Origin of the sequence: Arcobacter suis CECT 7833, from assembly GCF_003544815.1 — a bacterium.
Taxonomy (GTDB): Bacteria; Campylobacterota; Campylobacteria; order Campylobacterales; family Arcobacteraceae; genus Aliarcobacter; species Aliarcobacter suis.
Map to the genome: position 1 here is coordinate 173,015 of NZ_CP032100.1, position 57,671 is coordinate 230,685.

58 protein-coding genes and 6 tRNA genes (2 of these 64 running past the window's edge) are annotated in these 57,671 nt (G+C 27.7%); 30 read left to right on the forward strand and 34 right to left on the reverse strand.

The genetic code is table 11. From position 1 onward, the window contains the following. From pgm to rpsT, 21 genes are all read right to left on the reverse strand, one after another. A protein-coding gene (gene pgm, locus ASUIS_RS00885) for a phosphoglucomutase (alpha-D-glucose-1,6-bisphosphate-dependent) (RefSeq protein WP_118885273.1) crosses the window boundary here: on the reverse strand, positions 1-910 show its 5' portion. 725 nt of this gene lie to the left of the window's left edge; only the first 910 of its 1,635 coding nucleotides appear in the window; its start codon is at positions 908-910; its stop codon lies beyond the left edge, outside the window. Between the two features lie 212 nt (positions 911-1,122). Then, complete coding sequence (locus ASUIS_RS00890) at positions 1,123-2,091, reverse strand: thiamine pyrophosphate-dependent enzyme (RefSeq protein ID WP_118885274.1); 969 nt, start codon at positions 2,089-2,091, stop codon at positions 1,123-1,125. Positions 2,092-2,093: 2 nt separating this feature from the next. Next, entirely contained in the window at positions 2,094-3,329 is a 1,236-nt protein-coding gene (locus tag ASUIS_RS00895; RefSeq protein WP_118885275.1) for a 2-oxoacid:ferredoxin oxidoreductase subunit alpha, read from the reverse strand. A 2-nt stretch (positions 3,330-3,331) separates the two neighbouring features. Continuing rightward, positions 3,332-3,742, reverse strand: coding sequence for a 4Fe-4S dicluster-binding protein (locus ASUIS_RS00900; RefSeq protein ID WP_192894473.1), 411 nt, complete (start codon positions 3,740-3,742; stop codon positions 3,332-3,334). Positions 3,743-3,754: 12 nt separating this feature from the next. Continuing rightward, positions 3,755-4,318 carry a pyruvate flavodoxin oxidoreductase subunit gamma gene (locus ASUIS_RS00905; protein WP_118885276.1) on the reverse strand — a complete coding sequence of 188 codons (564 nt, stop codon included), beginning with the start codon at positions 4,316-4,318 and terminating at the stop codon, positions 3,755-3,757. Positions 4,319-4,464: 146 nt separating this feature from the next. Further along, positions 4,465-5,118 carry an HAD family hydrolase gene (locus ASUIS_RS00910; RefSeq protein ID WP_118887607.1) on the reverse strand — a complete coding sequence of 218 codons (654 nt, stop codon included), beginning with the start codon at positions 5,116-5,118 and terminating at the stop codon, positions 4,465-4,467. A gap of 22 nt (positions 5,119-5,140) precedes the next feature. Further along, positions 5,141-6,643: a peptide-binding protein gene (locus tag ASUIS_RS00915; RefSeq protein WP_118885277.1), complete on the reverse strand. Its 1,503-nt coding sequence runs from the start codon at positions 6,641-6,643 to the stop codon at positions 5,141-5,143. A gap of 96 nt (positions 6,644-6,739) precedes the next feature. Further along, complete coding sequence (gene rpsI / locus ASUIS_RS00920) at positions 6,740-7,129, reverse strand: 30S ribosomal protein S9 (protein ID WP_118885278.1); 390 nt, start codon at positions 7,127-7,129, stop codon at positions 6,740-6,742. A gap of 5 nt (positions 7,130-7,134) precedes the next feature. Further along, a complete protein-coding gene (rplM, locus tag ASUIS_RS00925) occupies positions 7,135-7,554 on the reverse strand; it encodes a 50S ribosomal protein L13 (RefSeq protein WP_118885279.1) in 420 nt (139 codons plus the stop codon). A 75-nt stretch (positions 7,555-7,629) separates the two neighbouring features. Beyond that, positions 7,630-9,015, reverse strand: coding sequence for a sensor histidine kinase (locus ASUIS_RS00930; protein ID WP_118885280.1), 1,386 nt, complete (start codon positions 9,013-9,015; stop codon positions 7,630-7,632). After that, positions 9,009-9,683 carry a response regulator transcription factor gene (locus ASUIS_RS00935; RefSeq protein ID WP_192894472.1) on the reverse strand — a complete coding sequence of 225 codons (675 nt, stop codon included), beginning with the start codon at positions 9,681-9,683 and terminating at the stop codon, positions 9,009-9,011. The genes ASUIS_RS00930 and ASUIS_RS00935 overlap by 7 nt, the downstream gene beginning before the upstream one ends. Beyond that, entirely contained in the window at positions 9,676-10,125 is a 450-nt protein-coding gene (locus tag ASUIS_RS00940; RefSeq protein WP_118885281.1) for a phosphate-starvation-inducible PsiE family protein, read from the reverse strand. Before ASUIS_RS00940 ends, ASUIS_RS00935 begins: the two co-directional genes overlap by 8 nt. Positions 10,126-10,146: 21 nt before the next feature. Further along, the gene (locus ASUIS_RS00945) at positions 10,147-10,815 is read right to left on the reverse strand and encodes a phosphate signaling complex PhoU family protein (protein WP_118885282.1); all 669 of its coding nucleotides are present in this window, start codon (positions 10,813-10,815) and stop codon (positions 10,147-10,149) included. Next, the gene (gene pstB / locus ASUIS_RS00950) at positions 10,815-11,588 is read right to left on the reverse strand and encodes a phosphate ABC transporter ATP-binding protein PstB (RefSeq protein ID WP_118885283.1); all 774 of its coding nucleotides are present in this window, start codon (positions 11,586-11,588) and stop codon (positions 10,815-10,817) included. Before pstB ends, ASUIS_RS00945 begins: the two co-directional genes overlap by 1 nt. A gap of 15 nt (positions 11,589-11,603) precedes the next feature. Continuing rightward, positions 11,604-12,791 (reverse strand): phosphate ABC transporter permease PstA, encoded by a 1,188-nt coding sequence (gene pstA, locus ASUIS_RS00955; protein WP_118885284.1) that lies wholly within the window; start codon positions 12,789-12,791, stop codon positions 11,604-11,606. Beyond that, the gene (pstC, locus tag ASUIS_RS00960; RefSeq protein ID WP_118885285.1) at positions 12,788-13,717 is read right to left on the reverse strand and encodes a phosphate ABC transporter permease subunit PstC; all 930 of its coding nucleotides are present in this window, start codon (positions 13,715-13,717) and stop codon (positions 12,788-12,790) included. Before pstC ends, pstA begins: the two co-directional genes overlap by 4 nt. 68 nt (positions 13,718-13,785) lie before the next feature. After that, a complete protein-coding gene (locus tag ASUIS_RS00965; RefSeq protein ID WP_118885286.1) occupies positions 13,786-15,516 on the reverse strand; it encodes an EAL domain-containing protein in 1,731 nt (576 codons plus the stop codon). A 129-nt stretch (positions 15,517-15,645) separates the two neighbouring features. Beyond that, positions 15,646-16,704 (reverse strand): substrate-binding domain-containing protein, encoded by a 1,059-nt coding sequence (locus tag ASUIS_RS00970; RefSeq protein ID WP_118885287.1) that lies wholly within the window; start codon positions 16,702-16,704, stop codon positions 15,646-15,648. Between the two features lie 47 nt (positions 16,705-16,751). Next, the gene (locus ASUIS_RS00975) at positions 16,752-16,949 is read right to left on the reverse strand and encodes a DUF1653 domain-containing protein (RefSeq protein WP_118885288.1); all 198 of its coding nucleotides are present in this window, start codon (positions 16,947-16,949) and stop codon (positions 16,752-16,754) included. A gap of 18 nt (positions 16,950-16,967) precedes the next feature. Next, on the reverse strand, positions 16,968-18,035 hold the full coding sequence (gene prfA / locus ASUIS_RS00980; RefSeq protein ID WP_118885289.1) for a peptide chain release factor 1: 1,068 nt from the start codon (positions 18,033-18,035) through the stop codon (positions 16,968-16,970). 3 nt (positions 18,036-18,038) lie between these two features. Continuing rightward, positions 18,039-18,299, reverse strand: a complete 261-nt coding sequence (gene rpsT, locus ASUIS_RS00985; RefSeq protein ID WP_118885290.1) for a 30S ribosomal protein S20 — start codon at positions 18,297-18,299, stop codon at positions 18,039-18,041. Between the two features lie 82 nt (positions 18,300-18,381). Between rpsT and glmM the strand changes: the two genes are divergently transcribed. From glmM to ASUIS_RS01020, 7 genes are all read left to right on the forward strand, one after another. After that, complete coding sequence (glmM, locus tag ASUIS_RS00990; protein WP_118885291.1) at positions 18,382-19,716, forward strand: phosphoglucosamine mutase; 1,335 nt, start codon at positions 18,382-18,384, stop codon at positions 19,714-19,716. Beyond that, positions 19,713-20,186: a signal peptidase II gene (lspA, locus tag ASUIS_RS00995; protein WP_118885292.1), complete on the forward strand. Its 474-nt coding sequence runs from the start codon at positions 19,713-19,715 to the stop codon at positions 20,184-20,186. The genes glmM and lspA overlap by 4 nt, the downstream gene beginning before the upstream one ends. 68 nt (positions 20,187-20,254) lie before the next feature. After that, entirely contained in the window at positions 20,255-21,523 is a 1,269-nt protein-coding gene (leuC, locus tag ASUIS_RS01000) for a 3-isopropylmalate dehydratase large subunit (protein ID WP_118885293.1), read from the forward strand. A gap of 1 nt (position 21,524) precedes the next feature. Next, positions 21,525-22,103 (forward strand): NTP transferase domain-containing protein, encoded by a 579-nt coding sequence (locus tag ASUIS_RS01005; RefSeq protein ID WP_118885294.1) that lies wholly within the window; start codon positions 21,525-21,527, stop codon positions 22,101-22,103. A gap of 102 nt (positions 22,104-22,205) precedes the next feature. Beyond that, positions 22,206-23,675, forward strand: coding sequence for an NAD(P)/FAD-dependent oxidoreductase (locus ASUIS_RS01010; RefSeq protein ID WP_118885295.1), 1,470 nt, complete (start codon positions 22,206-22,208; stop codon positions 23,673-23,675). 9 nt (positions 23,676-23,684) lie between these two features. Then, positions 23,685-23,909, forward strand: coding sequence for a hypothetical protein (locus ASUIS_RS01015; RefSeq protein WP_118885296.1), 225 nt, complete (start codon positions 23,685-23,687; stop codon positions 23,907-23,909). Beyond that, positions 23,906-25,099, forward strand: a complete 1,194-nt coding sequence (locus ASUIS_RS01020; RefSeq protein ID WP_118885297.1) for a rhodanese-like domain-containing protein — start codon at positions 23,906-23,908, stop codon at positions 25,097-25,099. The genes ASUIS_RS01015 and ASUIS_RS01020 overlap by 4 nt, the downstream gene beginning before the upstream one ends. Before the next feature lie 71 nt (positions 25,100-25,170). Here ASUIS_RS01020 and rplT read toward each other — a convergent pair whose 3' ends face one another. From rplT to thrS, 4 genes are all read right to left on the reverse strand, one after another. Then, on the reverse strand, positions 25,171-25,527 hold the full coding sequence (gene rplT, locus ASUIS_RS01025) for a 50S ribosomal protein L20 (RefSeq protein WP_118885298.1): 357 nt from the start codon (positions 25,525-25,527) through the stop codon (positions 25,171-25,173). Between the two features lie 104 nt (positions 25,528-25,631). Next, positions 25,632-25,829, reverse strand: a complete 198-nt coding sequence (gene rpmI, locus ASUIS_RS01030; RefSeq protein ID WP_108560858.1) for a 50S ribosomal protein L35 — start codon at positions 25,827-25,829, stop codon at positions 25,632-25,634. Positions 25,830-25,976: 147 nt separating this feature from the next. Beyond that, positions 25,977-26,468 (reverse strand): translation initiation factor IF-3, encoded by a 492-nt coding sequence (infC, locus tag ASUIS_RS01035; RefSeq protein WP_204513382.1) that lies wholly within the window; start codon positions 26,466-26,468, stop codon positions 25,977-25,979. A 29-nt stretch (positions 26,469-26,497) separates the two neighbouring features. Next, complete coding sequence (gene thrS, locus ASUIS_RS01040) at positions 26,498-28,306, reverse strand: threonine--tRNA ligase (RefSeq protein WP_118885300.1); 1,809 nt, start codon at positions 28,304-28,306, stop codon at positions 26,498-26,500. A gap of 149 nt (positions 28,307-28,455) precedes the next feature. Between thrS and ASUIS_RS01045 the strand changes: the two genes are divergently transcribed. Beyond that, the gene (locus ASUIS_RS01045) at positions 28,456-28,932 is read left to right on the forward strand and encodes a hypothetical protein (protein ID WP_226799948.1); all 477 of its coding nucleotides are present in this window, start codon (positions 28,456-28,458) and stop codon (positions 28,930-28,932) included. A 23-nt stretch (positions 28,933-28,955) separates the two neighbouring features. Here ASUIS_RS01045 and ASUIS_RS01050 read toward each other — a convergent pair whose 3' ends face one another. Continuing rightward, positions 28,956-30,560: a DUF3373 family protein gene (locus ASUIS_RS01050; RefSeq protein ID WP_118885302.1), complete on the reverse strand. Its 1,605-nt coding sequence runs from the start codon at positions 30,558-30,560 to the stop codon at positions 28,956-28,958. A gap of 103 nt (positions 30,561-30,663) precedes the next feature. Beyond that, positions 30,664-30,984, reverse strand: a complete 321-nt coding sequence (locus ASUIS_RS01055) for a cytochrome C (protein ID WP_118885303.1) — start codon at positions 30,982-30,984, stop codon at positions 30,664-30,666. A gap of 86 nt (positions 30,985-31,070) precedes the next feature. Between ASUIS_RS01055 and ASUIS_RS01060 the strand changes: the two genes are divergently transcribed. The 16 genes from ASUIS_RS01060 (at position 31,071) to ASUIS_RS01135 (ending at position 40,460) form a co-directional block, all read left to right on the forward strand. Beyond that, positions 31,071-32,402, forward strand: coding sequence for an NFACT RNA binding domain-containing protein (locus ASUIS_RS01060; protein ID WP_118885304.1), 1,332 nt, complete (start codon positions 31,071-31,073; stop codon positions 32,400-32,402). Between the two features lie 59 nt (positions 32,403-32,461). Further along, entirely contained in the window at positions 32,462-33,238 is a 777-nt protein-coding gene (locus ASUIS_RS01065) for a complement resistance protein TraT (RefSeq protein WP_118885305.1), read from the forward strand. Positions 33,239-33,397: 159 nt separating this feature from the next. Then, positions 33,398-34,156 (forward strand): phosphatidate cytidylyltransferase, encoded by a 759-nt coding sequence (locus ASUIS_RS01070; RefSeq protein WP_118885306.1) that lies wholly within the window; start codon positions 33,398-33,400, stop codon positions 34,154-34,156. Beyond that, positions 34,153-35,220, forward strand: coding sequence for a 1-deoxy-D-xylulose-5-phosphate reductoisomerase (gene dxr, locus ASUIS_RS01075; protein ID WP_118885307.1), 1,068 nt, complete (start codon positions 34,153-34,155; stop codon positions 35,218-35,220). Before ASUIS_RS01070 ends, dxr begins: the two co-directional genes overlap by 4 nt. Next, positions 35,210-35,497, forward strand: coding sequence for a hypothetical protein (locus ASUIS_RS01080; RefSeq protein WP_118885308.1), 288 nt, complete (start codon positions 35,210-35,212; stop codon positions 35,495-35,497). Before dxr ends, ASUIS_RS01080 begins: the two co-directional genes overlap by 11 nt. After that, the gene (locus ASUIS_RS01085; protein ID WP_118885309.1) at positions 35,494-36,072 is read left to right on the forward strand and encodes an RBBP9/YdeN family alpha/beta hydrolase; all 579 of its coding nucleotides are present in this window, start codon (positions 35,494-35,496) and stop codon (positions 36,070-36,072) included. Before ASUIS_RS01080 ends, ASUIS_RS01085 begins: the two co-directional genes overlap by 4 nt. Then, positions 36,069-37,079, forward strand: coding sequence for a tRNA (adenosine(37)-N6)-threonylcarbamoyltransferase complex transferase subunit TsaD (tsaD, locus tag ASUIS_RS01090; protein WP_118885310.1), 1,011 nt, complete (start codon positions 36,069-36,071; stop codon positions 37,077-37,079). Before ASUIS_RS01085 ends, tsaD begins: the two co-directional genes overlap by 4 nt. Continuing rightward, positions 37,070-37,417 (forward strand): SUI1 family translation initiation factor, encoded by a 348-nt coding sequence (locus ASUIS_RS01095; protein ID WP_118885311.1) that lies wholly within the window; start codon positions 37,070-37,072, stop codon positions 37,415-37,417. The genes tsaD and ASUIS_RS01095 overlap by 10 nt, the downstream gene beginning before the upstream one ends. Positions 37,418-37,429: 12 nt before the next feature. Then, on the forward strand, positions 37,430-38,815 hold the full coding sequence (locus ASUIS_RS01100; protein WP_118885312.1) for an NAD(P)H-hydrate dehydratase: 1,386 nt from the start codon (positions 37,430-37,432) through the stop codon (positions 38,813-38,815). A 113-nt stretch (positions 38,816-38,928) separates the two neighbouring features. Continuing rightward, positions 38,929-39,708 (forward strand): thiazole synthase, encoded by a 780-nt coding sequence (locus ASUIS_RS01105; protein ID WP_118885313.1) that lies wholly within the window; start codon positions 38,929-38,931, stop codon positions 39,706-39,708. A 113-nt stretch (positions 39,709-39,821) separates the two neighbouring features. Beyond that, positions 39,822-39,899 (forward strand) — tRNA-Pro (locus ASUIS_RS01110). A gap of 20 nt (positions 39,900-39,919) precedes the next feature. Beyond that, positions 39,920-39,996, forward strand: a tRNA-His gene (locus ASUIS_RS01115). A 15-nt stretch (positions 39,997-40,011) separates the two neighbouring features. Beyond that, positions 40,012-40,088 (forward strand) — tRNA-Arg (locus ASUIS_RS01120). A 52-nt stretch (positions 40,089-40,140) separates the two neighbouring features. Continuing rightward, positions 40,141-40,225: transfer RNA gene (locus tag ASUIS_RS01125), tRNA-Leu, on the forward strand. Between the two features lie 9 nt (positions 40,226-40,234). Then, positions 40,235-40,311 (forward strand) — tRNA-Gly (locus tag ASUIS_RS01130). Positions 40,312-40,383: 72 nt separating this feature from the next. After that, positions 40,384-40,460: transfer RNA gene (locus ASUIS_RS01135), tRNA-Arg, on the forward strand. A 121-nt stretch (positions 40,461-40,581) separates the two neighbouring features. Here ASUIS_RS01135 and ASUIS_RS01140 read toward each other — a convergent pair. After that, a complete protein-coding gene (locus ASUIS_RS01140) occupies positions 40,582-42,396 on the reverse strand; it encodes a biotin/lipoyl-containing protein (RefSeq protein WP_118885314.1) in 1,815 nt (604 codons plus the stop codon). Positions 42,397-42,401: 5 nt separating this feature from the next. After that, entirely contained in the window at positions 42,402-42,647 is a 246-nt protein-coding gene (locus ASUIS_RS01145; RefSeq protein ID WP_118885315.1) for an OadG family protein, read from the reverse strand. Between the two features lie 127 nt (positions 42,648-42,774). Here ASUIS_RS01145 and ASUIS_RS01150 point away from each other — a divergent pair, with 127 nt between their 5' ends. Beyond that, positions 42,775-43,650 carry an AraC family transcriptional regulator gene (locus ASUIS_RS01150; protein ID WP_118885316.1) on the forward strand — a complete coding sequence of 292 codons (876 nt, stop codon included), beginning with the start codon at positions 42,775-42,777 and terminating at the stop codon, positions 43,648-43,650. Here the strand turns inward: ASUIS_RS01150 and ASUIS_RS01155 are convergent. Both ASUIS_RS01155 and ASUIS_RS01160 read right to left on the reverse strand, forming a co-directional pair. Continuing rightward, positions 43,636-44,358, reverse strand: a complete 723-nt coding sequence (locus tag ASUIS_RS01155; RefSeq protein WP_118885317.1) for a hypothetical protein — start codon at positions 44,356-44,358, stop codon at positions 43,636-43,638. The genes ASUIS_RS01150 and ASUIS_RS01155 overlap by 15 nt on opposite strands. A gap of 8 nt (positions 44,359-44,366) precedes the next feature. Further along, on the reverse strand, positions 44,367-44,909 hold the full coding sequence (locus tag ASUIS_RS01160) for a hypothetical protein (RefSeq protein ID WP_118885318.1): 543 nt from the start codon (positions 44,907-44,909) through the stop codon (positions 44,367-44,369). Positions 44,910-45,025: 116 nt separating this feature from the next. Here ASUIS_RS01160 and ASUIS_RS01165 point away from each other — a divergent pair, with 116 nt between their 5' ends. Continuing rightward, positions 45,026-47,818, forward strand: coding sequence for a DUF3427 domain-containing protein (locus tag ASUIS_RS01165; protein ID WP_118885319.1), 2,793 nt, complete (start codon positions 45,026-45,028; stop codon positions 47,816-47,818). An 80-nt stretch (positions 47,819-47,898) separates the two neighbouring features. After that, the gene (locus ASUIS_RS01170; protein ID WP_118885320.1) at positions 47,899-48,390 is read left to right on the forward strand and encodes a hypothetical protein; all 492 of its coding nucleotides are present in this window, start codon (positions 47,899-47,901) and stop codon (positions 48,388-48,390) included. 8 nt (positions 48,391-48,398) lie between these two features. On the opposite strand, the gene ASUIS_RS01175 is transcribed toward ASUIS_RS01170, so the two are convergent. The 3 genes from ASUIS_RS01175 to ASUIS_RS01185 all read right to left on the reverse strand — a co-directional run bounded on the left by ASUIS_RS01175 (position 48,399) and on the right by ASUIS_RS01185 (position 53,457). After that, positions 48,399-50,243 (reverse strand): sensor domain-containing diguanylate cyclase, encoded by a 1,845-nt coding sequence (locus ASUIS_RS01175; protein ID WP_118885321.1) that lies wholly within the window; start codon positions 50,241-50,243, stop codon positions 48,399-48,401. Between the two features lie 58 nt (positions 50,244-50,301). After that, positions 50,302-52,674, reverse strand: coding sequence for a transporter substrate-binding domain-containing protein (locus ASUIS_RS01180; protein WP_118885322.1), 2,373 nt, complete (start codon positions 52,672-52,674; stop codon positions 50,302-50,304). A gap of 78 nt (positions 52,675-52,752) precedes the next feature. Further along, a complete protein-coding gene (locus ASUIS_RS01185; RefSeq protein WP_118885323.1) occupies positions 52,753-53,457 on the reverse strand; it encodes a response regulator transcription factor in 705 nt (234 codons plus the stop codon). A 200-nt stretch (positions 53,458-53,657) separates the two neighbouring features. Between ASUIS_RS01185 and ASUIS_RS01190 the strand changes: the two genes are divergently transcribed. The 3 genes from ASUIS_RS01190 to ASUIS_RS01200 form a co-directional block, all read left to right on the forward strand. Next, positions 53,658-55,124 (forward strand): TolC family protein, encoded by a 1,467-nt coding sequence (locus ASUIS_RS01190; RefSeq protein WP_118885324.1) that lies wholly within the window; start codon positions 53,658-53,660, stop codon positions 55,122-55,124. A 251-nt stretch (positions 55,125-55,375) separates the two neighbouring features. Continuing rightward, positions 55,376-57,532 carry a type I secretion system permease/ATPase gene (locus tag ASUIS_RS01195; protein ID WP_118885325.1) on the forward strand — a complete coding sequence of 719 codons (2,157 nt, stop codon included), beginning with the start codon at positions 55,376-55,378 and terminating at the stop codon, positions 57,530-57,532. Between the two features lie 3 nt (positions 57,533-57,535). After that, positions 57,536-57,671, forward strand: the 5' end (the start) of a protein-coding gene (locus tag ASUIS_RS01200) for an HlyD family type I secretion periplasmic adaptor subunit (RefSeq protein ID WP_118885326.1). It continues 1,280 nt past the right edge of the window; only the first 136 of its 1,416 coding nucleotides appear in the window; the start codon lies at positions 57,536-57,538; its stop codon lies off the right edge, out of view.

Genomic DNA, 57,671 nt, shown 5'->3' on the forward strand with positions numbered 1-57,671 from the left:
GGTCATTAGCAAAGGCAATATCATATTTGTCAGCTAATTGTATAAGTGAAGCCATAGCATAAGGAGAAGAACAATCCATTCTTATTTTTCCATCATGGTCACATGACATAAAAGAAAAAGTTGGGTCAATTGAATCATTTACAATATCAAGGTTAAGTCCATAAATTTCATTTATTTTTTTATAAACTTCTAAACCAGATCCTCCTAATGGATCTACACCAATATGTAAATTTGCATTTTTTATGACATCCATATCAATAATAGTGTCTAAAGCTTTTACATAAGGAGTAATAAAATCAGCAATTTCTAAAAATTTAGATTCATAAATTTTGTCTTTTGCAATGAATTTAACATCTTTTAGACCATCTTTTAATATCTCATTTGCTCTTTTTTCTATAACAGATGTAACATCTGTATCAGAAGGTCCTCCATTTGGAGTATTGTATTTAAATCCACCATCACATGGAGGATTATGTGAAGGAGTTATAATTACACCATCATTTAAATCTTTTGAATTTTTATTTGATTCAATTATTGTAAAAGACATAACAGGAGTTGGAGTATATGAGTTTTTAGCAGCTATTTTACATTTAACTTCATTTGCTAAGAAAACTTGTAACGCTGTTTCTTGAGCAGGAGTTGATAAAGCATGAGTATCAATTCCAATATGCATAACACCATTTATTCCAGCATTTTTTCTATACTCACAAAGTGCTTGTGTGATTGCTAGAATATGGTCTTCATTAAAACTTGATTTTTTAGAATTCCCTCTGTGACCAGATGTTCCAAAACTAACTTTTTGACTTTGAATATTTATATCTGGCTTATTAATATAATAGGCTTCGATTAATTCTTCAATATTTTCTAGTATTTCTTTAGGTGCTTTTTTACCTGCTAATTTATTTATCAAGTTTTATCCTTTGCTATTTTAATTGCTTTTATAAAAAGAAGTATTATTTTATCGAAATTGCCCTTTTAATAAGGAAGCAAAAATATGAAAAGGTTAATTGGAAAAATGCTTAGAGTTTGTAAGTTATATTTAAATTTTTGTATAGAGTTGAATAAAATGTAAGAAAAATAAAACTTTAAAAAAAGTTTTTATTTTTCTTACAAAAGAAGAAACTACATTCTAATTTCTTCTCTTTTTTGTAAGAATGTCCATCTTTCGTCTATTCTTTTTTGCCATTCATCAATTAAATATTCATATTCAGGTTTGAATAAATGTTTAAATCGTGGTTGTGCGCCTAAATAATCCCTAACAGGAATAATATTTTTTGGTCTATAAGTGATGTTTAATTCTCTTCCACCAATTATTTCATATAATGGGAAAACTAAAGAATCTACTGCTAAATCAGAAACTTCAATAGTTTGATTTGGTGCAAATTTCCATTCAGTTGTACATGCACTCATTGCATTTATAAATACAGGTCCATGTGTATCAAAACCTGTTTGAATTTTTTTAACCATATCTTTCCATTTATTTGGAGCAACTTGAGCAACATAAGGTGCACCATGCGCTGCCATAATAGAAACTATATCTTTTTTCTGTCTTTTTTCACCATAAGAGTGACTCCCAGCAGGTGCTGTTGTTGTACTTGAACCAATAGGTGTAGATGAACTTCTTTGTCCACCTGTGTTTGCATAAACTTCATTGTCTAAACAAACATACATAAAGTCATGTCCTCTTTCAAAACATCCAGAAATCCATTGGAATCCAATATCATAAGTTGAACCATCTCCACCAAATGTTACAAATTTCGGTTGAGGAGTATCTGCAGAAATTCTGCCTTTATTTCTTAAAGCTTTGTTCATAGTTTCAACCCCTGCCATTGCAGTTGAAGAGTTTTCAAATCCAATATGAATCCAAGAACAATCCCATGAAGTATGAGGATAAATAGCTGTACAAACTTCTAAACATCCAGTTGAAGCTGATACTACTAAGTTGTCATTTGTTGCATTTAAAACTTCTCTAACGATGATAGAGTGAGCACAACCTGGACATAAAAGGTGTGAACCTTCAAATCTTTCTGCTGCTGTTGAAAATGTTTTTAAGTTTTTAATTTCTTTTTGTGTATTAACTAATGTACTCATTTTTATTTTCCTTGCGTTTCATAAAAGCTAAGTTCTGGACCTCTTACTCCAACAAATCTTTGGATTTTTCCAGATAATTTACCTTCTTTGGCTTCTTTATCTAAAGTTCTAAATATATCTTTTAAAATAGCTACCGTCATATCTCTTCCACCTAAACCATAGATTAAGTTAGACATTAAAGGACGAACAGGCGTATTAAATAAAGCTCCTGAAACTTCATTATATAAAGCTCCAACAGTTCCTCCTGGAGCTGATCTATCCATACATGCAATTGCTTTAACATTTTGTAAAGCCTCTGCTACTTCTTCAAGTGGGAATGGTCTAAATACTCTTGGAGCAACTACTGCTGCATTGATTCCTTCAGCTTTTAATTGGTCAATTGCTAACATTGCTGTTTCAAAAGTTGTACCTAAACAAACTATTGCAATATCTGCATTTTCTAAATTGTAAGATTCAACAAGTTTATATTCTCTTCCTGTTAATTCTTTAAATTGTGCAAATGTTTCTAAAATAACTTTTTTAGAACCCATTAAAGCTGCATGTTGTTTTGCTTTGTGTTCAAAATGCCAATCTTGTTCAGTTTGAACTCCATGAGTTACTGGTTTGTCAAAATTTAATAAAGCATTTACTTGTAAGTAATCACCTACAAATTTACATGCAACATCATCTTTTAATGGAGTAACATTTTGAGCTGTATGTGAAGTCATAAATCCATCTTGATTAGAAATAACTGGAAGTCTAACATCTGGATGCTCAGAAATTTTAAATGACATTAAAGTCATATCATAAGCTTGTTGAGGATTAAATGCATCTATTGAAATCCAACCAGAATCTCTTGTAAGATATAAATCTGAGTGGTCACCATTTACATTTAAAGGTGCTGCTAATGCTCTATTTACTAAACATAAAACAACAGGAATTCTCATTCCAGATGCTTGATATAATACCTCAATCATAAGTGCTAGTCCTTGAGATGAAGTTGCAGTTGCAACTCTTCCACCAGCTGCACCTGCACCCACACATGCACTCATAGCAGCATGTTCAGATTCAGTCATCATAACTTCACCATCAATATATCCATTTGCATGGAACATTGCATAATTCTCAACAGTAGCAGTTGAAGGTGTAATTGGATAAGCTGCAACTACATCAACGTCAGCTTGTCTGAAAGCTTGAGAGTTTGCCATATTTCCATCCCAAACTTCAACACTTTTTAATTCCATAACTCTTTTATTCATTATTATTCACCTTTCTTCTTTTTTTCAGGCCAATTTGCAAGTGCATTTTCAACAGTTTCATATTCATTAAACATTAAAAGTGATTTTGGATTTGTAGGACAAACGCTTACACATAATCCACAACCTTTACAGTGTTCGTAATCAACACCTTTCATCTCTTTATTTCTTGCAATGATTGAAGTATCTGGACAGAATATCCAGCAGTTTTGACAGTCAATACATGTTTCAGAATTCCAAACTGGTTTAAGAACTCTCCAGTCTCCTACACTCATACCTTTTGAACTAGTTTCTGAATACATTCTATCTTCAGGTTGAATATCAGCTATATTATAATTTATATCTCCGTCGAATGTATAAAGAATTGCACCTGGTGCTAATTCATCCCATCCCATTTCACTTATTGGTTTATTCATTTTTTTATCCTTTTAGTGAACTTCGTCAAAAGCTCGTTGGATTGCAATCATATTTGCATCAATAACATTTTGAGGTAACTTTTTAAGTACCCCTTTCATTTTTTCTTTAAAGTAGTCAAGTTCAAACATTCCACTAACTTTCATAAATGCACCAAGCATTGGAGTATTTGGAATAGCTTTTCCAATTGTATCTCTTGCAATTTGAAAACAGTCAAGAACGAATACTCTATCTTCAATTCCTTGTAAAGTTGGAACTAAAGAGATTAATTCTTCTTTTTTTAGGTGAGTTGTGATTATGTATTTTGTAGTATCTTTACCGTTTGCCGTGATATTATCAGTGATTGCAAGACCCGGATCTAATATAAAAACAAAATCAGGTTGCATATATTTTTCATGATTTAAGATTGGCTCATCGTCAATTCTATTGTAAGCCGTCATAGACGCACCTCTTTTAGCTGAACCATAAAAAGCAAAAGCTTGAACTTGTTTACCAGTTTCAGCAACAACAGAACCAAGACCTTTTGCACCAGTAACAGCACCTTGTCCTGCACGGCTATGCCATCTAATTTCTAACATAGAGGCTCTCCTTATTAGTTAATATTAAACTTGACTTAAAAAAATTAATTAGTCTTAAGTATTATAGATATTTTTAACTTAAATTACATTTAATAAAATATAGCGTCAAAATATTAATATAAAATATTAAGTTAAATATAATATTACTAAAGATTTTTCAAATATTTAATTGCATTTAAAGCATTTGATTCTACAAAATTTGTATATTCTCTTAACTCTTTTTCATTTCCATAACCACATAATACTCCAACTGAGTTAATATTTGCTTCATTTGCAGCAATTAAATCTAGTTTTGTATCACCAATCATCCAAACTGAATGTTTATTTTTATCATAATTCATTTGCTTTAGAGTAACTAAAATAGGTTCAGGATCTGGTTTAGGATTTTGTACATTTTCTCTTCCTGTTACTATTTCAAAAAATTGAGCGATGTTAAAATGTTCTAATAAGGGCATTGTATAAGTTCTTGTTTTTGTAGTAACCACACTTACTCTTCCAATTTTTGCAGCAAGTTCCACTGCTTCATAGGCATTTTCTAATAAAGTTGTTTGAGCGATAGAAATTACTCTATATCTATTTTTATAAGAATCAACAAAATCCCAAACTTTTGACTCGTCAACCCCTAAGCTTTTATACATAATATCAAGTGGGTAACCAATTAATGATTTAATACTTTCATCATTACCTTTGAAATCAAATTGCAATTCTTTAAAAGAGTGATAAAATGTTGAAACTATTGCATCTGTAGAGTTTATTAAAGTTCCATCTAAATCAAAAAGTATTATTTTATTTTTATCCATATCTTTTTTTGTCCTTATATATTTATTCTTCAATTTCCCAATCTTTTTGATTGTGCATTATTCCTACAAAAGAGGGTTCAATATTTTTAATATTTTTATTTACAACACTTACTGAATCAGGTATATATAAAAATAGATATGGTAAATCATCAGTAATTTTTCTGAAGATTTGTTTATATATTTTTCCTAGTTCATCTCTATTTATTGTTTTGCTTCCCTGTTCAATTAATGAATCAACTTCTGGATTTTCATATGAAACAAAATTAAATCCTCCAAGTTTACTACTTGAAGTATGCCAAATGGGATAAGCATCAGGCATTAATGCTAATGCCCAACCCATAAGTACTGCTTCAAAATTTCTTGGATGAACAACTGTATTTAAAAAAGCTTGCCATTCCATAACTCTTATATTCATAATAATTCCAGCTTTTTTTAGTTGGTATTGTAATATTTGAGCAGCATTTATCCTTGTGTCATTTCCGGTATTTGTAATTACCTCAAAAGTGAAAGGATTATTTTTATCATATCCTGCTTCTTTTAAAAGTTTTTTTGCTTTTGCTATATCTTGTTGTATTGTTTTTACTTCATCATTAAAAGCAAATGAACCTGGTAAAAATGGTCCATTGCAAACTTTTCCATAACCAAAAAACAAAATATCAACTAACTCTTGTCTATTTATAGCAAAGGACAAAGCTTGTCTAATTCTTATATCTTTAAATTTCTCATTTTTTAGATTAAAACCTAAATAAGCATAAGTAAAACTGGGTTTTTGAATTATTGTATAGTTATTTTTAAATTCATCATCTATTTGTCTATCAACTTGAATTGGGTCTAATCCACCAAGGTCTAATTTTTTTTGTTTTAAATATAAAAAAGAAGTATTTGGATCTGGTAAAAATTTATATAAAATTTTTTCAATTTTAGGAGTTCCTTCAAAATAGTTTTCAAATGCAATAAGTTCAATATCTTCACCTTGTTTAAACTCTTTTAGTTTATATGAACCTGTTCCTATTGGATTTTTATTAAATGAACTTGTCATTAAATCTTTGTCATCTTTTAAAAGATGATAAGGAAGAATCCCAACCATCCAAGTTTCAAGAGCTTTAAAATATGGTTTTTTATATATTACTTCAATTGTATAATCATCAAGAGCTTTTGCACTTTCTACTTCTTTGAAGTTTGATTTAATAGAGTTAAATACTTTTGGGTCAATTATTTTTTCATAAGTGAAAATTACATCTTTTGAAGTAAATTTTTCTTTATCATGCCAAAGTACATTTTCTTTTAATTTTATAATTAATTTTGTTGGTGTTTCAAAATTATAAGATTTAGCTAAATCAACGGTTGGATTCCCATTTTTATCATATTTAAATAAACCATTAAAAAGCCAATCAGATATTTCACTACTTGCCGTGTCATTTGCTAATATAGGATTTAATCTACTAGGACTTGAAGTCATTGATAAATTTAAAGTACTTGCACTTAAATAGCTGAGAATTAATAGGTAAAGGGTTAAAAATTTCATAAAGTATTGTATAGTTTTTTTATAAAAAAAGGCATAAAAAAAAGGAGCAACTTTTGTCGCTCCTTTTTTGAAATAGTAAGAAATACTTTTTCTGAATTATCTTTTTGAGAATTGAGAAGATTTTCTTGCTTTTTTCTTTCCGAATTTTTTTCTTTCAACAGATCTTGAGTCTCTTGTTAATAAACCATAAGGTTTTAAGATAGCTCTAAATTGCTCATCATAAGCAACTAATGCTCTTGAAATTCCATGTCTTGCAGCATCAGCTTGTGCAGAATATCCACCACCAAGAGTTTTTACAATAATGTTTACAGAAGTTTCTTGTTTAGCAACATTTAATGGTTGCATAACTCTTTTTTTAATTGATTCGTGACCACCTAACCAAGCATCTAAAGATTGACCATTAATTGTTAATTGACCATTACCATTTTCTAGCCATACTTTTGCTACAGCTGTTTTTCTTCTTCCAGTTGCATATACTTTTGCCATTACTATTATCCTTTAATTTGCGCAGTATGAGGGTGTTCACTTCCTGCATATACTTTTAATTTTTTTAACATAGCTTTACCAAGAGTAGTTTTTGGAAGCATACCTCTAGTAGCTAATTTGTATAATTTTTCTGGATTTTTTTCAAACATTTCAGACATTTTGTGAGTTTTTGTACTACCAAAATAACCTGAGTGTGTAAAGTAATTTTTACTTTCTAATTTTTTACCAGAAAATCTTGCTTTTGATGCATTTATAATAACAACAAAATCTCCGCAGTCTACATTTGGTGTAAAACAAGGTTTGTTTTTCCCTCTTAAGATAGTAGCAACTTCTGTAATAATTCTTCCGAATACTTTATCAGTTGCATCAACTACTATCCAATCTCTTTCGATTTCGTTAGCATGTGCCATTTGAGTAAATTTCATTTATTTTCTCCGCTTTTTTAATGAGGTGCAATAATAGTGTAGTAATACTTAATAATTACTTAAATTAAGTATAAATTAATATTTTATACAAAATTGTGAACCTTTTTTAAATTCTGAATGAATTTCAAGTGTAAAATTATGTAAAGAAAGTACAGACTGAACAATAAAAAGTCCGAGTCCTAGGGAATTATTCCAACCATTATTTGAAATTCTATAAAATTTTTGATTTATTTTTTCTAATTCTTTTTCTTCAATTCCTATACCTTTATCAATGATACAAATTGAATTTTGAGAAATATTTACAATAATTTCATCTTCTGAGTATTTTAATGCATTCTCAATTAAGTTAGAAATAGCCATAGAAATCAAAGTTTCATCAACTTTTAAAGTTATATCATCGCCTTGAAGTAGTATTTCTCTATTTTTGTATTTATCTTTTAAATCGCTAACACATGTTCCAATCAATTTTTTCATAGAACATGGAACTAAAATAAGTTCTTGTTTTCCTTCTTCTAATTTTAAAGTCAATCTTAATTTATCAACTATTTGGGACATTTTATTTGCATTTGAATAAATCTTTTTTAAAAATTTTATTTTCATAGGTTGGGGCATTTGTTCATCATTTAAGATAGTTTCACTATATCCTGAGATTATTGCAATTGGATTTTTGAATTCATGGGAAATTGCTGAAATAATTTCATCTTTTTGTTTATTGGCAATTTTTAGTTTTGCATTTTGTTTTGCTTTTTGTTTTTCTCTTTTTGTAAGTTTTATAGCTACTTTATTCAAAAGTTTTGAAATTTTATAAAATTCATAAGTATATTTTGAATCTAGGATAAAAGAGGGTTTTTTGTGTGCTAATAAAGTCAAAAAATGTAAAATATCATCGGTTTCTTTTTTAACTCTTATACTAATAATGTATGTAGCTGAAAAAGCAATGATTAAAAAAAAGGTAATAAATAAAAAGATTCCAAAAGTAAGACTCATAAAATTATCTGTAATATTACTTATATAATCAGCCATTCTTATGTAATAAATTTTATTAGAAATAGTGATTTTTTTTGCAATGTATAACAATTCTTTATTTATTGTTTCAGATTTTCTAGTATCTTTCCCTATAGCATTATTTTTTGCTTCGATTATCTCTTTTCTTGTTAAATGATTTTTAATTTGAGATAATTCTTTGTCACTATCAGCAATTACTGTACCAAATTCATCAATAATAGTTATTCTAAGTTTTAATTTTTCATGTAGTTCGTGAACAATATCAGAGGTATTAGTTAGATTATCTTTATTCTTGAAAACAATAGATAACGTATCAATATTTTGTAGTAAGTTTCTTTCGATTTGGTTTATATAAATATTTTTTGACCAAAAGTAGGTAATAATACTTAAAGTTAGAAGAATAACTAAAAATATTGCAATATAAGTTCTTAGAAAAAGTTGGTGTATTTTTAACAAAAAATATAACCTTCTCCCCTAATTGAACGAATATAATCTTTTTTTCCATTTGGGTCTATTTTTGCTTTTAATCTTTTAATTGCAACATTTACTGTTTTCTCTTTTTTCTCAAAAGAGTCTTGCCAAACACTATTAAGTAAATGTTCTCTTGTCATTAGAATATCTTTATTTTTGATAAATTCAAGCAATAAATCATGTTCAAGATGGGTTAATTCTAATTCTAAGTCATCAATATAAAACTTTTTATTAGAAGATTTATAAACAATATCTTTTACTTTTAACACATCAATATCTTTTGAGCTTCTTTTGATAACTGCTTTTATTCTTGCACATAACTCTTTTAGATTAAAGGGTTTAGTAATATAATCGTCCGCATGGCTATCAAAACCATCAATAATATCTTCGTCTCTATCTTTTGCTGTTACATAAATAACAGGATTAGAATAACCTTGTTGTTTAATTTCATTTATAAACGAAGTTCCTTCAATTCCAGGAAGATTTCTATCCATTAAAATTAAATCAATTTGTTCTTCATTTAAAACATTTCTTACATTTTTATCAATATTTAAAAAACCTATTGTTTCATAACCTTCTTTTTGAAGTGTATATTCAAGAAGTTCTAAAATATCTTCTTCATCTTCAACAATTAAAATTAATTTATTATTCATCAGAATTTGACTCTTTTGTTGTTGTAACTTTTTTATTTGGTCTTTCATCATCATATTCAATTACTGTATCTTTTGAAATCTTTATAACACCAGGAGAAAATTTAATAGCAAGAATCCTAAATATAAAAAATACAAAAATTACAAAAAGTAAAAATGAAATATCAAAGTAGTCTCTATTTTTATTTGTTGTTAAAATAATTACATCACGGATTAAAAAAATGATAAAAATATCAATAACATATCTTAATCGTAAAGTCTCTTTTTTGATAAAATCAGAGACCATTTTTACAACTTCCATGATAACAATAAATTCCAACATAAAAATTATTGCTTTATAAAAATCCTTACCTGAGGCAATTATTCCGATAAAAATAATTATCCCAGCAAGAACTTCAAAGTTAGTACTAAAGTAGTTTCTTATTTTATTTATAGCTTTTTTCATACAAAAATTATAACATAAATATCATGATTGTACCATATCTCCACCAACCTGAGCAAAATGTAATAAGTTAGCGATTGATACAGCTCTATCTGCAATTTTTTCAAGTCTTCTTAATGCACTTAATATATCAAAATATTCTTTTGATAAATCAAGATTTTTTGAAATTAGTTTTAAAATATTTTTTTCAATCATTAAATATAAATCATCGGTTTTGCTCTCTTCAACAATAACTCGATGATATTTTTCTTCTATATGATTTGCATTCGTTTCATCTAAGATTGAAATAGATGTTTGAAGAGAAAGAAGTGCTGATTTTAACAAAGGAACAGCATATTCTAAAATCATATTTGTATTTAAATCATCAGAATAAGATTTTTTAAACATTTTTGCAAAATCTTTTGCGTTTGAACCAGTTCTTACTAACTCGTTTGTGATTTTTAAATATGAAACTAATTGTCTTAAATCTTTTGCTTCTGGCGAATATAAAGCCAAAGTTGTAACTATGATATTATCAATTTCATTTGATCGTAATAGAAGTTTTTTTTCTGTTAAATCAACATTTTTCAAGTCATCAATTTTTCTATCTTCTAATGCTCTTAAAGATAATTCTAGTGAATTTATAACATCCACACCAATTTTTGAAATTTCGTCTTTTATACTTTGTAATTTTGCTTCGTAAGGTTTTAACATTATCCAAATCTCCCTGTAATATAATCTTCTGTTTTTTTATTGTGTGGATTAACAAAAATTGTTTCTGTTTCATCATATTCAATTAGTTTTCCTAAGTGAAAGAATGCTGTATAATCAGCCACACGTGCCGCTTGTTGCATATTGTGAGTTACAGTAATGATTGTATAATCTTGTTTTAATTCAAGCATTAAAGCTTCAATTTTTTCTGTTGATATTGGGTCAAGTGCTGATGTAGGTTCATCCATTAAAATAACTTCTGGTTTAATTGCAATTGTTCTTGCAATACAAAGTCTTTGTTGTTGTCCTCCTGAAAGTGAAGTTCCAGGTTGTTGTAATTTATCTTTTACTTCATTCCAAAGTCCAGATTTAATAAGTGAAGATTCAACTAATTCATCACACTCTTTTCCTTTTTTTACAATTCCATGTTTTAATGGAGCATATGCAACATTGTCATAAATTGATTTTGGAAAAGGATTTGGTTGTTGAAATACCATTCCAATTCTTTTTCTAACACTTACTTCATCTACATCTTTATCATAGATATTTTTAGTATCGATTATGATTTGACCATCAATTTTTACTATTGGGATTAAATCATTCATTCTGTTGATGCATCTTAAAAATGTTGATTTTCCACATCCAGATGGTCCAATTAATGCTGTAATTTTGTTTTCATATAAATTTGCAGTAATATCAAAAAGCGCTTGATTAACTCCATAATATAGATTTAGATTTTTTACTTCAATTTTTGTTTTATTATCATTTTCTATCATTTTGATTTTTCCTTCTTACCATTTAACTTCGAATTTTTTTCTTAAATATATCGCAATTGCATTTAGTGAAATTAAGATTGTTAATAACACCATGATTCCTGCAGCTGTTTTTTCTATATACATACCCTCAGGCATTCCAGCCCATGTAAATAATTGCGCTGGCATAACAGTTGCAGCTTGAGTTACCATTGAAGGAGCATCTGGAATAAAAGCAATCATTCCTATAATAATCAATGGAGCAGTTTCTCCCATAGCATGTGCAAGACCAATGATTGAACCTGTAAGTACTCCTGGAAATGCTAAAGGTAAAACATGGTCTTTTGTAACTTGAATTTTATTAAGTCCTAAACCATATCCAGCTTGTCTAATACTATCAGGAACTGCTCTTAAAGCAGCTCGCGAACTAACAATTATAATAGGTAAAGTCATAAGTGCAAGAGTTAAACCTCCAACAAGTGGAGAACTTCTTGGCATACCAAATAAATTTATAAAAATTGCAAGTCCTAAAAGACCAAATAAAATAGAAGGAATTGCTGCTAAATTGTTTATATTGATTTCTATAAATCTTGTAAATTTATTATCAGTTGCAAACTCTTCTAAATAAATAGCTGTCATAACTCCAATTGGGAAAGCAACTATCATAGTAATAATTAAAGTAAGAATTGAACCAATCATTGCTGAATAAAGTCCAGCATATTCAGGAATTTTTGAATCACCTTTTGTGAAGAAAATTACATTAAATTTATTTTCAATTAATCCTTGAGAGTGTAACTCATCCACTAAAGTTATTTCATCTTCTTTTAATTTATGGTGATGCCCTTTTAAATATTGGTCAACCTGATCATCAGCTAAAACCCAAGTTGTTAAAGTAGTATTCATAAAATTTGGATTTTCTTTTACTAATAAAGGAATATCTCTAAGCCAAGCTCTTGAAACTAAATCTCTATATTTTTTATCAACAGCAAATCTTGTGTCGTCTAAAGATTTTTCATTAAATGTAACTTCCATTTGAATATAAGCTACTTTAAAAGCTGGTAAGCCTTTTCCTACAATATCAAATAAAAAGAATGATAAAAAAGCAACAGAAAAAATTAATGAAGTTAAAGTAAACTTTTTAAATCTAGCTGCACTTGCATGTCTTGCTTTTAATGTTGGATCATAAAATGGATTATTGTTTTGTTTTTGTTTTTTTCTTCTAATCATAATGTATTCACTTTATATTTTTCTTTGAATTTTCTAATAAGAGATAATGAAATCATATTTAGGATTAATGTCACAATAAATAAAATTAGTCCTAATGCAAATGCAGAAAGAGTTTCTGGTGAATTAAACTCAAAATCTCCAACCAATGAATTTACAATAGTAACTGTTACTGTTGTCATATCTTCCAATGGATTCCAAGATAGATTTGGTCGTAAACCAGCTGCCATAACAACAATCATTGTTTCTCCTAAAGCTTTTGAAAGTCCAAGAAGTGAAGCTGAAATAATTCCTGGCATTGCTGAAGGTAGAACTATATTTTTTATAGTTTCTCCATGAGTCATTCCTAAGGCAAAAGCTGCTTTTCTTTGACTATCTGGAACGGATCTAATAACATCATCTGATAGTGAAGAAATAACAGGAATAATCATAATTCCCATTACAATCCCAGATGCAAGGGCAGAGTTAAATGTAGCTTCAAGCCCAATAAATTCTGCTGTTTTTACAACTAAAGGTGCAACAGTGATTGCTGCAAAAAAACCATAAACAACAGTAGGAATACCAGCTAGTATTTCTAAAATAGGTTTTAAATAATCTCTTACTTTTGGACCTGCATATTCACTCATGTAAATTGCACTTCCAAGACCAATAGGAATAGCAACACCTAAAGCAATAACAGTTATTACAAATGTTCCTGCAAATATTGGCAATGCTCCAAATTGACTACCAATAACACCTGGTGACCATGTAGTTCCTGTAATAAAATACCAAAAACTTCTCAATTTAAAAAATTCTATTGCTTCAAATAATATTGAAAATAGAATTCCAAATGTAGTTAAAATTGAGATAGCTGCTGCACTAATTAAAGCAAATTTAATTAGTTTTTCATTTAGTTCTCTACTTTTTTTTCTTGATTCAAAAGTGCTCAATACTTTTACCTTTATAGTAAATTTAGATGAAATATTAAATAAAGATAGTTACACAATGGTTACATCGATTACAAAATACTAGAAATAGGTTTACTTGAGCCTTTTGAAGCTTTTTTCAAAACATTTAAAGTATTATCAAAATTAGAGATATTTGATTTAGGATTTATTTCAATAATTGCAGAAGATACTGATAATAAATTGAAACTTCTTTCTATATTAAATCTATCTTTTGCAATTAAAAGACCATTTTCTTTATCTTTTTTTGAATACAAATTTTCTACAGAATTTTTAAATTCAATTTGGACTTTGTTTGTTAGTTCAAAAACTTCTTCGAATTTATGATTTTTTAATCCAACAAAAAAATCATCACCACCAATATGAGCTATAAATGAATCTTTTGGGTATCTTTTTTGAAGAAGTTCTGAAAAAATCAAAATAGCTCTATCTCCTAGTCTAAATCCATAAATATCATTAAATGGTTTAAAATCATTAAAATCGAAATAGATTATGTGTGTAATAGTTTTTTGATTTCTTTTAAGGGTTTTTTCTATAAATTTCTCAATTTGATTATTCCCAGGAAGTTTTGTAAGTGGATTCTGATTTGTAGCTATTTCGATATTTCTTTTATAAGAAAGGGTTAAAAGCGAATTTAGATTTATAAATCCTCTATATTTATTTGCTTGAGTAATAAAAATTCCTAAAGCATCTTTTGAGTTTTGGTTATACATTTCTAATATTTTGTCAATTCCCCAAGATATTTCAACATATAATGCAGGTTTCAAATATTTTATTAAACTAGAAGAAAAAGTTTTATTTTGTGCAAGAGCTAATCCATATTGTGAATAAGATATTTTTTTGATATCAGTTTCATAAATTATTCCTAAAAAATTATCATATTCATCTACTATTGGAACAAAATTATTTTTTGTAGATTCTTTAAAATGTACAAAAAGTTCATATAAAGAACTATTTACACTAAGTGCAATAATTGGTTCTATAAACTCTTCATCAATAGTAGCATTTGGATTATTTCTTTTATCTTCATTGATTAAAGTTAGAATATTATTATAAAGACTTTTTATTTCATTTATTTCAACTGTTGGTTTTTGTACTAAATAACCTTGAATAAAATCTGCACCAATATCTTTACAAGTGTAAAACTCTTTTACAGTTTCAATACCTTCTGCGATAACTTGCATTCCCATAATATGAGCCATTTCGATAATAGAAGAACAAAAAAGTTTTTTCTTTGAATCTTGATCAATATTTGAAATAAAAAATCTATCAAGTTTTATAATTTGTGCTTCACTAAAATATAGAAGTTTAAGACCAGAAACACCTATTCCAAAATCATCAATAGCAATAGAATAACCATTTTCTCTATATCTTTGAATCATTGTTGATAAAGCATTTTGTTCTATTGCCGTACCTTTTTCACTTAGTTCAAAACAGATGGCACTTTTATTTAATTTATACTTTTTTAATATTTTAGAAGTATTTCCTGCAGAAAGATTCTTATTGTAAATTATTCGATTATCTAAATTATAAAATAATCTTAAATCTTCAATTTCAATATTTGAGAACTTTTTGATAGCTTTTTCTCTTAACTGTAAATCCAATTCATATAAATAATCATCATTAAAAGCCATATTAAATAAATCATCAATAGCATTTAATCCAGAAATATTTTGAACATTCCTAATAAGTGCTTCAACAGCATAAAGTTTACCTGTGTGAGAGTAAACAATTGGTTGAAAAGCATAGTCTAGTTTATCGATTATTTGATTCCAATTTGGCATAGTTCACCTAATCTTGATTTATAATATCATTACTAAGTTTTTACCTCTTTGTTCGCGTCAACAGATAAAAACTTAATAATGATATTTTGTAGAAAAAAAGAGAAGATAAAAATCTTCCCTTTTATTTAGTTAGTGTTGTTTTAAATCTTCTACAGTTAATTTTTCACTGTTCATAACTTTTTTTCTAGCAGCATCTCTAGTTTTATCATCTAAAGTGATTAAACCTAATTCTCCTAGAATTCCATCTTTTCCTATCATTTTCTCAGACATAAATAAATTTGCATACTCTTTTAAAGCAGGAACATCTTTAACATGTGCATTTTTGATATAAAAATACATAGATCTAGCAACTGGATATTTTCCTGTTGAAATAGTATCAGCAGTTGGAGCAATACTATCAACTGTAATTCCAACAACTTTATCTTTATTTTCTTCTAAGAACGAATAACCAAAAATACCAATAGCAGCAGGATTTTTAGTTAATTTTTGAACGATTAAGTTATCATTTTCACCAGATTCAACATAAACACCATCTGTTCTAATAACTGAGTATTTTTCATATTTTTTATTTGCTTTTTCATCAGCTTTAAATAAATCTGTATAAACTGGCATTTTTTCAAATACATGTTGTAATACTAATTCTTCAAATGAATCTCTTGTTCCTGATGATTTTGGTGGTCCATAAACAATAATATCTCTGTTTGGTAATGAAGCATCAATATCTGACCATTTTTTATAAGGATTAGCTATTAAAGTTTTACCATCTTTTGAAGGTACTTGTTCTGCAACAGCTAATGCTAATTGAGCTTTTGTTACGTTAAATGAAGTTACTTTTGAATCTTGTGCAACTGCAATTCCATCAAAACCAATTAATGCTTCAGTTATATCTGTAACACCATTTTCTTCACATAGTTTTAATTCTTTATCTTTCATTCTTCTTGAAGCATTTGCAATATCTGGTGTATTTATATCTGCACCTGAACAAAATAATTTCATTCCTCCACCTGTTCCTGTTGATTCTACAACTGGAGTAGGGAATTTAGTAGTTGATCCTAATTCTTCAGCAACTGAAGATGAAAAAGGATAAACAGTTGATGAACCAACAATTTTGATTTGGTCTCTTGCACTTAAAGTTGTTACTAATAAAGCACTTGCGAATAATGCCATAGATGTTTTTTTGAAAGTCATTCTTTTCTCCATATTTTTATTTACGGTGAAAGTTTAATGACAGTTGATTACATTTTGGTTACTATTTCTTTTGTAAACTTAAGTTCAAACTCTTTGCAAGTTCTTATAAAAAGTTCTTCACAATCGTTTGGTTTATAAATAATAGCTTCTATCCAAATATCATTTTCTTGGACTTTACAGAAGTTTAGAGGAGTGTAAGATTTCTTATTTTTGTAGTGTATATAAGTTTTATTTAGTTCTATCATAAAAAAAGCTAATGGATTTTATAATCCATTAGCCTCGATGAGTCTAGATTGATGATCAGCAATAAGAGGATCAATCACTTCATCAAACAGACCATCATTCATGATGTAATCAAGTCTATATAAAGTCAAGTTGATTCTGTGATCACTGATTCTATTTTGTGGATAATTATAAGTTCTAATTCTTCCACTTCTATCACCAGTACCAACTTGTTCTTTTCTAGTAGCACCTTCAGATTCCATTTTTTTATTCATTTCTATTTCATAAAGCTTAGCTTTTAAAACTTTCATAGCTCTATCTTTATTTTTATGTTGAGATTTCTGATCTTGATTTGTTACAACAATTCCAGATGGAATATGAGTGATTCTAACAGCCGAGTCTGTAGTATTTACAGATTGACCACCATTCCCACTGGCTCTCATAACATCAATTTTTAAATCATTTGGATTAATTTCTACTTCCACATCGTCAACTTCAGGCATAACAGCAACTGTAATAGCTGATGTATGAACCCTTCCTTGAGATTCAGTTGCAGGAACCCTTTGTACTCTATGTGTACCACCCTCAAATTTTAATTTTGAGTAAACATGGTCACCTTTAATTAGAAAAACAATCTCTTTATATCCATTTGATTCGCTCTCACTCGAGCTCATAATTTCAACTTTCCAACCATTATTTTCTGCATATCTTAAATAACCTCTAAAAAGGTCACCTACAAATATAGCAGCTTCATCGCCACCTGTACCAGCTCTTAACTCTAAGTAGATATTTTTATCATCATTAGGGTCTTTAGGAATCATTAAAAATTTAATTTCATCTTCAAGTTTTGGTTTTCTTGTTTCTAATTCTTTGAGTTCTTCTTTTGCTAAATCACCAAGTTCTGGATCATCAAGCATCATTTTGTTTTCATCAATGTCATCCATTAATTTAACATACTCACGAGCTTTAATAACAATAGGTTGCATATTTGACTGTTCTTTTGATAAATCAGTCATTCTTTTTATATCATTTGTAATATCAGGAGCCATTAATAAAGTATTAATTTCTTCGTATCTATTAATAAATGGTTGTAGTCTGCTTTTTAACATAAATTATATAGCGTTAACTTTTACTTGTAATCTACTTACTCTTCTTGCTGCAGTCTCTTTTTTTAAGATACCTTTAGATACACAATGGTGTAAATATTTGTTTGCAGTTTTCATAGCGTCAACTGCTTTTTCTTTATCAGCTGTTTCGATTGCTGCTAATACATTTTTTGTTACATTCTTGATTCTAGTTTTGTAAAATCTGTTTCTTTCTGTTTTAATTCTAGTTTGTCTAGCTCTTTTTTCAGAAGATTTGTGATTTGCCATTTTTTTAACCTCTTTATAAAATTTTTAAGGGTAGAATATTACCTAAAGTAACTTAAACAGAGTTTAATTTTAGGAAGATTTAATGAAACTATTCGGAACAGATGGTGTTAGAGGAAAAGCTGGTGATTTTTTGGATGCAATTACTGTATTAAAATTAGCAAAAGCTGCTGGTATATATTTTAGAAAACATTCAACAACTAAAAAAATACTTGTAGGAAAAGATACAAGAAGAAGTGGTTATATGATTGAAAATGCCCTTGTTAGTGGATTAACAGCTGTTGGATATGATGTTATTCAAATAGGTCCAATGCCAACTCCTGCAATTGCTTATTTAACTGAAAGTATGAGATGTGATGCAGGAATTATGATTTCAGCTTCTCACAATCCTTATGAAGATAATGGAATTAAATTTTTTGATAATCATGGGGATAAATTAAATACAACTTGTGAAAAAGCAATAGAAACAATTTTTAATGATAGTGAATTAATGCAAACAGAACAAGTAACTGGAAGAAACATTGGTGCTTCAAAAAGAATTGATGATGTTATTGGAAGATACATTGTATCAATTAAAAGTTCATTTCCAAGAGATTTAAATTTAAGTGGGTTAAGAATTGTTCTTGATTGTGCAAATGGTGCTGCATATAAAGTTGGACCAACAATTTTACAGGAATTAGGTGCAGATGTAATTGTAGTAAATAATAAACCAGACGGATTTAATATCAACGAAGATTGTGGAGCTATGCATCCAGAACATATTGGTAAATTAGTAAGAGAATATAGAGCTGACATTGGACTTGCACTTGATGGAGATGCTGATAGATTAGTTATTATTGATGAAAAAGGTGAAGTTGTTGATGGGGATAAATTAATAGGTGCTTTATGTAACTATTTAAATGAAGAAAAATTGCTTAAAGGTAATGGCTGTGTTGCAACTGTTATGTCAAATAAAGCTTTAGAAGATTATTTATCTAAAAAAGGAATTGAATTATTTAGATCAGATGTTGGAGATAAATACGTTCTTGAAGTTATGAAAGCAAAAGGCATCAATTTTGGTGGAGAACAAAGTGGACACATTATCTTCTCAGATACTGCAAAAACGGGGGATGGATTAGCTTCTGCTTTACAAGTTTTAGCACTTATTTTAAAATCTGGTAAAAAAGCTAGTGAAGTATTAAATCCATTTGAATTATATCCTCAAATTTTACATAATATGAAAGTTATAGAAAAAATTCCTTTAGATAGAATAAAAGGTTTAGAAGAGATTTTAAAGCCAATTAGAGAAAAAGGAATTAGAGATTTAATTAGATATTCAGGGACTGAAAATAAAATTAGATTACTTCTTGAAGGAAAAAATAAAAAAGATGTTGAAAATGCAATGGAAACTTTAAAATCATTTTTTAAAAAAGTATTATGAATAGAGAATTAAAACTTGCAATAACTATTTTTATAGTTGTTTTTATAATAGACCAAGTTGTTAAATTTGGATTTGCAAATTTAAATTGGAATGTTGATGGTCCATATATGTCTTTGAACTTAGCATATAATTATGGGGTTGCATTTTCCATGTTTTCGTTTTTGGAGCATAATTTAAAATATATTCAATTAGCTATTGTTTTAATCGCAACTCTATATTTATTTAAAAATCAAAGTGTTTTTAAAGAGTATTATTTGCCAATAGCATTACTTTATGCAGGTGGATTATCAAACATTTTAGATAGATTTACTTATGGTGGGGTTGTTGATTATTTTTATTGGCATTATGGTTTTGAATTCGCAATTTTTAACATAGCAGATGTAATGATAGATTTAGCAGTTGTAATAGTTATTTATAAACAAATTAGACAATCAAGAGAAGAAAAAAAGCAAAAAGAGATTAAATCGTAGATTTTTGTAGCTTAAAATAAATTTAGCTATAATCCAACAAATTTTAGAAAATGACAGGGAAAATTAATATGGGTCAAACAATAACAGAAAAAATTTTTAGTGAACATGTAGGTCATAAAGTATATGCAGGAGAAATAGTTCGAAGTCCAATTGATATGGTAATTGGAAATGATATTACAACTCCAATTTCAATAAAAGCATTTGAAGATGGTGGTTTTGAGAAACTAGTAAATCCAGAAGGTTTTGCTATTGTACTTGACCACTTTATTCCTGCAAAAGATATAGCAAGTGCAAATCAAGCAAAAATCTCAAGAGATTTTGCTTATAAACATGATTTGAAATACTTTTTCGATGAAAAAGATATGGGAATCGAACATGCCCTTTTACCAGAAAAAGGTTTAGTAATCCCAGGTGATGTTATTATTGGTGCAGATTCACACACATGTACACATGGTGCTTTAGGAGCATTTAGTACAGGTATGGGGTCAACAGATATTTCATTTGGAATGATTACTGGTGGTAACTGGTTTAAAGTTCCTGAATCAATCAAAGTAGTATTCAAAGGAAAACCAGCTCCATTTGTAACTGGAAAGGATTTAATCTTAGAAATTATTAGAATACTTGGTGTTGATGGAGCTTTATATAAAGCTTTAGAATTCACAGGTGATACAATTCAATATTTATCAATGGATGATAGATTCTCTTTATGTAATATGGCTATTGAAGCTGGTGCTAAAAATGGTATTGTGGCTTATGATGAAATCACAAAAGAGTTTTTAGATTCAAGAGAATCTTTAAGAGCTGAACCAAAAATTCATTATAGCGATGTTGACGCTGTTTATTGTCAAGAAATTGTTATTGATGTTGAAAAATTAGAACCAGTTATTGCATATCCATTTTTACCATCAAATGGTCACTCAGTTTCTCAAGCAGTAGCTGATAATATTAGAGTTGATCAAGTATTTATAGGTTCATGTACAAATGGAAGATTATCAGATTTTAAAGTTGCAGCTGAAATTTTAAAAGATAAAAAAGTTGCACGACATGTAAGACTTATTTTAACTCCAGGAACTCAAAAAATCCTAAGAGACGCAACAAAAGCTGGATATATTGACATTTTAGTTGATGCAGGAGCAGTTGTATCAAATCCTACATGTGGAGCATGTTTAGGTGGATATATGGGAATTTTAGGTGATGGAGAAGTTTGTATTTCTACAACAAATAGAAACTTTGTTGGAAGAATGGGTTCACGAAGCTCAAAAATTTATTTAGCAAATAGTGCAGTAGCAGCTGCATCTGCAATTTCTGGATATATTACAGATCCAAGAAGTTTATAAAATGAAAACTCCTTTTGAAATTACTTGTGTAATTTTAAGTGGAGGCAAAAGTTCTCGAATGGGAGAAGATAAATCTCTTCTTCCCTTTTCAACTTCTAAAACTTTAATTCAATATCAATACGATAGATTAAAACCTTATTTTAAAAATATTTATATATCTTCGAAAGTAGATAAATTCGATTTCTTAGAAAAAAACTTCCTAATTTTAGATGAAAATAAAGATATCTTTTCACCAATATTAGCCTTAGATACAATATTTAAAAAATTTGAAAATCAAAAAATATTTATAATAACTGTAGATACACCACTTGTATCAATTGATTCTATATCTAAATTAATTGATGCTTCAATAAATTATGATATTTGTATTGCACAAACAGAAAAAACACATAATTTATGTGGAGTTTTTTCTTCTAATATAAGTTTAACTATTAAAACTATGATTGAAAATGATATACACAAAATTGCTTACTTAATAAATAAAAATAAAAATAAAATATTAAAGTTCCCTAATAATAGTGAGTTTCTAAATATTAATAATAAAGAAGAGTATGAGGAAAGTTTAAATTATATAATTTAGACTTATAATAGTTAAAAGTAAAAATGAATCGTATATAAGTCTTCTATTATATCTTTTTTGTTATCCTAAGTTTATAGCTATTATTAAAATAAAGGAAATAAAATGATAAAGAATGAACTAGATAAGGCGCTAGAGCTAGTTGATTGCGAAATTAAAAAAGCTGGAATTTCAAGAAGAGAAGCTTTTAGATTAGCAGGACTTGGATCAGCTGCTTATTTAATGGGTGGCGGATCTGATGCAAATGCAGCAACAGAATTAAAAGCAAGTGATGCAACAGGAAAAATATTAATTATTGGTGGAGGATTAGCTGGTATTTCTACTGCTGCAAGATTAGTTAATACTTTATCAAATCCTGATATTACAATAGTTGAACCAAATCCAAAATCAGTATCTTATCAACCAGGAAGTACTTTAGTTGCAGCTGGAATTTATACAAAAGAAGATATTGATTATAATACAAAAGATTTTTTACCAAGTGGAGTTACACTTTTAAAAGATAAAGCAATTGATTTTAATCCTGAAGCAAATAAAGTTGCCTTAGAATCAGGAGAAACTTTAAGTTATGATTTTTTAATTATTGCAGCAGGAATTGCATTAGATTTTGGTGCAATTAAAGGCTTAGAAGAGATTGGAGATGCATACACTGTTGGAGATGCATCTAAAATATTAAAAGTTTTTGGAAATTCAGGAATAACATCTGTTTATAACATTGATTCATCAATTGCAATGTGGGAACAAACACAAAAATTCATTCAAAAAGCAAAAGATGGACAAAAAGTAAAAGGTATATTTACAGATCCTAATACTGCAATTAAATGTGGAGGAGCCCCTAAAAAAGTTATGTATCTTACAAATGCTAGATTAAATGAAGCAAATGCCAGAGCAAATGCCGAATTGACATTTTATACAGATTCTGGAAAATTATTTGGTGTAAAAGAATATGCCGATGCAATAGAAAAACAATTTATTGCAAGAGATATGAAATGGAATTTCAATCATAATTTAACAAGTGTAGATATTGCTAAAAAAACAGCTACATTTGACAAACATTGGCAAGAAAAAGGTGCCTATGATAAAGATTTAGAAGAGTATGAAACAATTACTAAACATGAAAACATTGAAGTTCCTTTTGATTTATTACATATTACACCTCCTCAAAAAGCTCCTGATGAAATTGGAAAATCAGCTATTGGTTCAACAAAAGGTTGGGTTCCTGTTGATAAAGAAACTTTGCAACATGTTAAATATAAAAATATTTTTTCTTTAGGTGATATTGCAGCTGTTCCTATGGGGAAAACAGGTGGAACAGTAAGAAAACAATATAAAGTTTTAGTTGATAATTTAGTTGCCGTTATGGAAGGAAAAGAGTCAACAGCTAAATTTGAAGGATATACAGTTTGTCCATTAATTACTGATATTGGAAAAGTTATGTTAGCTGAATTTAACTGGACTGCAAAACCAACTCCATCTTTTCCACTTGATCCTACACAAGAAAGATATATTTGGTGGTTACTAAAAGTTTATTTACTTAAACCTATGACACAGTATGGAATGTTAAGCGGTAAAGCTTAAGAGATCTAAATGAAAAAAGAGTTATTAATTATTGTAAGTATATTGATTATTTTGACAATTGCTATGCATTACAAAGAGTTATTAACTCATCCAATTGAACATATATTTGATTTACCAAAATCAGGAGCCTATGGTTTAGGAGGATTACATCCTCTTATTTTTACATTTGTTATTTATATACTAATTTTAATACCAAGATTTTTAATTAAATTATTTAAAAGGAATTCAAAATGAATAAGAGATTTAAGAGTTTAATCGTATCAAGTTTTCTTTTAATAGGAATAGGAAGTTTTTCGGCAGAAGTAGAAAATCTTTCTGCGCCAACAGAAGCTGTTTTGGAATTAGTTAAAAAATATCAATTGGAACAAGTGGATTTTGATTATGTAAAAAAAGCCATAAATCAAGGTAATAAAAATGGTGTAAATGCAATTTTAATAGATGCTAGACCAGAAATAAAATATCAAAAAGGAACGATTCCTTCAAGTTTAAATATTCCAGATACAAAATTTGATGAATACTATTCTGTATTAAAAGATATTCCAATGGACAAAGAACTTATAGTTTATTGTGGAGGATACAATTGTACAAAAAGCCCAATTGTTGCACAAAAACTAAAAGATAAAGGTCATACAACTGTAAAAGTTTATTCAGGAGGAGAACCTGAATGGGCTAAATTGAGTTATCTTGAGATTGATACATCCGCTATAAAAATATATCAAGAAAAGAATTCTGCATTTATTGTTGATGCAAGACCTTATGTAAAATTTTTACAAGAAACTATTCCTGGAGCAATTTCAATTCCAGATACAAGTTTAACTAAATTAATTGGAAGATTCCCAATTGATAAAAATGAGAAAATAGTTGTTTTTTGTGGAGGATATACTTGTGAAAAGTCACATATAATTGCTAATAAATTAATATCTTTAGATTATAAAGATGTTATGGTTTATGCAGGTGGACTTCCTGCTTGGAAAGAAAGAGGTTTAAGTACTACGGCATCTGCAATTGATGAAAAAGTTAATGAAGTAACTCCAAAAAAAGAGCAATTTAGTAAAAATGGTTTAAAACTTGGAAATGATGAAGGAAGTGTTGATGGTGAGTGGCTAAAAAAACAGATATTAGAAAATAAACTACCTTCATATATTCAAATAGTTGATGTTACTTCACCAAATGAGTTTAAAAATGGTCATATTAAAGGTGCTATTAATATTGAGGCAGCAAAATTAACTGCAAAAGAGTTATTTGAAAAGTTACCAAAAAATAAAACTATTGTATTTAATTGTACTGCAGGTGGAAGATCTATTGATGCTTGGTCTAAATTGAATGATGCAAAATTAGATATTAGTGAAATTTATTATTTTGACGCAAATATTTCTTGCAAAGATAATAATTGTAAAATTGATGTAAATGAACCTTTATTATAATTTTTTTATAAAGGCATAAAAAAAGGGTTAGAAGTAAAACTTCTAACCCTTTTTTAGTGTTTTGTGCAAATTTATTTTAGTGCAGATTTAGCAGTTACTACTAAAGATGCAAATGCAGCAGAATCATTCATAGCCATATCAGCTAAGATTTTTCTATCTAATTCAATTCCAGATAATTTTAATCCGTTCATGAATCTTGAGTAGTTAATATCATTTAATCTACAAGCTGCATTGATTCTTATAATCCATAATTTTCTTATGTCTCTTTTTTTCTGTCTTCTATCTCTGAAAGCATAAACTAAAGATCTTTCTAATTGTTCTTTAGCTTTTCTAAAGTGTTTTCTTCTACCACTGAAAAAACCTCTAGCAGCTTTTAATACTTTTTTATGTCTTCTTCTTCTTACAACACCAGTTTTAACTCTAGGCATATATATTTCCTTTCTTAACCATTATTTCTAATAAGGTGTCAGCAAATTGCTGAACTTTTCCATCATTTGATGGAGGGACAAAAATTACTTAATTTTTTAAGTAATTACGCTTTACATAATGCTACAAGTATTCTTCCAGCGTCTGTTTTATGAACAGTTTTTGGTCCTCGTAGATTTCTTTTTCTTTTTTGAGTCATTTTTGTTAAGATGTGGCTTCTAAAAGCAGAACCTCTTTTAATTGACCCGTTTTTCTTCACTTTAAATCTTTTTAAAGCGCCACTAACAGTTTTCATTTTTGGCATTGAAGAATCCTCCTTATAAATTTGCGTTTTCACATACATGAAAAAGTTTTGGATTATACTTAAGATTTACTTATTATAAGTTTAAGATTAGATTTGTTTGGAGCAAAAGAAGAGTAAAACTCTTCTTTTAATTTGGAGTAAAATTTATTAATTTTTTGGAAGAGCCATCATATTAACGTATCTTCCTTCTAGTTTTGGTTCTTTATCCATAACTGCAATATCTTCAATCATTGGCCAGATTTTATTTAAAACATCAACACCAGATTGTGGATTAGCCATTTCTCTACCTTTTAGAAAAACTCTAAATTTAACATGATTTCCTTCTTCTATGAATTCTCTTGCATGTTTTACTTTATAATTAACATCATTTTCAGCAATTTTAACAGAAAGTTTTATCTCTTTTACAACAATAACTTTTTGATTTTTTTTAGCTTCTTTTTTCTTTTTTTCTTGTTGGTATCTAAATTTACCATAATCCATGATTTTTGCAACTGGAGGTTTTCCATCAGGAGCAATTAAAACTAAGTCTAAACCTAAACTATCAGCAGTTTGAAGTGCTTCAGCTGTACTTATTATTCCATAATTAGTACCATCATCACCTGTACATCTCACTTCTTTTACTGTAATCATTTCGTTCATGATTACATCGTCTTTTCTTTTGTCTTTACTCAAATTTTGCTCCCGCTTATTATGTCATTTAGCATTGATATAAACTCATCTTTGCTCATGTTTGATTGTTCTCTAGTTCTTCTATTTCTTAAAGCAATAGATTTATTAGCAACCTCTTCATCTCCAATAACAACTATCATTGGAACTCTCTCTTTTTCTGCCATTCTAATTCTTTTATTTAAACTTTCGTTCATATTAAAGATTTTAGAATCTATACCATCTTCTACTAAAGCTTTTTGTAACTCTTTTGCATATTCAAGATGAGAATCTGCAATTGGAACAAAAATAACTTGAGTTGGTGCAATAACAAATGGAAATTCACCAGCACAATGCTCAGTTAAAATACCAATAAATCTTTCAAAAGAACCTAAAATTGCTCTATGAATCATAACTGGTTGTTCTTTTTCACCTTTGTCATTGATAAATTCAGCATTAAATCTTTGTGGTAAATTCATATCTACTTGAACAGTTCCACATTGCCATTTTCTACCTATTGCATCAAGAATTTTAATGTCGATTTTTGGACCATAAAATGCTCCACCACCTTCATCAATTCCATATTCAATATTTTTTTCATTTAAAGCATCCATAATTCCAGCAGTTGTTTTTTCCCAGAAAATATCATCACCAATCGCTTTTTCAGGTTTTGTTGAAACTTCAATCTCATATTTAAAATCGAACATTTTAAGAAGAGAATCAACGAACTCTAATACTTCAAAAATTACTTGTTTTATTTGGTCTTGTGTACAAAAGATATGTGAATCATCTTGAGTAAATTCTCTAACTCTAAATAATCCATGCATTGCTCCTGACATTTCATGTCTGTGAACAACACCATATTCAAAAAGTTTTTTTGGTAGGTCTTTATACGAAACTAAATTGTTTTTGAAAATTTGAATATGTCCAACACAGTTCATTGGTTTAATTCCATACTCTTGATCATCAATAGTAGTAAAATACATGTTTTCTTTATAGTTTGCATAATGTCCAGAGATTTTCCACATTTCTGCTTTTAAAATTTCAGGTCCTCGAACTGGTTCATAACCTCTAACTCTGTGAGCTTTATATAAAAGATGTTCAAGTTTACTTCTAAGTCTTGCACCATTTGGTAACCACATAGGAAGTCCTGCTCCCACATCATCATTAAATGTGAAAAGTTCAAGTTCAGTTCCAAGTTTTCTATGGTCTCTTTTTTTAGCTTCTTCAATCATTCTTGTGTAATCAAATAAAGCTTGTTTATCAAAAAATGCAATTCCATAGATTCTAGTAATCATCTCATTTTTTTCATCACCACCAAGATAAGCACCAGCAACTCGTGTTAGTTTAAAACTTCTTATCATTCTAGTATTTGGTAAGTGAGGACCTCTACATAAGTCTTCAAAATCACCTTGTTTATATATTGTTAAGGTATCATCTTTGATATTTTTTAGAACAGCTTGTTTTAATTCATCATTTTTGAATTTTTCGAAAAACTCTTCTTTTGTGGTTTCATGTCTAGTAATAGGTAGTTTTCTATCTGCGATTTCTTTCATTTTCTTTTCAATAGTTGGTAAATCTTCATCTGAAATTTTACTTTCTATTTTAAAATCATAATAAAAACCTTCTTTTACAACAGGTCCAACAAAGAATTTTGCTTCAGGATAAAGTTCTTTGATAGCTTGAGCCATCATGTGAGCACAAGAGTGTCTTAAAATATCTAAAGATTCTTTTGAATCATCAGCTTTAATCTCAACTCCTTGTATATTTAAAGCCAAAGCAGTTTGAAGGTCGTAGACTTGACCATCTTTTAATATACCAATAGGTTCCAATAATTTCCTTTTTTTCTTAATTATTTATTAAATTACGATTATTTTACCTCAAACTGACTTAAACTAATTGAGATATAACTTAATTTAGTAAATTTTCGTTACAATTGAGCATGATTTTAAACTTATCAAAAATAAAAACAGAAAGCCTATTGTTATTTTGTAAAGACTTGATTCTATCGTACAAAGATAAAAAAGAGATAGAAAAATATGTTATGGATAAAGAGATAATTGAAAAATTTAATAATATTGGTAGTGATATGTTAAAGCAAATTTCAAATGTGACATATCCACAAAATTACTATTTAGAAAATAGAAAACATTATAGAGTCAAAGTAGTTTTAGATGGATACAATTTTATAAATAATGAGATATCAAAAAATCTAAAACAAAATGAAGAGTTTAATCCTTCAATGCTTTATTTTTCACTTCTTGCTTTATGGTTTAAAGAGTTAAATAAAGAATCAAAATCAAAAGAGTATATATATTTTATTCTTTATCCTTATTCAAATGTATATGATAAATTATTAGTTGAGATAAAAGATAAAGATTTTAAAATTTTAAATATAAAAATGATTGAGTTAGCCGAAAAAGTAATTTACAACTTTGATAAATATAGTTTTAGATAAAAAGAGGATTTCTCCTCTTTTATTTAGAATTTATATCTCATATATGCTCTAATATCTTGAGCTTCTTCTACTGGATTTTGACCTGCACTTTGAGCTTCAGCCATTGTCATAGGTGTACCATCTGCTCCAAAAAATGAATTTGAACCTGTATAATCATAAGACATATATACATAACTAAGACCAAAACTTAAAGCATCAGTTAATTTTTGAGTTCTGTAAACTTCCCAAGCTTGACCTCTCGTTGCTATTTTGCTTCCAGCGTATGTATCTTCACCATAAGTCATAGGACGCCAGTATTTGCTTCCTTTATTCCATTCTAATCCAATTTTCGCACTATCTGGTAAAATAGGACAAGGTGCATTTACTCCTAACCAAACTGAAGTTCCTGTTTCAGAATCAGTTGAACCTAACATTCCTAAAGAATTTGGATTTGTTTTACTAGCCGCAAATGAAGCAAAAGCAATAGAATTATCTAAATAATCTGAAATACCATTTCCTATTCCTTCTGTTTTAAATAAAATTGTTGCAAAATCTATATCCCCAACATCTTTAAATGATGGAGTCATTGTTTGCAAAGTATATGCATTATTCATATCAGGATTTTGTTTATAATTTTTATATGCACCATCAAAATTTTGTAAAGATTGCCTATCAAATCCAATTAAATTCCAAGCTTTTGCATAATTCATATGAACTGAATATTGTCCATTATCATAAGGAACAGCAATAAATCCTAACATATCAACATCAATATTCTTTTCATCATCTGTTGAATATGCACCATTTGTATTGGCAGTAGCCATATCAAATCTAGGAGTTGCATTTGTTAAACCTCTTCCTCCACAGATTTTAAGCCAAGAACCTGTAAATCCTGTAACATTTTCCGTATCAAATTTTATTGAGAATCCATCAAATTCAACATCAACAGTGTGCGATAATGGAGAGTTCGCTGCTTGGTCATTTCTTATATTGATTGGTAATCCATCTGTTGAAGGTCGTCTTCCCACTGATGCTGACCAAGGAATATCTGTACCAAATAATCTCTCTTTTGTATATAACCAATAAGCTTCTTTTAGTTTGATTGTATTATCTGTAGCATTTTCATTTGTAACCCAATCAAAGTTTGCATAACCTGGATTTGTATTTGATTGAGAGTGATCTGCTGTATCTCCAAATGCTTTGTTATAAGATAATTTACCAAAAAACGATGAATTATCATCAGCTTTATATTTCGCACCTAACCATAATCTATTTGTTAAAAGTGCATTATTTTCAGACTTTGATCCATCAGCATGTTTATATTGAATATTATCAACTTGTGTTCGGAAATCTACATCCCATTTTAGATTATCTTGAGCACTTTGAACTTTTGCAGCTGTTGCTGTTTTAGAAACATTATCAAGTTTTTTTTCTATTTTTTCTATTCTTTTTTCATCTATAGCTGTAACTGTTGGTTGTTCAACTTTTTGTGTTTGTACAGTTTCTTGTGCAGCAACTTTTTTTTCTAAAGCTTCAATTTGAGCTTTTAATGCTTGAATTTGTTTAAACATTTCTGTATTAACATCACTAGAAAATGATGTTGTAGCAAATGCAGCAACACAAGATAATACGATTAAATTCTTTTTCATGTTTTTCCTTTTTTTGTTTTTTACAATTATAATTATGATTTAAAAAAAGCATTAAAAAAGGGTGATTTTTAAGCCACCCTTTTTATAACTCTAACTTATAATCCTAACAAGCTGGAACATTTCCAGAATCATTTGCAAATTCAATTGTAAAATCAATAATGTTTTCTTGTACAGATTGACTTAAATCACCAGCTTTTACATTTGGACAAATTTTGATAACTTCTTGCTCGAATTTACCGCTATCTTTGATCTCTTTCCACTCATCTTGTGTATGTTTAGCTGCAAATTTTGCACCTGTCATATCACAAGGACCTTTTAGTAATTTACTAAATAATTTTTGACCTTTTACAGCATCAGCAGATAAAGATGTTGATGCAATTCCTAAAGCTAATGTTCCTGCCATGATAATTTTTAATAATTTCATGTTATACTCCTAGTGAAAAATTTTATGTCATTATATCTAATGTACATAAAAAAACTCTTAGAAAATATTACAAAAAGTGAACAATCATGAAACATTTTTTATTAAAACAAATAGTAGCTTTTTTGGCTACAAATGCCCATAATATCAAGTATATACGAAGAATTGATAACAATATTATTATAATTGAGTTTAATAATACAAATATAATATATATTGATATTACAAAAGGAAATAGCACAATTTTTAAATGTAGAAGAATTTTATCTTCAAAAAAAGATTTTAATGCACCCTTTGATGTTGCCTTACAAAAGAGATTTAATAACTCGAAAATAGAGTATGTGGAACTATATAATGATGACAAAATAATAAATATAAAAGTTAATTCTTCTTCATCTTATAAAAAACTCTCAACTATTTTACAATTAGAATTTACAGGGAAACATACAAATATAATTATTTTAGATGAAAATAGGGTAATTATTGAAGCTTTAAGGCATGTTGATGAATTTTCTTCAAGTAGAGTTGTAAAAGTAGGAATAAAATTAGAAGAGATTCCAAAACAAACATTTATTCCAAAAATCGATGAAGTCTCTAACATAGAAGAGTATTTATATGAAATTTATGAAGAAAAAGAGAAACAAACTTTAGAAAATGTAAAAAAACAAAAAATTTCTCAAATAGATAAAAAAGCAAAAAAATTAAAAAAGACAATTGATGCTTTACCTAAAAAAGAGGAATTAGAAATCGAATCAAATATGTTTTATGAAAAAGCAAATTTGATACTCTCAAATCTACATATTATTAAACCTTATCAAAAAAGTCTAAAAGTTTATAATTATGAAGGAGTTGAAGTTGAAATTGATTTAGAAGAGAAAGCATCAGCTTCAAAATATTCGAATGAATTATTTAAAAAAGCAAAAAGAGCAAAACAAAAAGCTTCGAATATTTCTTTAGAAAAAGATAATTTAGATGAAAAATTAGAATTTTTATTAAGACTTATGAATAATATTAATAATGCAAGTAGCATAGAAGAGTGTGAATTTTTATCTCCAAAAAAAGAGAGAAATCAAATTAAAACAAAAAAAGCTCAAACTTATGAAAGTTTTTATTTTGAGGGTTACAAAATTATGTTAGGAACAAGTGAACGAGAAAACATATATCTTTTAGAAAATTCAAAAGCAAGTGATTTTTGGTTTCATTTAAAAGATAGACCTTCATGTCATGTGATTGTTCAAAATACAAAAAAAGAGATTCCTTTGAGTGTGATAACTCAAGCTGCAATGTTGTGTGCAAAGTTTTCAGTAGATTTTGCTGGAAATTATGAAGTTGATTATACACAAAGAAGAAATGTAAAAATTCAATCAGGTGCAAATGTTTTATATAATCCTTACACTACGATAATAGTAAAAATCCAATGAAAGATTTTTTTATTATTAATATGTTAGTATCATACAATTAGTTATTTAAAGGAGATAAATTGACAAGAATAAAAACATTAGGGGTAAGTTTAATTACAGCAGCCGTACTTTTTTCGGGTTGTGCAACAAGTGAGTTACAAACAAGTGCTAAAATGACACAAAGTGTATTTATAAATCCTGTTGCAAAAAATAAGAGATTAATTTTTGTATCAAGTAAGAACACAAGTGGACAACAAATAAATCTTCAAAATACAATATTAAATGAATTACAAGCTAAGGGTTACACAATAGTTGATGATCCAGAACAAGCTACATATGTTTTATTGATGAATGTATTATATTGTAACAAAAAACAAGAAAATAATATGGCTGGTGGAGCATTAGCAGCAGGAGCTGTAGGAGCTGGAGTTTCTGGATATAACAATGGTGGTGCAGGACAAATGGTAGGAGTTGGTCTAGGAGCTGCTTTAGTTGGTGGACTTATTGCAAAAGCTACAGAAGATACAATTTTCCAAATGCAAGTTGATATTGTAATTAGAGAAAAAGCTAAAGGTAGAGTTGTAGCTTCAAATGTAACTGCAAATGGACAAGCAAGCGTAAATGATTCTACTAAAGCTGGTTTCATAAATAGTTTTGGTGGTGCTGCAAGGGATGTTAATGCTTCTGGGCAGTTAAACTCTAATATGGCAAGTGCAAGTGCTCAAAATTATGAAACAGATTATATAGAACATAAAACAATGTTATTTGCTGAAGCAACTAAAATGAATTTGACACTACCTGAAGCAACTCCAATTTTAGAAAGACAAATCTCATCTCAAATAGCTGGACTATTCTAAAAACTAAGAAATATCTAACTTATTTTAAAGTTAGATATTTATAAATTTGAGTATAAAAAGATAATGCATTTAATTAAATATATTATCTTTTCTTCTCTTTACAAATAACAAGCCAAAATTTAGTATAATCATAAACTTTTAAATTCAAGGTTCAATAAGATGTTACAGATAATAAATGAAAGTTCAACTCGTATAAAAACGGGTGTTGTACTATTTATAGCAATGTTGGTGATAGGTTATATCGATTCATATTTTATATTTTGGTTAGTTTTTGGAATTATGTTATTGATTTCAATATCTGAAGCAAAAAAACTATTTAATCTAAAAAGTGACAGTATTTATGTGTACACAACACTTTTATGGATTGCTGCATATTTTTATCCAAAACCAGAAGATTTAATTTTTATTGTGGCAATTGCTTATGCTTCTCAGTTAGCGTATAAAAAAACATTAAATATACATATGTTTTTACCACTTCTATATCCAACGGCATCATTTTTATTCCTTTTATCGTTATACAGTGAATATGGTTCAATGACACTTTTATGGTTATTAGTAATTGTTGCAAGTACTGATATTGGTGCTTATTTTGTAGGTAAAAGTATTGGAAAAACTAAATTCTGTGAAACTAGTCCTAATAAAACTATAGAAGGAGTTGTTGGTGGAGTTGTTTTTGCAGTTATTTTAGGAACACTTTTTTCAACAAATGGAATTAGTTTTGTAAATGCTTTAATAATTTCAGCAATAGTTTCTATTGTTTCAATTTTTGGTGATTTATTTGAAAGTTATTTAAAAAGAGAAGCTGATGTTAAAGATAGTGGAACAATTCTTCCTGGACATGGTGGAATATTAGATAGAACAGATGGTTATTTATTTGGTGCGATTGTAATGTTAGTATTATTAAGGGTAGTGATTTGATACTTCTTGGAAGTACCGGATCTATTGGTGTAAATACTTTAAATATTGCACGAAAATTTAATTTAAATGTTGAGGTTTTAGTAGCTGGAAGAAATATAGAGCTACTAAACCAACAAATCAAAGAGTTTAAACCCAAAAAAGTTGTAATTGACAAGGCTGAAGATATTCCTTTGGTTCATCATAAGAATGTTTTTTTTGGGGAAGAAGCTATTTTACAAGCTATCCAAGAGAGTGAAACTTCAACAGTTGTAAATGCGTTGGTTGGATTTTTAGGTTTAAAACCAACTTTAAAAGCTATTGAGTGTGGTAAAAAAATCGCTCTTGCAAATAAAGAATCTTTAGTTGTAGCTGGAAAGTTTATAGACCAAACAAAACTAAAACCAATTGATAGTGAACATTTTGGACTTTGGTATTTACTTCAAGATAAAAAAATTGATTCTATGATGGTAACTGCAAGTGGTGGTTCTTTTAGGGATTATCCACTTGATAAACTTCAAAATGTCTCTATAAAAGAAGCTTTAGCGCATCCAAATTGGTCTATGGGAAATAAAATCACAATAGATAGTGCAACCATGACGAATAAAATGTTTGAACTAATGGAAGCCGCTTGGCTTTTTGATATTAGAAAACTAGATGCAATTATCGAAACAAAATCATTAATTCATGCTTTTATAAATTTTGCAGATGGAAGTACAACAGCTCATATTGCAAATGCTTCAATGCAACTTCCAATTGCTTATGCAATTTTAGGTTCGTGTGATGAACAGATTTTAAAACCAGTTGATTTACTAGAAGTTGCAAATTTGGAATTTAGAAAAATAGAGACTTCAAGATACCCAATTTGGGAAATAAAAGATGATATATTAAATAATCTTGATTTAGGTGTGGTTTTAAATGCTGCAAATGAAGTTGCTGTTTCAAAGTTTTTAAATTCTCAAATTGGATTTTTGGATATTTCAAAAATTACAATGAATGCAATAAATAAATTTAATAATGTAAAAGCAACTTCAATAGAAGAAATTTTCGAAATAGATAAAGAAGTGAGAAACTACTGTGGCGCTTGATTTATTAATTCCTTTTGGAATATTACTAATTTTGGTTGTTTATTTGATTTATTCAAGAAATATTTTTGAAAAAGATATAACAAAGTTATATGAAGAGAAATTTGAAGAGTGGAAAAAACATTCAACACAAGAAAAAGAGAAAACTTCACAAAAAGAGTTAGTAGGTTTAGTTTTTAAAACAGATTATAAAGTGAATATAGAATTATTAGATGAAAGCGTAGAATCAATACTTTCAAGAGGTAAATTTGAAATAACTAATCTAAAGGATAAAAATTGAATAAAAGAATTTTAATACTTCATGGTTTAAATGGAAGTGATTTCCCCCATTGGCAAGCACAACTTGCAAGTGATTTAATAAAAGAGAATTATATTGTTTCATTCCCTTCTTTTCCATCTAGGGATAACCCAAAACTAGAAGAGTGGAAAGATTTTTTAAAAAAAGAGTTAGAGCATTTTAAACCAGATATTGTAGTTTGTCACTCATTAGCTAATATTTTGTGGTTTCATACTTGTGATGAACTTGATATAAAACTAGATAAATTAATGTTAGTTGCACCTGTTTCAAGAAATAGAGATATCCCTGAAGCAAAAACATTTTTCCCATATCCAATAGCAAAAGATTTAAAAGCCAACGAAATAATCATGGCGGCTTCTACAAATGATCCATATATGAGTATTGAAGAAGCAATCGAACTTCAATCAAAACTAAATATTGGTATGAAAATCATGGAAAATGCAGGACATATAAATGCATCTTCAGGATTTGGGAAACTTGATTGCGCACTTGATTGGATAAAAAGAGTTGATGAATGCGAGATAAATAAAGATGTAAATGAAGAGTTACAAGGATGATTTTAAGTATTGAAAGTTCTTGTGATGATAGCTCAATTTCTATTACACAAATAGAAACAAACAAATTAATCTATCATAAAAAAATATCTCAAGAACTACAACATAGTATTTATGGAGGAGTTGTTCCTGAATTAGCTGCTAGACTTCATATAGAAGCCTTACCAAAAATACTTGAAGAGTGCAAAGAGTATTTCCCATTCTTAAAAGCAATAGCTGTTACAAATGCCCCAGGTTTAAGTGTTACTTTAACTGAGGGTGTAACTATGGCAAAAGCTTTGATAATTTCCCTAAATCTTCCATTAATTGCTGTAAATCATTTAAAAGGTCATATTTATTCTCTTTTTATTGAAAAAGATGAGATTTTGCCAATGACTGTTTTATTGGTTTCCGGTGGACACACACAAATTATAGAAGCAAATAGTTTAAGTGACATGAAAGTAATCGCAAGTACTATGGATGATAGTTTTGGAGAGAGTTTTGACAAGGTTTCAAAGATGTTAGGACTTGGATATCCTGGTGGTCCAGTTGTTCAAGAATATGCTTTAAAAGGTGATATGAATAGATTTGATTTACCAGTTCCACTTAGTCAGAGTCCAAAAATAGAGTTTTCATATTCAGGACTTAAAAATGCAGTTAGAATGCAAATAGAAAAGCTTGAAAATAGTGAATTTGGAATAACAGAACAAGATAAATATGACCTTTGTGCAAGTTTCCAAAAAACAGCAGTTTTACATATTATGCAAAAACTAAAAAAACTATTTAAACAAAAAATTCCAAAAAACTTTGCAATTGTTGGAGGAGCAAGTGCAAATATACATTTGCGTTCTCAACTTGAAGAGTTATGTAAAAAATCAAATACAAATTTATACCTTAGTGAGTTAAAATATTGTAGTGATAATGCAGCGATGATTGGAAGAGTTGCCGTTGAACAATATAAACAAAATGATTTTATAACAATTGAAAATATTGATGTTCAATCAAGAATCAAGGAGTTAGTATGGGCTTAGCAGATAAATTAGCTTTTGGATTTGGTGCAAAACTTGAAGGAAATAGTTTTGATACAATAAAAGAAGATAAAAAAAATCCAAAAAAATCTTCTTCTGATTTGATTCCAAAAAATCAACATCAACTAGTTTTTACCTTTGAAAAAAGAAATGGAAAACCAGTTACAAATGTAGGAAGATTTAATATCACTCTTGATGAGAAAAAAGAAGTTTTAAAACTTCTAAAGAAAAAATTAGCTTGTGGTGGCGCTATTAATGAAGAGTGGCTTGAACTTCAAGGTGATGTAAAAGATAAAATAAAAACTATTTTAGAAAGTGATGGTTGGAAATTTAGAAAATAAAAAGGATATAAAATGCAAAAGCTTTTTGATGAGGTTAATTCTTTAGACAAAAGATGTTACGAGAAATTTTTGTTAAGTGAAGATTTACTTATGGAACATGCAGCTTCAAATATGGCTTTGTATATATCTGAAAAATATTCCTCTTTTGAATCTATTTTAATTGTATGTGGAAGTGGAAATAATGGTGCTGATGGGATCGCACTTGCTAGACTTTTACATACAAAATTTGATGTTAAATTATATTTGGCAACAACTCCAAAATCTTCGATGGCACAACTTCAACTTCAAAGAGCAAAAACTTTAGATATAAAGATTGTAAATGAACTCTTTAATGCTGATATTATCGTTGATTGTTTGTTTGGAACGGGTTTGAATAAACCTTTAGATGAAAAATCTATAAATCTTTTAAATACTCTAAATTCATATAACTCTTTTAAAATAGCTTGTGATATTCCAAGTGGAATAAACTCTTTAGGACAAATACAAAATGTAGCTTTTGAAGCTGATGTTACTATTACTATGGGGGCTTTAAAAACTTCACTTTTTAGTGATATGGCAAAAGATTATGTTGGAGAAATTATAGTTGCTAATTTAGGAGTTCAAAGGGAAATTTATGAAATAGAATCTAATAAATTTTTATTAGAAAAAAGTGATATGAAACTTCCTTTTAGGAATAAAAAAAATGCTCATAAAGGAAGTTTTGGACATCTAAATGTAGTTGCTGGTTGTAAAAAAGGAGCTGGAATAATTGCTGCAAATGCTGCCTTTGGATTTGGTACGGGACTTGTAAGTGTAGTTTGCCATGAAAATCTAGATTTGCCATATCATATTATGCAAACACATTTTATTAGTGAAAATTGTACGGCAATTGCAATTGGAATGGGTTTAGGAAAATATGAAACCGATGAAATTAGAAAAATATTAAATAAAAAAGTTCCTAAGATAATTGATGCAGATTTGTTTTATGATAAATTAATTTGTGAAGTTTTAGAGCAAGAAATAGTTTTAACTCCCCATCCAAAAGAGTTTGTGTCACTTTTAAAACTTTGTGAAATTGCAGAGATAAATGTGGAAGAGTTACAAAATAATAGATTTTTGTATGTGGAAAAATTTTGTAAAAAATATCCAAATGTAGTTTTATTGTTAAAAGGTGCAAATGTAATTATTTCTTCAAATGAAAAATTGTATGTAAATAGTTTTGGCAGTGCAGTTTTAAGTAAAGGTGGAAGTGGTGATGTTTTAAGTGGTCTAGTTGGTTCACTTTTAGCTCAAGGATATAAACCTCTTGATGCGACGATAACAGCAAGTTTAGCCCATACAATAGCTTCAAGAAACTATAGTAAAAACAACTACTCTTTAATTCCTTCTGATTTGATTGAAGAGATTAGACAATTATGAAAATATAAAAGCAAAATAAAAGAATTACATAGTTATGATTTGCCCCAAATTATTTAACTTAATATGACAAATACAAGTGAAAAATATTTAAAATTTATAAAAGGAAATACAATATGAGCGATATTTTAAAAATAGGTAAATATGAATTTAATAGTAGATTAATCGTTGGAAGTGGTAAATATAAAGATTTTCAAACAACTAAAGATGCAACAATAGCAAGTGGAAGTGAATTAATAACTGTTGCAATAAGAAGAGTAAATATTACAAATCCAAATGAAGAGAATTTATTAGATTATTTTAAAGATACAAATGTAAAACTTTTACCAAATAGTGCAGGGTGTTTCACAGCAGAAGAAGCAATTACAACTTTTAGATTAATGAGAGAAGCTACAGGAATTGATATTATCAAACTTGAGGTTATTGGAGATGCTTTAAAAACTTTATATCCTGATGTAATAGAAACAATTAAAGCTTGTGAAATCCTAAAAAAAGATGGGTTTACCATTATGGCGTATACAAGTGATGACCCAATTATTGCAAAAAGATTAGAAGATGCAGGTGCTGATGCTATTATGCCATTAGCAGCTCCCATTGGTTCAGGACTTGGAATTCAAAATAGATATAACATTGCATTTATAAGAGATGCAGTAAAAGTTCCTGTTATTGTAGATGCGGGTGTTGGTTGTGCAAGTGATGCAACAATTGCAATGGAATTAGGTGCAGAAGCAGTTTTAACAAACACAGCAATTGCTTGTGCTTCAAATCCAATACTAATGGCAGAAGCTATGAAATATGCTGTAATTGCAGGAAGAATGGGTTATAAAGCAGGAAGAATCCCTAAAAAACCTTATGCAACAGCAAGTTCACCAATTGATGGATTAATCCAATTCTAATTGATTTAAAGAAATTTCGGAAAGTTTCGGGATTTCTTTAAAAAAGACTTGACAAAATCTTTAAAACTTAATATAATTCCGTCCACTTTTTGTGAAACTTCAAAAATATTTGTCGGGGCGTAGCGCAGTCTGGTTAGCGCACCTGGTTTGGGACCAGGGGGCCGGAGGTTCGAATCCTCTCGCCCCGACCATTTAATTTTTTTAACCTGTGGTAGGTATAGCTCAGTCGGTTAGAGCATCTGGTTGTGGTTCAGAGGGTCGTGGGTTCGAGCCCCATTACTTACCCCATTTTTTATTATTGTTGCTTCCATAGCTCAGCTGGATAGAGCAACGCCCTTCTAAGGCGTAGGCCGTACGTTCGAATCGTACTGGGAGTACCACTTTTTTTGGTTTAGATTACCAACTAAACATTTTTAATCATAAAAATTTATTGCGGATGTGGTGAAATTGGTAGACACGCCAGACTTAGGATCTGGTGCCTCACGGTGTGGAAGTTCGAGTCTTCTCATCCGCACCACTATATGAAGCGGGAGTAGCTCAGTTGGCTAGAGCTTCTGCCTTCCAAGCAGACTGTCGCGAGTTCGAGTCTCGTCTCCCGCTCCATTTTAAAAGCCTTATATAAGAAGTATTTTCTACTTTTTGTGTAAGGCTTTTTAGCTTTAGGTTACTTTTAATGCTTCCATAGCTCAGCTGGATAGAGCAACGCCCTTCTAAGGCGTAGGCCGTACGTTCGAATCGTACTGGGAGTACCACTTTTAAAAATCAAAATCAACTAATCTTAAAAAAATCAACAATTTTAATAACTAATTATTTTTTTACATAAAAAAAGCTCAGATAGAAATTTTTCTATCTGAGCTTTTTTCTATTTTTTAATTACCCAATAAATGCTAAAGATTGACCTTCTTCAACAGCATCAGTATTGTTAACTAAAATTTTAGTTATAACACCTGAAACTGGAGCTGTTATATCTATCTCCATTTTCATTGCTTCTAATATCATTATTTGTTGATCTTTCTCAACTGTATCACCTTCTTTTACTAGTATCTTCCATACTGCTCCATTTACTGCTGCTGGAACTGCTGTTCCTGAATATGCAGGTGTTGCAACTGGTGCTACAACTGGTGCTACAACTGGTGTTGCTACAGTATTCGCAACTGGTGTTACTTGAATATTTGCATTACCTTCTGCTATTGTTACATTAAATTTTTGTCCATCTACTATTACCGTATAATTTCCATTTGCATTAGCCATTTTATTCTCTCCTAAATTACAATTTTTATCATCATTCTTTCTAACATTTAATGGTGATTCACCTTTTAAAAATGCTATCCCTTTTTCATCACATGCTGCTGCTATGAATATATTCTCATCACTTGTTTCTATACCTTCAAGTTCTAATCTTTGTTTCCACACAGATATTTTTTTCTTTTCATCTCTATCTGCTATATCTAAAGGATTCTCTTTTGTTGGTTCAAGTTTTAATTTTTCACTTGCAAGTCTAACAACTTCAGCATCTGGTTCAACTGGAGTTCTACCAAAGTAACCTAAAACCATTTTCCCATAACCAGGAGCTATTTGTTTCCATGGTCCAAACATTACATTTGCGTATGCTTGTTGCCAATAAAATTGTGAAACTGGAGTTACAGATGTTCCGTATCCACCTTTTTCAACAACTTCTCTCATTGCTTTTATAACTTCTGGAAATTTATCTAAAGTTCCATTATCTCTCATCATTTGAGTATTTGCAGTTAATGCACCACCTGGCATTGGAGAAAAAGGAATTAATGGAGAAACTTGTGTAGCTTCTGGTGGAATAAAGTAATCTTTTAAACAATGATTTAAAGTCTCTTGGTATTTTAGAATTTTATCAATTTCTAAACCACCCAAATCAAAGTTTTTACCTTTTACTGCATGAAGCATAGTTAAAATATCAGGTTGGCTAGTTCCACCAGATACTGGAGATGCAGCTAAATCTATACCATCAGCACCAGCTTCTAAAGCAGCTAAATAACAAGCAACTGAAACACCTGCAGTTTCATGAGTATGAAGTCTAATATGAGTGTTATCTCCAACTAATCTTCTTGCCATTTGGATTGTTTCATAGATTTTTTGCGGACTTGAAGTTCCTGATGCATCTTTAAAACAAATTGAATCATAAGGCAATCCACTATCTAGAATATTTCTTAGAGTCTTTTCATAAAAAGGAACATCATGAGCACCAAAGCAACCTGGAGGTAAATCCATAAGTGTTACAACTACTTCATGGTTTAATCCATATTTTTTAATACATTCAGCAGAGTATTCAAGGTTTTGAACATCATTTAAGGCATCAAAATTTCTGATTGTTGTTGTTCCATGTTTTGCGAACATTTTTGCATGTAAGTCGATTAATTCTCTTGAACCAGTATCAAGCATAACAGTGTTGATACCACGAGCTAAAGTTTGTAAGTTTGCATCTGGACCTGTGATTTCTCTAAATTTATCCATCATTTCAAATGCATTTTCTTGAAGATAGAAGAATAAAGATTGGAATCTTGCTCCTCCACCGAACTCAAAGTGTGTTATTCCAGCTTCTTTTGCAGCATGCACAGCTGGAAAAAAATCATTCATTAGGACTCTTCCTCCAAAGACAGATTGAAATCCGTCTCTAAAAGTTGTATCCATAATATCTATATATTTCTTAGACATATATTTTAACCTTTTAGATTTTTATGATGTTGTACTGCTGCTATTACTGCAGCTATCTTCGCAGCTTCTGTATTAGTTACATTTGCTTCTAATACTACATTAATAGTTTGAGTTTGCATTTCTTCTTGTGGAAGGAATTTTTTTAATATTTTCCCTTTAGTCATAAATACTGCTAGTATTAAGAATGTAAATACGATTCCCATCCCTACTAAGAGTAATTCTACTACTTGCGCAACTAAGTTTGTTTCCATAACTAAACCTTTTTGTTTATTTAACGGTGCAATTTTAGGCAAATTAAGTAAATTCTTCTTCTTTTTAAGTGCTTTAAAAATTGTTTTTAAGTGCTAATTTTATAGTTTAAAAATGCTATAATAAAATATGAAAAAAGAAACCCTCCAAAAACGAACAAAAATAGCCAATGATATTATGTATTATATTTATACTCATATAGAAACTAACATTGATATTGAAGAACTTAGTATTGATTTAGGTGTTAGTAAATTTCATATGCATAGAATTTTTAAAGAGGCATTTGGAAAAAATATTTATGAAAGCATAAAATCAATTAGACTTCAAAAAGCTTCAAATTTACTTTTAACAAATAAATATTCAACCATATCAAATATAGTAAATTTATGTGGATATTCTTCACAATCTTCATTTATAAAAACATTTAAAGAAAGATTTGAAATGACGCCAAAAGATTGGAGAAATGGAGGATATAAAGAATATTCTAAAAAAATCTTACAACAATCCCAACGGGCAATGCAATCAAAAGCAGATTTTAGTAATATAACACCAATGATTGTAAAGATGCCATCTTTTGAAAGTTTTTATATTAGAAATAAGGGTTATAATGTAAATATTAGAGAGACTTGGCAAAAGCTTCAAACTTGGATTTTAACTAATAATATTAATTCATATAAACAAATTGCACTTTTTCATGATAATCCAACTATTACTCCTTTAAATGATTGCCAATACATTGGTTGTATAGTTGTTGATGAGTCTGAAAAAATTACAAGTGATAGATTACCAAATTTTAAAATATCAGATGGTGTTTATGCAAAATTTGATTTAAAAGGAAAAACAGGAGATGTTTTACCTTTTATTCACTGGGTTTACCACGAATGGTTACCAAAAAGTGAATATGAAACAACAACTAAACCATCATATGCTATTTATAATAAATTGGATTTTTTAGATGATAGTGATGAATTTGATTTGAGTTTTTATGTATCAATTAATTTTTAAAACTTCAGCTAACCATCTTTTTAGGAAATCTTTTCTTTTATAGGTAATTGCACCTAAGTCAAATTTATATTGCATATAAGGATGACCCAAATTCCAAAAAGAGAAGTTTTCTTTTTCTAAATATTTTCCTAAAAGAACCAATTGAAGTTTCCCCCAATTGTTGTATTTTTTATTAGTTGAACTAAAACCTGTGAGTGAGGTATAAGTTGAATTGATTTTGTATCCAATTTCACCGGATATTAACTCTTTTGTATTTTTATCATAAAGTTCAATACTTAAAATTTTAAAGTCAATTGTTGGATGAATATAATTTTGTAAAGATAAAATCAATTTTTTGTATTTGGATGTTAACCAGTTGGTTTTATGACATTTCTCTATATTTTCTAAAACTAAATTAAGATTTGAATTTATGCAAAATTCAAATTCATTTTTATTTAGAAGTTTTTTTACTTTTTTACTAATATGAAGATTTTCAAAATCTAATATTGCATATTCAAACTGCATTTCTGGAACTAAATAAAACCTATCTTCAAGATTTACAGAAGTTGAGATAAAACCACATAATGCTTGATTTATATAAAAATCTTTTGATAAATCATCACTTATATAAAAGTTCGATTTTTCATTTGCATATATATGGTTAAATAGAATATTTTTATCTTTTATATCTTCACAAGTCAAAAAATAAACTACACTTTTCTCTTTCATTTCAGACCTTATCTATGACGATTTTCATCTCTTGGGTGTGAATTTCTATTATCTTCGTAATCATGTTTATCTGGTTTATTATCATAGTGTTTTCTATGCTCATCTTTTTGTTTATAATTAGGATTATAATTTCTTTCATAGTATGGTCCATAAACAGGTTCTCTGTCATTTCTATAGTTTCTTGATCTATTCCAATCGTTGTTTTTATGGAATCGATATTCTCTATAATGTGGATGGCTTGGCTTAAAATAACCTCTTAAAAATAATCTATCATGATATGTATATCGACCATCATATAAAAAGAAGATATTATTATAGAAATATCCTGTTCTATCAAAATATCCAAAATAATATCCGTAATTGTCATAATAACCATGACGTTTATAATCAAAATTCCTATATCTATCATCATATCGATGATCATCTGACCTAAAATTAAGATCAAGAGTTGAATTATCTCCAATTGGAGTACGAATACTCAATCCAATATCAGCACTTGCAAACAAACTTGAACTAAGAGATAGAAGTGAAATTAGAATTAATTTTTTCATAAAGAAAATCCTTTTTAAATTTGCAGAATCATATATCTGCTGTGTGAATAAATTGTGATTTATTATAAATTTCGTTTGATTTAATTATAATAGTTTCTTCAATTTTAAGGGATTTTTTGAATACTCTAATAACCAATAATCAAACAACGAACTTTTACAATCATATCACAAAATTACTGCAAGAGTGCGAATCATTTATTTTTAATGTTGCATTCATTAATTTCTCTGGAATTCAGCTTTTACTTGATAGTTTTGAAGTTTTAGAAAAAAGAAATATAAAAGGTAAAATCTTAACTTCGACATATTTAAATTTCACTCAAATAAAAGCTCTTGAAAAAATAAAAGAATTCAAAAATATAGAATTAAAAATCTATGATTCAAATGCCTCAAATATTGGTTTTCATAGTAAATCTTATATTTTTGAATTTAAAGATAATTATAAAGTTTTGATTGGTTCATCAAATATAACAGCAAGTGCTTTTAAATCAAATATTGAATGGAATGTCAAAACTATTGCAAAAAAAGATGATGTTTTTTTACAAGATGTTTTAAATGAATTTGAAAATCTTTGGATAGATTCTTATGAAGCAAATGATGAATTTTTAAAAGAATATGCAGACTTTTTAAATAAACAAAAAAAAGAGTTTATTCCTACATTTGCTTATAAAAAAAGTATAAAAACAAATTTTATGCAAGAAAAAGCTTTACAAAAACTAGAAGAATTAAGAGTAAAAAAAGAGAAAAAAGCTTTAGTAATTGCAGCAACTGGAAGTGGAAAGACTTATCTTAGTGCTTTTGATGTGAAAAATTATCAGCCTAAAACTCTTCTTTTTTTAGTTCATAGAGAAAATATACTTTTAAGTGCAAAAAAGAGTTTTGAAACTATTTTAGGTGATAGTTTTACTTATGGACTTTATACGGGAAATAAAAAAGAAGAAGATAAAAACTACATATTTTCAACTATACAAACAATGACTAACTCTTTTTCCAATTTTTCACAAAATTATTTTGATTATATAATTATAGACGAAGCGCACCATGTTACAAGTCCAAGTTATAAAAAAGTAATAGAGTATTTTAAACCAAAGTTTTTATTGGGATTAACCGCCACATCAAATAGAATGGATGGGAACTCTATTTATGAAGTTTTTGATGAAAATATAGCTTGTGATATAAGGTTGAATGATGCTTTAGAACATAATTTAGTTGTTCCTTTTCATTATTTTGGAATAAGTGATATCCAAAGCATAGATTATGAAAATATTGATTTAAATAAAATAGATGAATTAGCAAAACTTTTAAGTGTAAATAAAAGAGCTGATTTTATAATTGAGAAAATGAATTTTTATTCTTTTTTTGGAACAAAAAGAAAAGCTATTGGTTTTTGTGTTTCCAAAGAACATGCTTTTTTTATGAGTAAAAAGTTTAATGAGAAAGGAATAAATTCTATTTGTCTTACAAGTGAAGATTCAATTCAAAAAAGAGAAGAAACAATAAAAAAACTTGAAGGTGAAAAGGATTCTTTAGAAGTTATTTTTACAGTTGATATTTTTAATGAAGGAATTGATATTCCTTCAATTAACACAGTTTTATTTTTACGACCAACAAATTCACCAATAGTATTTGTTCAGCAATTAGGTAGAGGTTTGAGAAAACATAAAAATAAAGATTTTTTAACAGTTCTTGATTTTATAGGAAATCATAAAAAAGCCTATTTAATTGCTCTTAGTCTAGTTGGAAATAAAGCCATAGATAAAGAAAGCATCAAATTCTCATTACAAAATAACTTTGCAGATTTTAAAAATGTATTTATAAGCATGGATGAAATCTCAAAAAATAGAATTTTAAAACAAATAGAAAATGAAAATTTTAATCATCTAAAATATTTAAAAGAACAATATTTTGAGTTTAAATCTATTTTAGAAAATAAAGTTCCAAAATTAGTAGATTTTTTACAATTTAGTGATGTGATTAATCCTTTGAATTTTATATATGAAAGTAAATCTTATGTTGAATTTATCGCAAAAGTTGAAGATGAAAAAATAAAAAATGAATATAAAATTTTATGTCAAAATGAAGAGTTTTTAAAAGCTATCAGGTTTATTGAAAATTTACTTCCAATAAAAAGAGTTTATGAATTTGTAATATTAAAATATCTTTTAAATAATGATTTTTGTGATGAAAAAATAGCTTTTGAGATATTGGATAAATATTTAGATAAAGTTTGTAAAGATACGATAATTCATAGTTTTTCTTATTTAAATCAAGATTTTTTAGATTCGGCTCAAATAAGTCGCTATTTAAAACTTATAGATTTTGATGGAAAAAAAATAAAAAAAACACAAGAGTTTTCAAGGCTTTTAGAAAATAAAAAATATAAAGATATTTTTAAAGATAGTTTAAATTATGGAATTTATTTTTATGAAGAAGAGTTTGGCTCAAGAGATTTTGGAATACCATTTTTAAAGCTTTATGGAAAATATAATATGTTAAATATTGCTCAACTTTGTAATTTTCCAAAAATTCATAGTTCATTTAGGGGAAGTGGATTTTTAAAATATAAAGATGATTTTTTCTTGTTTATAAATATTGAAAAAGATAAGTTTTCTAAATCAGCAAATTATTCTAATACTTTTTTATCAAAAGATAGGTTTACATATCAAAGTAAACCAAGTATGTCACAAGATAAAGGTGATGGAGAAAGATTGATTGAAAATCAAAAGTATGGAGTCAAACTGCATATTTTTATGAGAAAATTTGTACAAGTAGATAAAAAAACTCAAGATTTTATTTATCTAGGAATTGCAAATAGTGTTAAATATGAAGGAAATAAACCAATAAAATTAGAATTAAAATTAGAAATTCCTCTTGAAGATAAATTATTTGAAGAATTTACAGAAATTATTTAGAAATACATTATTTTTATCTTTTTTTTATGTTCATCTGTGATAACATTCGCAAAATTATTAGTAGGTCGAAGGTTTAAAAAGTGGAAGAAGAAAAAAAAAGTTTAGTTGAAAAAGTCTTTTTAAAAGTTAATAGCATAGATAAAGTTTTGGAAAGTAAAGTTGATACAATTTTATTAAGATTTATTAATATGCTCAAATATATCTTTATTGTTATAATGATAATTTATTTAGCTATTTGTCTTATGAGTTTATCACATAAAATGATTTCTTTCACCCTTGAACAAGGTGCTTTAGATTTTGCATCAATTAAAACAATTTTAACAGATGGTTTATTTACTTTGATTGTTATTGCTATTGTTAAAACATTATTTATCAAAAATGGTTTTGATTATGCTTTAACATTTCTTGAAATAGCATTCGTTGTTATCATTAGAAAACTTATTTTACTTGAAAGTACTCCAAGTGAAACAGATCTATTAATAGCATTAGGAATCACATCTTCTATATTTTTTGTATTAATAATCTATATTCATAATATGAAAAGAAAATGGCAAAAAGAAGACAATAAATAAAATTAAAACTATAATTCTTTTTTATAGATAATTGCTTTATTTCTCCCCGTGTGCTTAGCTTTATACAAAGCTAAGTCCGCTTTTTTAAATAATGATTTTATAGTATCATTTTTCTCAAAACTTGTGATTCCTAAAGAGATTGTTTTTTGTTCAACATGTGGAAATTTATGATTTTCTATTGTAACTCGTAGTTTTTCAGCCAAAATTAGCGCATTTTCTTCACTTGTTTTTGCACAAATTATTAAAAACTCTTCTCCCCCATATCTTCCAAATATATCAGAATTCCTCAAGTTTTCAGATATGATTTTTGAAGTAGTTGTTAAAATTTCATCACCAACTAAATGTCCAAAAGTATCATTTACTTTTTTAAAATAATCAATATCTAACAAAATTATAGATAATTCTTCTTTATATCTTTTGGCAACTTCCATTTCTATTTCTAAAAATTCATCTAATAATCTTCTATTATAAATCCCTGTTAATTTATCAATTGAAGCCAATTTTTCTATCTCTTTTTTTGCAGTTATATCAATTCCAACTGAAACAAAGGTTTCGATTTTTCCACTTTCTTCATTTATTGTGGGAATAATGTATTGTTCAAGCCAATAATTTTCACCATTTTTCTTTTTATTTAATAATTCTCCTGTCCAAACTTTTCCACTTAGTATAGTATCCCATAAAGATTTTATAAGTGTTCTATCTTGTTTTGGATGTTTAATTATTGACATTTTTTGTCCAATTAATTCATCTTTATTGTAACCACTAGATTTTTCAAAAGCATCACTAACGTCTAGAATAGTACTATCTATTTTGGTTGTTGATGTAATTACAAATTTATCAATTATTGAAGTAAATTGATTTAGCTTTTCATGGGCTTTTAATAAAGCTCTTTGTAATTTAATAGGAGTTCTTGATACAATAATTGCCATAAATAAACTCAATAAAACAGTTAATCCTAAAACAATGATAGCCGTATTCAATTTTGTATCAATTAACTCTTTTTGGTAATTTGTTTTAGTTTTTAAAATCAGTGTAGCTTCATCTTCATTTTTTAGAATATGATTTAAAGATATTTTATAAATATTTTCTTCTTCAAGTCCATTTGGGAAATCATTTTTCATATCTCTTGGAATATTTTTATGTGCATTAAATGAAAACTCATTTTTTGGATGTAAAATAAAGTTTTGATTTTTATCAATAATATAATGATCAAAAGTAGAAGAAAAACCAATTGAATTAAATAAATTTGTAATAAATACATTTATGATAATAATTCCAGAAAATTTATTATCATTAAACACCGGAATTGCAATTTTTAAAGTGGGTTTAGGAATTTCATCCGTTATTTCATTTCCTAAATCAAATTTTGAATGCCAAATAGTTTCATCTTTATTGTTAGATAAAATTTTGAAATAATCTTTATTGCTTCTATTTTGAAGTTTGTCTTTTTCAATAATAAACGCATTTTCATTTTCATTATTTCTGTCTATTCTAACTATTTCCATTCCATTTTTATCAATGAATCTGGCTTTCATTATATTAGTGTTACTATTTACAATAGCTAGAAAAATATCTTCTAATTCTTTTTGTTTATTAATATCTTTTGAAATAAGAAAATCTTTTAATATTTTATTATCATGTAAAGATTTTGCAATGTTATCCATATTTGTTATTCTAGGTTTTAGTATAGTTTCTAATTTTATATCAAATATCTCTTTAGCTTTTTTATCTAAGCTATTTTTGCTATCTTCCATTTGAAGTTTATAACTAACAAATGAACTAAAAGCTGAAATTATAATCCCAAAAATAATAAAATAGAAAATAAAAAATTTATGAAAGTTTTGTTGAGTCAAGTTTTTCCTTTTTTGCAGTTTGCAATTATAGCTGTAAAAAACTTATTTTATTTAGAAATTATTTGTTTATTGGAAGTTCGATTTTAAACTCTGCTCCAATATATTTCACATTATCATAGCTGTATTCTTTATTTGAAACGCTTATATTTCCATTCATATGTTTTTTTATAATTTCATTTGACATATAAAGACCAATTCCTGTTCCTTGACTTTTATGTTTTGTTGTAAAATAAGGTTCAAAAATTCTGTTTATGATTGTTTCTTTTATTCCTCCTGCGTTGTCTTTTATTTTTAAAATTAAATTATTTTCTTCTTTATAAATGTCAATAAATATTAATTTCTTTTCTAAATTATTTTCTTCAAATGCATCTAATGCATTATTTATAATATTTACAAGAACTTGAATAAATTCATTAACAAGACCTATAATTTCTATTTTTTGAGTATTTTTTATGATTTCTATTTTTCTATTTTTCAATTTTGAACTAACCAAATATAATACTTTTTCTATTGGAGTATTAACATCAAAAAAAGAAGCTTTTTTTTCATTACTAAAAAAGTTTCTAAAATCATCAATTGTATTAGATAAATGTTGAGCCGAATTATTTATTATGTCCATTGTTTCATAAAAATCTGAATCACTTAAGTTTCCAAAATCTTTTTTTAATTTTGCTCCCGTTGCTGCTGTTGAAATCAAAGATAAAGGTTGTCTCCATTGGTGAGCAATATTTTCTATCATTTCTCCCATTGCTGCCATTTTTGATTGGTGATTTAAAATATTTTCTTTTTGTATTAATTCTGTAGTCTTTTTTTCTACTAAATTTTCTAAATTTTTATTCATATCATTCAATTTTTTAGTTTTTTCTTCAACTTTAATAGTAAGGGTTTTATTAAGATTTTTAAGTGTTAAAGTTCTATGCACAAATGCTAATATAATTAAAAAAACAACAGCAAATATTTGTAAAAATAACTCATAATTAAAGTTAGTTTGGAATTGTACGTTATTCCATTTTGTAATTATTTCATTTAATTCATTTATAGAAATTGATGAAATGGCTTTATTTAGTATTGATTCTAATATAACATAATCATCTCTTATCATAAATTTTATACTAAAATCTAAACCTGTATTTCCAGATACTTTTAAATCATCAAAATCATATTTAGCAATATTATAAAAAAGCACAGGCTGAATATCAATGAAAGCATAAGCTTTATTTTTGGATACTAACTCTAATCCTTCTTTTACACTATTAACTAAAATAAAGTCCATATTTGGATATTTACTTTTTATTATATTATGAGCTGTAAAATTATCACCTACGGCTATTTTTTTATTAGTTAATATAGAAATGTTTTCTATAAAGTTTTCGTCTTTTTTGGTAGCTATTGAAATTGGAAATTTTGCATATTCTTTTGAGAAAATTGAGTACTCTTTTCTATCATGAGTTTCGCCAACACTATAAATTAAATCATTTTCTTTATTTTTTATACTATTAATTTGATGTTTAAATGTTTCATCAAATATATTTTTATATTTTAAATCTAATTTACTTGAAATAATTTTCCAATATTCAGCAGAAATACCAATAGCCTCATCGTTTCTTGATTTAAATGTAAATGGTTCCCATGCGTCAGAAACAGATACTTTAATTAAATTGTTTGCTAAAAAATCTTTTTCTTCTTGAGTTAGATTAATTTGTTGTTTAAAGTTTGAATAATATCTATCTTTTTCATTTAAAATCCATTTCTTTTCAAGTTCTAAGAGTTCATTTATAGGAATTTTTGAAAATCCATTATTAAATAAATCAGCTTTATCTTGAGAATAAGTTATTGCATTTACACTATTTTTTAGAATTGAATTATCTAAGGATTTTATCAAATGAAATAAATTATTTCTAAGAGTATAAAATTCAACTGCAAGTTTATCTTCATAGATTAAATCTAACTCATTATTTTCTAAATCTTCTATTAATTTATCGTAATCTTTATACAACTTTATAGTTGCATTTGGATAATTCTTTAAAATTAATTCTTCATAATCTTGACTTATTAGTCCTATATTAATATTACTTTTTGCAAGTATTTGAGCGTTATTTTTTGCTAAAATAAAAAATGAACTTGTTAATTCATAAAAAGAATCTGAACTAAACATCCAATTTTTATAAGGATTAGAACCTAAAAAAAAGTCAACTTCTTTATTTTTGGCTAAATCAAGAGCATTGTTCCAAATAACTCCATCTACAAATTCAATTGTGTAATTGTTATATTTCGCCCATAATTTCCAAATATCAATGAATAATCCAGCAGCTTTATCATCTTGTTTATATGAAAATGGAGCATAATTTGGGTCATAAGAAATTTTCAAATTTGTTTCTTTTGCAAAAATAGATATAGAAAATAGAAAAATGATAATGAATAAGTTTTTCATAGTGACCTAAATAAATCTTTTTGTTAATAATTACATTATAACAAACTATTATTTAATTTGGGTGAGGGACATTAATAATTAAAAATTAAGTCTATATCCAACGCCTGAAATATTGGTAATTGATTCTTTGCCTATTTTTTTCCGCACTTTATTTAATAGGTTTTTTAAAGCAGAATCTGTAGCTTCAAAACAATCTTCCCAAATATTAGATTTTAATTCCTCAGATGAAACGATTCGGTTACTATTTTTTATTAAAAAACTTATTAAATCTAATTCTTTTAATGTAAGAGCAACTTCTTCTTTTGTATTTAAATCTACTAATTTTTTATGAAGTACATTGTATTGAATATTATTTTGGAAATTAATCAAATATCTTGAATTATCTAAAATCTCTTCAACACAAGATTGTAAAGAATTATTTAGAGTTTTAAAATCTACAGGTTTAGTAAGATAATCAACTAGTTTTAGTTTTGTGGCTTCCAATAAATATTTTGTATCAGTAAAAGCACTTAATAAAATCACAGGAATAGTTTTATCCGTTTTTCTTAATTCTTTTATAAAATCAATCCCATCCGTATCAGGAAGATTTATATCTGAAATTATTATGTCTATTCTTTGTTTGTTAAAAATAAATTTAGCTTCATTTATGTTTGAAACATCGAATACATTTTCACATAACAAAAGTAAAACTTTTTTTATATTTATTCTAATATTTTCTTCATCTTCTATATACAAGATATTTAAATTTTTTAATATGTGATTAAAATTAAGATTTTTTTGCATATTTAACTCTTTTGTGAAAATAATAATTTAGCATATTATAATAATAAAACTTAAAAAAATAATTTATATTATTTATTACTATAAATACCATATAGTAGCAATTTATTACCAAAAAGTTTTTTAATAAATAATTAAGTAAAAAGCATGTAAAGTAACAGAAAAAATTATTTAAGATTTAGGTTATCTTAAGCGGAGTTAAAATGTACATAAAAAAATTATTGAAATTTGCTTGTATTTCTATATTGGCAAGTAGTTCTTTACAGGCTGTTAGTTTAAAAGAGAGTGTTGATAAAGTATTAGCTACTAATCCAGAAGTAATAGCTGAAAAAAATAATCAAGAAGCTTTTAGAAAATATATTGATGAAAGAAAGGCAAATTACCTTCCAAGAATAGATGTGGATGGAAGATTAGAAAAAAGTAATTCTGATAAAAATTATGATCAACCAAATTTAAATAATTTATCTGATAGTAATACAAAAGAAGATGGATACAATTTTGGAATAGCTTTAAATCAGATGTTATATGATGGTAATTTAACTCCAAGTCAAGTACAAGAAGCAAAACATAATGATTTAGCTAATAAGTTTAGAACAGAAAAGAATATTGATAATGTCGTTTATGAAACAATTATTGCATATAAAGATTTGGTTCAATATAACGAAATGTTAGAGTTAACAAAAAATATGATTACTACAAATGAAGAAAATCTTCAAATAGCTAAAGAAAAAGAATCTATTAGTGGAGAAGTACTTGAAACATACGAAGTTGATTCAAAATTAAGTTTTGTTAAAGAAAAATACTTAGAAGAAGAAGATTTAAAAAGTTCAAAAATTAGTACTTTTAAAAGATATGTTGGAATGGAACCATCAGGAAATGAATGTAGACCAAAAATTAATTTATCAAAAATACCGGATAATTTACAACAAATTGTAGAATTAGCAGTTTTGAGAAATTATGAAATCCAACAACAAATAGAAACAATAAAAGCTCAAAGAGAAAAAATAGCGCAAGCTGATTCAAAGTTTTTACCAAATTTAAGTTTGGAATTAAAAGCTCTTACTGACAATGATTTATCTTTGAATGAAGAAGGTACAGAAAATCAAGCTTATGGAAGAATTAACTTGGCTTGGAATTTATACAATGGTGGTGGAGATTATGCTGTATCACAACAAGAAGCATTATTTTTAGCTGAAGAAAAAGAAAGATTAGATGCAATTACTAATAAAATTGTTGAATCAATAAAAGTGAATCATAAAAGATTTACAAAAAATAAAGAAAGAATAGCTGTTCTAAAAGATTATGTTGTAGCAAATGAAAATATTGTTGAAGTTTATAAAAGTGAATTTGAATCAGGTACAAGAACATTTGTTGATATTTTAGATGCACAAACAGTTTTATATGAAGCAAAAAAGAGTTTAGTTGCAAGAGAATATGATTTATATACAAATTATTACGATATTTTAAATACATTGTCAATGTTAACAACAACTATTTTAGAATCAGAAGATGGTTGTTCAAACGATAAAGCTTTAAATTCGCTTGTTTCAGAACAACAAAAAGCTTCAAAAGAGCCAGCATCTGAAGAATTAGGTGCATTATTAGGAGATGAAAAAACAGCTCCAAAAGATACAAAAAAAATAACTCCTGCATTACCTAAAAAACAATAATATATAATGTTTTTTGCTCTACTTACTAATTCTTGGTAATGTAGAGCTTAAAATAAGTTTTTAACTTATAATATCTAAAAGATAAAAAAGTGCTAAGGTTATTTATGGTACATTTAACTGCGTAAAAATGGCAAATAGAAGTAATAAATAAATTATCTTTTGTCACACTAACAAAAATAAGCCATAATTTCAATATTAGTGAATATAAACTAAATATTAGAAGTATGAGATTTCTAGAAAAAAGGTTAATATTGGAAAATAATTCTGATTTAATAGAAAATGAAACATTAACAGACCTTAAAGATAGGAGAAAAGTAGATGATCTTTTAGGTTGTTTACTTTTTTTATCTAAGTACCATAATCGAGAAACATCAGCAGAATCTTTGACTTTTGGATTGCCAATTCATAAAACATCTATGAATATATCAATGTTTCATCAAGCTTCATCTCGTATAGGATTAATCACTAAAACAGTTAATAGAGAGAAATTAAAAGATATTACAAAACTAGCCCTTCCTTCGGTTTTAATTTTAGATAAAAATAGAGCTTGTGTTTTATTAAACTATGACTTAAAAGAAGGAACTGCAAATGTTATTATTCCTGGATTAATTTCAGGTGAAACACAAATGACTATAGAGAAACTTCAAAGTGAATATACAGGCGAAGTTATAATAATAAAACCAGAATACAACTTTAATAATAGAATAGAAAAAGAAGTAGTTGTTGATAATCCTAAAGAGTGGTTTTGGGGAACTTTATTAAGAAATAAAGGAATTTATCAGCAAGTAATAGTTGTCTCTTTATTTATAAATTTATTTATTTTAGCAACACCTCTTTTTACAATGAATGTTTATGATAGAGTTTTACCAAATAATGCAATAGAAACGTTATGGGCTTTATTTATTGGAATTTCAATAGTAATGTTTTTTGATTTATTGTTAAAAATTTTAAGATCTCATTTTCTTGGAATTGCTAGTAAAAGAGCTGATACCATAATGTCAAATAAAATATTTAATCATTTATTAAATATAAAACTTGAAGCAAAACCAGCTTCAACAGGACAGTTTGTAAGTAGATTACAATCTTTTGAAAGTGTACGGGAGTTTTTTACTGGCGCTACAATGGCAGCTATTGTTGATTTACCTTTTGCAATAATTTTTATTATAGTAATATTTTTTATAGCAGGTCCTTTGGCATATATAACTATTCTAACTGTAATTATTTCCCTATTAATTTCATGGTATATGCAAAGACCTCTTAAAGAAATAATTTCAAAATCTGTAAAAGAAGAACAAATAAAACAAACTACACTTATAGAAACTGTTTCTGGTTTAGAAATAATAAAAAGTGTAAAAGCTCAAAATAGAATGAAAACCCATTGGGATAATTCTATTAATAGAACTGTACATTATGCAGATAAGGGGCACTTTTTATCTCAAACTATTACTTATTTAACGGCGTTTATTTCACAGTTTTCTAATATAGCTATTGTTGCAGCAGGAGTTTATTTAGCTCAAGAGGGTGAAATTACAATGGGAGCAATAATTGCGGCAATGATTTTAAATGGAAGAGTAATAGCTCCCATTTCTCAATTAGTAGGAATGATTATTAAATTTGATAGAACAATGTTGTCTTTAAATAACCTCGATGAGGTTATGCGAATGCCAGTTGAAAAAGAGAATAAATCGTATATAAGTAGACCAAATTTAAAAGGTGACATTGAATTAAAAGATGTTCAGTTTGCATATAAAGATCAAAATCATCAAACACTAAAAGATATAAATTTACTTATTAAACAAGGTGAAAAAATTGCGATTCTTGGAAAAATTGGTTCAGGAAAATCGACATTATTAAAACTTATAATGAATTTATATGAACCAACAAAAGGCTCCGTTTTAATTGATGGTTTAGATACAAGACAAATAGATCCAACAGATTTAAGGCATGCAATTGGAAGTGTTCCTCAAGAGCCATTTTTATTTATGGGAACAATAAAAGATAATTTAACAATTGGGGAACAATATGTTTCAGATGAAGAATTATTAAGGGTTTCAAAAATTGCAGGACTTGATGATTTCTTAGGTAAGCATGAAGCTGGATACGATTTATTGGTTGGAGAAAGAGGTGAAGGATTATCAGGTGGTGAGCGACAATCTGTAACCCTTGCTCGTGCTTTAATTTCAGACCCAAACATAATAATGCTGGATGAACCAACTAATTCTATGGATAGACAAACTGAAAAATCATTTATAAATAGGCTTCAAAATATTGTTAGTGATAAAACTTTAATTGTTGTAACACATAAAACTTCTTTATTACAATTAGTTGATAGAATTATAATTGTTGAAAATGGTCAGATAATAGTTGATGGACCTAAAGATGAAGTTTTTACTACAAAGATAGGTTAAATTATGCAAAAGAATAAAAAAAATGAAGAGAAAATAGGTCTGATAAGTTGGTTTAAAAGACTTTATGGTTTAGAAGACGAAAAAGAAAAAGATTTAGAGTTTATGTATAATTCATATTCTAACTCAAATGAAAAACCAA

Coding starts and splice junctions, on each gene's coding strand:
- ASUIS_RS00890 (WP_118885274.1), bottom strand. CDS start 2,091: ATGAGTACATTAGTTAATACACAAAAAGAAATTAAAAACTTAAAAACA.
- ASUIS_RS00895 (WP_118885275.1), bottom strand. CDS start 3,329: ATGAATAAAAGAGTTATGGAATTAAAAAGTGTTGAAGTTTGGGATGGA.
- ASUIS_RS00900 (WP_192894473.1), bottom strand. CDS start 3,742: ATGAATAAACCAATAAGTGAAATGGGATGGGATGAATTAGCACCAGGT.
- ASUIS_RS00905 (WP_118885276.1), bottom strand. CDS start 4,318: ATGTTAGAAATTAGATGGCATAGCCGTGCAGGACAAGGTGCTGTTACT.
- ASUIS_RS00910 (WP_118887607.1), bottom strand. CDS start 5,118: ATGGATAAAAATAAAATAATACTTTTTGATTTAGATGGAACTTTAATA.
- ASUIS_RS00915 (WP_118885277.1), bottom strand. CDS start 6,643: ATGAAATTTTTAACCCTTTACCTATTAATTCTCAGCTATTTAAGTGCA.
- rpsI (WP_118885278.1), bottom strand. CDS start 7,129: ATGGCAAAAGTATATGCAACTGGAAGAAGAAAAACAGCTGTAGCAAAA.
- rplM (WP_118885279.1), bottom strand. CDS start 7,554: ATGAAATTTACTCAAATGGCACATGCTAACGAAATCGAAAGAGATTGG.
- ASUIS_RS00935 (WP_192894472.1), bottom strand. CDS start 9,683: ATGAATAATAAATTAATTTTAATTGTTGAAGATGAAGAAGATATTTTA.
- ASUIS_RS00940 (WP_118885281.1), bottom strand. CDS start 10,125: ATGAAAAAAGCTATAAATAAAATAAGAAACTACTTTAGTACTAACTTT.
- ASUIS_RS00945 (WP_118885282.1), bottom strand. CDS start 10,815: ATGTTAAAACCTTACGAAGCAAAATTACAAAGTATAAAAGACGAAATT.
- pstB (WP_118885283.1), bottom strand. CDS start 11,588: ATGATAGAAAATGATAATAAAACAAAAATTGAAGTAAAAAATCTAAAT.
- pstA (WP_118885284.1), bottom strand. CDS start 12,791: ATGATTAGAAGAAAAAAACAAAAACAAAACAATAATCCATTTTATGAT.
- ASUIS_RS00965 (WP_118885286.1), bottom strand. CDS start 15,516: ATGCCAAATTGGAATCAAATAATCGATAAACTAGACTATGCTTTTCAA.
- ASUIS_RS00970 (WP_118885287.1), bottom strand. CDS start 16,704: ATGACTTTCAAAAAAACATCTATGGCATTATTCGCAAGTGCTTTATTA.
- ASUIS_RS00975 (WP_118885288.1), bottom strand. CDS start 16,949: ATGATAGAACTAAATAAAACTTATATACACTACAAAAATAAGAAATCT.
- prfA (WP_118885289.1), bottom strand. CDS start 18,035: ATGTTAAAAAGCAGACTACAACCATTTATTAATAGATACGAAGAAATT.
- rpsT (WP_118885290.1), bottom strand. CDS start 18,299: ATGGCAAATCACAAATCTTCTGAAAAAAGAGCTAGACAAACTAGAATT.
- glmM (WP_118885291.1), top strand. CDS start 18,382: ATGAAACTATTCGGAACAGATGGTGTTAGAGGAAAAGCTGGTGATTTT.
- lspA (WP_118885292.1), top strand. CDS start 19,713: ATGAATAGAGAATTAAAACTTGCAATAACTATTTTTATAGTTGTTTTT.
- leuC (WP_118885293.1), top strand. CDS start 20,255: ATGGGTCAAACAATAACAGAAAAAATTTTTAGTGAACATGTAGGTCAT.
- ASUIS_RS01005 (WP_118885294.1), top strand. CDS start 21,525: ATGAAAACTCCTTTTGAAATTACTTGTGTAATTTTAAGTGGAGGCAAA.
- ASUIS_RS01010 (WP_118885295.1), top strand. CDS start 22,206: ATGATAAAGAATGAACTAGATAAGGCGCTAGAGCTAGTTGATTGCGAA.
- ASUIS_RS01015 (WP_118885296.1), top strand. CDS start 23,685: ATGAAAAAAGAGTTATTAATTATTGTAAGTATATTGATTATTTTGACA.
- ASUIS_RS01020 (WP_118885297.1), top strand. CDS start 23,906: ATGAATAAGAGATTTAAGAGTTTAATCGTATCAAGTTTTCTTTTAATA.
- rplT (WP_118885298.1), bottom strand. CDS start 25,527: ATGCCTAGAGTTAAAACTGGTGTTGTAAGAAGAAGAAGACATAAAAAA.
- rpmI (WP_108560858.1), bottom strand. CDS start 25,829: ATGCCAAAAATGAAAACTGTTAGTGGCGCTTTAAAAAGATTTAAAGTG.
- infC (WP_204513382.1), bottom strand. CDS start 26,468: ATGAACGAAATGATTACAGTAAAAGAAGTGAGATGTACAGGTGATGAT.
- ASUIS_RS01050 (WP_118885302.1), bottom strand. CDS start 30,560: ATGAAAAAGAATTTAATCGTATTATCTTGTGTTGCTGCATTTGCTACA.
- ASUIS_RS01055 (WP_118885303.1), bottom strand. CDS start 30,984: ATGAAATTATTAAAAATTATCATGGCAGGAACATTAGCTTTAGGAATT.
- ASUIS_RS01060 (WP_118885304.1), top strand. CDS start 31,071: ATGAAACATTTTTTATTAAAACAAATAGTAGCTTTTTTGGCTACAAAT.
- ASUIS_RS01070 (WP_118885306.1), top strand. CDS start 33,398: ATGTTACAGATAATAAATGAAAGTTCAACTCGTATAAAAACGGGTGTT.
- tsaD (WP_118885310.1), top strand. CDS start 36,069: ATGATTTTAAGTATTGAAAGTTCTTGTGATGATAGCTCAATTTCTATT.
- ASUIS_RS01095 (WP_118885311.1), top strand. CDS start 37,070: ATGGGCTTAGCAGATAAATTAGCTTTTGGATTTGGTGCAAAACTTGAA.
- ASUIS_RS01100 (WP_118885312.1), top strand. CDS start 37,430: ATGCAAAAGCTTTTTGATGAGGTTAATTCTTTAGACAAAAGATGTTAC.
- ASUIS_RS01105 (WP_118885313.1), top strand. CDS start 38,929: ATGAGCGATATTTTAAAAATAGGTAAATATGAATTTAATAGTAGATTA.
- ASUIS_RS01140 (WP_118885314.1), bottom strand. CDS start 42,396: ATGTCTAAGAAATATATAGATATTATGGATACAACTTTTAGAGACGGA.
- ASUIS_RS01145 (WP_118885315.1), bottom strand. CDS start 42,647: ATGGAAACAAACTTAGTTGCGCAAGTAGTAGAATTACTCTTAGTAGGG.
- ASUIS_RS01150 (WP_118885316.1), top strand. CDS start 42,775: ATGAAAAAAGAAACCCTCCAAAAACGAACAAAAATAGCCAATGATATT.
- ASUIS_RS01155 (WP_118885317.1), bottom strand. CDS start 44,358: ATGAAAGAGAAAAGTGTAGTTTATTTTTTGACTTGTGAAGATATAAAA.
- ASUIS_RS01160 (WP_118885318.1), bottom strand. CDS start 44,909: ATGAAAAAATTAATTCTAATTTCACTTCTATCTCTTAGTTCAAGTTTG.
- ASUIS_RS01180 (WP_118885322.1), bottom strand. CDS start 52,674: ATGAAAAACTTATTCATTATCATTTTTCTATTTTCTATATCTATTTTT.
- ASUIS_RS01185 (WP_118885323.1), bottom strand. CDS start 53,457: ATGCAAAAAAATCTTAATTTTAATCACATATTAAAAAATTTAAATATC.
- ASUIS_RS01190 (WP_118885324.1), top strand. CDS start 53,658: ATGTACATAAAAAAATTATTGAAATTTGCTTGTATTTCTATATTGGCA.